The following is a 54,851-nucleotide window of genomic DNA, read 5'->3' on the forward strand; positions in this document are numbered from 1 at the left end:
TCGAGGACCCTCTGGAGGACCCCGGCGACGCTGAGCAGGAGGACGACGGAACTCCCTGACGGACCTTGACCGGCCGAGGGCCGGCGTCACCACGACACGGGCTGCGGTCCCCGGGCATCCGGGGACCGCAGCGGCGAGTCGATCTCCGCCCACACGCACTTTCCGTCCGCGAGGGGCAGCGTGCCCCAGCGGCGGGCGATCCGTTCCACGATGAGCAGCCCGTATCCGCCCGGCCGCGCCGGATCCGGACGGGAGCGCGGCGTTGGGGCGGCGGGGTTGCCGTCCGTGACCTCGACGCGCAGCACCTCGTCCGTGCACTCCAGCATGAGGGTGCGGGGCCCGCCCGCGTGCAGGCAGGCATTGGCCACGACCTCGGAGACCAGCAGCAGGACGTCCTCCCAGTCGTCGTGGGCCCCCTGCATCCACTTCCAGTCGATCAGGGCAGCGCGGGTGAAGTCACGGCAACGGGTGACCACGTCCGTCATACCCGTCAGCAGGAGGCTCCGGCTCCGCCTCCGATCGGGGGAGCGTGACTCCATGGCGCGCTCCTCCCTCACGCGTGCCGCGGCTCGGCCAGCGCGTGTTCCACGTCGGGGTGTACGGCGAAGATCCCGTCCGCACCCGTGATGCGGAACATGCGCGCCACAGGCGGGCGCAGCCCGGCCAGCGCGATGCTGCCGCCTTCCTCCCGGAGCGCGAGCCGGCTGTGCAGAAGCACGTTCAGGCCGGTGGAGTCGCAGAACCGGACCCCGGAGAAGTCCACGAGCAGCCTGCGCGCGCCGCCGTCGACGGCGGCGGTGAGTGCGGCGCGCAGGGGTGCTGCCGTGTCGTGGTCCAGCTCACCGGTGAGCGTGAAGACCAGTACGTCGCCCTCGGTCCGCACGTCCACGGCGAATCTGTCACCGTCCGCCGGCGGGGCCATAGGGAACCACCTCTTCCCACATGCGCAGGGGTCGTGCAGTGCCGTCGTCCTGTCGACTGCCGCTCCATGCGGCCGGCCGGTCCTGCACGGCACCTACCCGGGCGCACGAAGATCATTCGACGGGGGTGGGAGGTGCTCCGGGTCGGCCGCAGGCCGGGCACAGGCCGCGGTAGGTGATCTCGACCGCCGTGACCGTGAATCCGAAGCGTTCCGCCGCCGGCAGTACCGCCAGCGGGTCGCCGTCCGGGTGGACGTCGCGGATGAGCCCGCAGCCCGAGCACACCAGGTGCTGGTGGGGGTGGTGCGTGTTGGGGTCGTAGCGCTTGGCGCGGCCGTCGGTGCTGACCTCGGCGACCTCACCGAGGGCGACCAGCTCGCCCAGGGCGTTGTAGACGGTGGCCCGGGAGATCTCCGGCAGCCGCTGCACCGCGCGGGCGTGCACCTCGTCGGCCGTCAGGTGCACATGGTCGCCGTCGAGGACCTCGGCGACCACCCGCCGCTGGGAGGTGAGCCTCCAGCCGCGCCCCCGCAGCCGTTCCAGCAGGTCACTCATCTCGGCTCCCCCATCAGGTTCGGCACGTGCCCGCGGTTCGCCGATCGGATTTCCGGAATCCGATCGGATATGGGCTTGGTACTCATCTTGACTTGGATTGCGTCCATCGTAGGATCGGTTCCGTTGATAACCAAGAGGCAGGAAGACTCCCGAGCGGCGGGAGTACGGGACGGTGACCACTCGGCGTCGAGTCGACCGGCGAGGCCGAGCCCCGTGCACAGGGACCCCGTGTCCCGCCTGTTCGACCGCATTCGGTCCTGAGCACCCGCGTTCCCCTGGTACGGAAGGATTCCCATGTCCGAGAACCACGATGCGATCGTCACGGACGACAAGGCGCAGGGCGGGGGCGGCTGTCCCGTCGCGCACGGGCGCGCCGCGCACCCCACCCAGGGCGGTGGAAACCGCCAGTGGTGGCCCGAACGGCTGAACCTGAAGATCCTGGCCAAGAACCCGGCGGTGGCCAACCCGTTGGGCGAGGAGTTCGACTACGCCGCGGCGTTCCGGAGCCTCGACCTGCCCGCGGTGAAGCAGGACATCGCGGAGGTCCTGACGACCTCCCAGGACTGGTGGCCCGCCGACTTCGGCCACTACGGCCCGTTCATGGTCCGGATGGCCTGGCACAGCGCCGGCACCTACCGCATCAGCGACGGCCGCGGCGGCGCCGGCGCCGGCCAGCAGCGTTTCGCGCCCCTCAACAGCTGGCCGGACAACGGCAACCTCGACAAGGCCCGCCGACTGCTGTGGCCTGTCAAGAAGAAGTACGGCCAGAACCTGTCGTGGGCCGACCTCATGGTCCTCGCCGGCAACGTCGCGCTGGAGCAGATGGGCTTCGAGACCTTCGGCTTCGGCGGCGGCCGCGCCGACGTCTGGGAGCCGGACGAGGACGTGTACTGGGGTCCCGAGACCACCTGGCTCGACGACCAGCGCTACACCGGCGACCGGGAGCTGGAGAGCCCGCTCGGCGCCGTCCAGATGGGCCTGATCTACGTCAACCCGGAGGGCCCGAACGGCAACCCGGACCCGATCGCCGCGGCCCGCGACATCCGCGAGACCTTCCGCCGGATGGCGATGAACGACGAGGAGACGGTGGCGCTGATCGCGGGCGGCCACACCTTCGGCAAGACCCACGGCGCCGGCCCGGCCGAGAGCGTCGGCGCCGACCCCGAGGCCGCCCCGATCGAGGCGCAGGGCCTGGGCTGGGCCAACTCCTTCGGCACCGGCAAGGGCGGGGACGCGATCACCAGCGGTCTGGAGGGCATCTGGACCAACACCCCGACCACGTGGGACAACAGCTTCTTCGAGATCCTCTTCGGCTACGAGTGGGAGCAGTTCAAGAGCCCCGCCGGCGCCCACCAGTGGCGGCCCAAGGACGGCGCCGGCGCGGGCACCGTGCCCGACGCCCACGACCCGTCGAAGACGCACGCCCCGACGATGCTGACGACCGACCTGTCGCTGCGCTTCGACCCGGCCTACGAGCAGATCTCGCGGCGCTTCCTGGCGGACCCGGCCGCGTTCGCGGACGCCTTCGCCCGCGCCTGGTTCAAGCTGACCCACCGCGACATGGGCCCCGTCGTGCGCTACCTCGGCCCCGAGGTGCCGTCCGAGGAGCTGCTGTGGCAGGACCCGCTGCCCGCGGTGGACCACGAGCTCGTCGACGCCGCCGACATCGCCTCCCTCAAGGAGCAGGTCCTCGCCTCGGACCTGTCGGTGTCGCAGCTGGTGGCCACCGCGTGGGCGTCGGCCTCCTCCTTCCGCGGCAGCGACAAGCGCGGCGGTGCCAACGGGGCCCGCGTCCGCCTTCAGCCGCAAAGCGGCTGGGAGGTCAACGAGCCGGACCAGCTGGCGGGTGTCCTGCGCGTCCTGACGGGGATCCAGGAGGCGTTCAACTCCGCCCAGGCCGGCGGCAAGCGGATCTCGCTCGCCGACCTGATCGTGCTGGCGGGCGCGGCCGCGGTCGAACAGGGCGCGAAGGACGCCGGGTTCGACCTCCAGGTGCCGTTCACACCGGGCCGTGTGGACGCCTCGCAGGAGCAGACGGACGTGGAGTCGTTCGCCGCCCTGGAGCCGGCCGCCGACGGCTTCCGCAACTACCTCGGCAAGGGCAACCGGCTCCCGGCCGAGTACCTGCTGCTGGACCGGGCCAACCTGCTGAACCTGAGCGCGCCCGAGCTGACGGTCCTCGTCGGCGGCCTGCGCGTGCTGGGCGCCAACCACCAGCAGTCGCGGCACGGCGTGTTCACCAAGACGCCCGGTTCGCTGACCAACGACTTCTTCGTCAACCTCCTCGACCTGGGGACGGCGTGGACGGCGACGTCGCAGGACGCGAACACCTTCGAGGGCCGTGACACCGCCACCGGCGAGGTCAAGTGGACCGGGACCCGCGCCGACCTGGTCTTCGGCTCCAACTCGGAGCTTCGGGCTCTGGCGGAGGTCTACGCGAGCGACGACGCGAAGGAGAAGTTCGCCAAGGACTTCGTCGCCGCGTGGGACAAGGTGATGAACCTCGACCGGTTCGACCTCGCCTGATCAGCGATCATCGAGCACGGGGCCGGGCCGGCCGGCACCACACGGTGCCGGCCGGCCCGGCCGCTGTTGGCAGGACTGCTCCTCGATCGCGCCGAACGCCCCGTGGACCGTGTCGATCAGCGAGCTGGGCCCGAGGGGACCGTCCGCCGTGACCGCCTGCCGTCGTGGGCGGTGGCGGTCCTGCCGAGCCGGGCGGCCGCGGCTCGGCGCGGCCGCCCGGCGCCGGTCACAGGCGTACGGCGCGCTCGAGGCGGCCCAGGTCGACGAACTTGAAGTCGGTGTCGGTGCGGGATTCCCCGTCCGGGCCGGCGGTCTGCGGGGTGTTGGCCCCGTCCTGCACGACGAGGAGGCCGTTCGGGAACCTGCGCCCCAGCGGGGCGCTCGTGACGGCGGCGCCGTCGCACTCCTGGGACCCGTCGGGCGCTCCGGGCCTGCCGCCGGCGGTGACGCGGAAGCCGCGGACGTAACGGTCGCCCTGCTCCCGGTCGAAGACGGCGAAGGTGTCGTCGCCCTGGCTGGAGGCGAGCAGATAGCCGGCGCGGCGCGGGTGCTCGGCGTCGCGCCAGAGGGTCAGGCCCTCCACGTCGGCGGAGAGGTGGCGGCCGCCGAAGCCGGGATCGGCGCCCGCATCGCACTCCTCGGTCTGCGGGTTCCAGGTGCCGGGCACCCCGAAGGAGCGGACCTTCTCGATCAGCCGGGCGGGCGAGCGCAGGTCGGCGTCGAGCTTCCAGATGCCGACGTCCTCCTGGCCCGCGTACAGGTCGCCCGTGTCCGGGTCGATGACCATGCCCTCGACCTGGGGCGCTTCACCCGGTTCGTTGCACGGCGTCCAGGTCTTGCCGTCGGGCAGCGGGAAGGAGGCGGGCAGCGAGGTGGTGCGGACCGTGCGGTAGCCGACCTTCCCCTGGGCGGTGGGAAGGAGTTCGGCCAGTGCGAGGGCGGTGGCGTGGCGCCGGCTGGCGACCGCGAAGGAGCGGCCGCTGCGGCGGTCGGTGTAGGTGGCCAGCCCGTAGGCGGTCCGCTGGTCGGCGACCTCGTCCGGACCTGCCGAGAAGACCAGCGGGGCGGCGGTCTCGTCGGTGACGTCGACCAGGGGGGCACCGGTCCGCCCGGCGTCGATCCGGTAGACGCGCAACCGGTCACGGCCCCGGTCGGAGACGACGGCCACGTCGTGGGGGCCGTCGGGGAAGCGGAGGCCGGAGATCAGGTCGACGTTGTTGAAGCGGCCGGGGGCGTCCCCTTCGCGCGGCGGCGGCGGGGCCGGCAGGGACTGCACCTGGCGCCCGTCCAGGTCGTACACGCGCAGGCCGCCCTCCTTGGCGGTGGCGATGACCAGGCTGCGGTCGGGGTCCTTCGCGTTGCGCCAGATGGCGGGGTCGTCCGCGTTGGCGTTGCCGCCGGCCTCGTCGTCGAAGAGGGAGGGCGTCTCGACGGAGGCGGGCACCTGGGGCAGTGGCGGCGGGGCGCCGCGGTCCCCGCGGGCGTGCGCCGGTACGGCGATCACGCCCAGGGCCACCACGGCGGCCACGCCGACGGCCGTCGTCCGCCTTCTCGAGATCACGCTCATCTTGCCTCCTGGTCACGGGGTCGGGGTGCGGCCGGCCGCGAAGTCGGGTACCACGGGTGCTCCGCGGCCTGGCAGCCCCCACCGTGGGCCACCCGCGGGTGACCACCATGGAGCGGACGTGACGTGTGCATGACCGCGCCGTGAAATCCCGTGTCGAACCGCTTCCTTAGCGGAACGTTAGATCTGCGCGGCGGAGCTTGTCCGGGTGCGGGGCGAGCCGCATGCTCTGGACACTCCCCCGCCCCCGGGGCCGTTCTCCCCTCTCCCATCAGGGACTTCCCTCTGGAGCCGCCATGTCCCCGTCCGCCGTCGCGCCCGGATCCCAGCCCGGACGCACTCCCCATCCGGCTGCCCCTCCGCCGCCCGGCGAGGAGCGCAGGAAGCGCCGCCTCGCGCTGATCGGCGGCTCGCTCGGCAACCTCGTCGAGTGGTACGACTGGTTCGTCTACGCCAGCTTCGCGATCTACTTCGCCGATTCCTTCTTCCCCAACGACAATCCGACCACCCAACTGATGAACACCGCGGGGATCTTCGCGGTCGGCTTCCTGATGCGGCCCGTCGGCGGCTGGATCCTCGGCCGCGCCGCCGACCGGCACGGACGCAAGAGCGCGCTGACGCTCACCGTCACCATGATGTCCGTCGCCGCCCTGCTCATCGCCGTCGCCCCGACCTACGGCCAGGCCGGCTACTTCGGCGCGCTGGTGCTGCTGCTGGCCCGCCTCCTCCAGGGCATGAGCATCGGCGGCGAGTACGCCGCCAGCGCCACGTACCTGACCGAAGCCTCGGCCCGCAACCGCCGCGGCCTCGGCTCCTCCTTCCAGTACGTGTCGATGACCTGCGGCCAGCTGCTGGGCCTGGGCATCCTGATCACGATGCAGCACACCCTCACCACGGGCCAGTTGGAGAGCTGGGGCTGGCGGATCCCCTTCGTCCTCGGGGCGTTGTTCGCGGTGGTCGTCTTCTGGCTGCGGCGCCGGCTCCAGGAGACCGACGCCTTCCAGGAGGAGGCGGCCGCCGGCGAGGACGCGCACGACGACAGCACGCGCGGCACGCTGCGGGCCCTGTGGCAGTACCGGCGGCAGGCCGGCCTGGTCATGGCCCTGACCCTCGGCGGCACCGTGGCCTACTACACCTACACCACCTACCTGACCAAGTACCTGGTCGGCAGCGCCGGCATGGAGAAGACCACCGCCACCCTGGTCAGCTTCACCGCCCTCACCCTCTTCGCCGTGCTCCAGCCCTTCGCCGGCATGCTGTCCGACCGGATCGGCCGGCGACCCCTGCTGATCACGTTCGCGGTGGGCTGTACCGTCGGCACGTACCCGATCATGACCGCCCTCGGGTCGGCGTCCTCGTACTGGTCCGCACTCGGACTGTCGCTGCTCGCCCTGGTGATCATCACCGGCTACACGTCCATCAACGCGGCGGTCAAGGCCGAACTGTTCCCCACCCGGGTACGCGCCCTGGGCGTGGCCCTGCCGTACGCCATCGCCAATGCGCTCTTCGGCGGTACCGCGGAGTACGTGGCGCTCTGGTTCAAGAACAGCGGTCACGAGACCATGTTCTTCTGGTACGTCTCCGCGTGCGCGCTGATCTCCCTCGTGACCTACGTCCTCATGCCGGACACGCGCGACGTGGCCCTCAGCCGGGCGGAGGCCGGTGCCGACGCCCATCCCGGCGCCGACCGGGGGGACCCGGCAGCGGCTCCCGCCGAAGTCGTCCGCTGAGCGGCGACGGTAGCCTGGGGCGGCGGCCGCGCGGGTCGCGCGCCCCGCAGCGAGGAGGCCTCCCATGCACGCTCTCCTCGTCGAGGACGACGACAGGATGGCGCAGGCGCTCGGCACCGCCCTCGCCCAGCGCGGGCACACCGTCCGCCGGGTCGCGCGGGCCCAGGACGCGCTGCGCCACACCCGGGAGGCCGAGTTCGTGCTGCTCGACCTGGGGCTGCCCGACCTGGACGGGATAGAGCTGCTGCGGCGGCTGCGGACCGTGTGCGGCGTGCCGCTGATCGTGGTCACCGCGCGCTGCGAGGAGCGCGACATCGTGCAGGGCCTGCGGGCGGGTGCCGACGACTACGTCGTCAAGCCGTTCCGGATGGCCGAGCTGATGGCCCGGATCGACACCGTCCGGCGCCGTACGGACGCGCTCGTCGACCGCGACGCCCCGGCCGCGGCGGCGGTACGCCGCGGGGACGTGGAGGTGGACCTGGCGGGCCGCACAGTCACCGTCGCGGGGGACCTAGTACGGCTGACACGGCGCGAGTTCGACGTCCTCGCCCTCCTGGCCGCCCGGCCCGACGAGGTGCACTCCCGCGAGGAGATCCTGGACCGGATCTGGGGCGACGCCTTCCTCGCGGCCTCGCGCTCGCTCGATGTCCACGTGGCCGGGATCCGCGCGAAGACCGGCCGCTCCGGGCTCGTGCGCACCGTCCGCGGGTACGGCTACCAGCTCGGCGGGGAGCGGTGAGGCGCAGGCTCCTCGTCGTACTGACCGTGCTCATGGGGGTCGCGGCGCTGTTCCTGTGCCTGCCCCTGGCCGAGGGGTACGCGCGCGGGCGGACGGAGCACCTGCTGCTGCAGCGGCGCTCGGAGGCCGTACGCTTCGCCGATCTCGCCGAGCGGATGCGCACCGAGGCCGACCGGGCCGAGCTGTCGGCCGAGATCGGCCGCTACGCCGACCTGTACGGAGCGGGCGTGGTGGTGGTCGACACGGCGGGCTCGACCGTGATGAGGGCAGGGGCCGCGCCCGGCCCCGCAGCGGAGGAGGCGCGCGGGCGCGCCCTGACAGGCCGTTCCACCGACCTGCTGCCCACCCTGCGCCCCTGGGGCCCGGCCGACGTCGTGCTCGCCGAGCCGGTGGGCCGCGACGAGCGGGTCAGCGGGGCGGTCCTGCTGGCGGTCCCCACCGATGCCGCCCGCCGGGACGTCACCGTCCGCTGGTCGCTCATCGCCGCCGGGGCGCTCGCCTCGTTCGCGGCGGCCGCCCTGGTCGCCGCGGGGATCGCCCGCTGGCTGATGCGCCCGGTCCTGGACCTGGACCGGGCGGTGGAGCGGCTGGCCGCCGGCAGCCTGCGGGCCAGGGCCGGCTCGGAGACGGGACCTCCCGAACTGCGCCGTCTGCGGCAGCACTTCAACACCATGGCCGAGGCCGTTGCCGACTCCATCGGCCGTCAGCGCGACTTCGTCGCCGACGCCTCCCATCAGCTGCGCAATCCGCTGGCCACGCTGGTGCTGCGACTGGAGAACGTCGAGCCGCACGTCACCCCGGGACCGGGCCTCGCCGAGCACGCCCGGGCCCTGGACGAGGCGGAGCGCCTGGAGGAACTGCTCGACGGTCTGCTGGCCCTGGCACGCGTCGAATCCGGCGCGGCCGAGCTGACCGGGCAGGATGTGTCGCGGGCGGTGCGGGACCGGGTTGAGGCCTGGCTCCCGGTGTTCCGCGCGGCGGGGCTGGAGCTCACGGCCGCCGGTGTCCCGGACGGGCTGCGGGCACAAGCCCTGCCCGACGCGGCCGGCCGGATCCTGGACGCGCTCCTGGACAACGCGGTCAAGTTCGTGCCGTGCGGCGGACGCGTCGAGGTGGGCGCCTCGCGCCAGGCGGACGGGAGCACGCTCGTCCGGGTCGCGGACGACGGTCCGGGCGTACCGGAGGACCAGCCGGACCTGCTGCTGCGGCGGTTCACCCGCTCGCCCACCCACCAGAACGTCCCCGGCAGCGGGCTGGGGCTGGCCATCGCCGACGAGATCGCCCGTATCAGCGGCGGCAGCCTCGACCTGGCCGCCAACAGCCCGCACGGCCTGGTCGCACGGCTCCGCCTCCCCTCGGCGGAGCCCTGATGGCACGGGTGGGTGATCTCGCCGAGCGGCAGGACGTGGATCGAGCCGTGGCGCCTCGGCGTCGACCGCCTCCACAGCCTTGCTCTACGCCGGCGAGCTGGGACCGGCAGCGGCCCGCCGCGTCCGTGAACCGCACGCCGACCACGCGGGCGACGGCTCGCCGCCCATCCGGCGGACCGCCTCGCACTGCGGCTCCCACACGTACGCCCTCAGCCGGACAAGGTCGACGACCTGCGCCGGCGGGCCGCGGGACCTCGGCCGTCGGCATCCGGGGCGGCCGTCAGCCGTAGACGGAGCGGTAGTACACGGCTGCGCCCGGGTGAAGGGGGACCCGGCCGGTCGAGATGGCGAAGCGAGGCTCCAGGCGGGCGCCCGCCGTCACCTCCCGCAGGAGGTCGCGCCACCGGTCGAAGACCACCCGCAGCAGGTCCCGCACGACGCCCTCCTCCACGTCCTTGCGGGCCAGCAGGTAGTTGCCGACGCCGATGGTGCCCACCGGTTCCGTCAGTCCGTACACCCCGGCCGGCAGGGTGACCGCCGTGTAGACGGGGGCGTGGCGCGCCCGCAGCGGGCCCACGTAGGCGTCCAGCGGCAGGAAGCGCAGGGGCAGCTCGCGCGCCAGCGCGGCCAGGGCGGGCGTGGGGACGCCGCCGGACCAGAACAGCGCGTCGACCGTGCCCTCGCGCAGCGCCGTCACCGATGCGGCGAGGCCCAGCGGCCGTTCGTCGACCGGTGCGGGGGCGCCGGCCGGTCCGGCCGCCCGCAGGACCCGCTGAGCGACCACCCGTACCCCCGATCCGGTCGCACCGGCGGCCACCGGGCGGCCGGCGAGGTCCGCCACCGCGCGCACGGGCCCGTCCGCCGGGACGACGAGGTGGGTGTAGTTGACGTAGATGCGGGCCAGTGCCGTCACCGCGGCGGGCCGGGAGAAGGAGTCGCGGCCCAGCACGGCGTCCTCGGCGGCGTCCGCCATGGCCAGGGCCAGATCTGCGGAGCTCTCGTCGAGGCTGCGCAGGTTGTTCACACTCGCCGCGGTGCTCACAGGAATGATCTCCAGCGGCAGATCGCTCGCGCCGACGGCGAGCGCCAGAGCTTTGCCGAAGGCGTTGTACGGGCCGCCCTCCGGGCCCGTCGCGAGCCGTAGCCGCCGTACGGGTCCGGAACCCCCCGAGCACCCGCCGAGCGCCGCCGCGCCGGCGGCGACCCCGGCGCCCAGCACGGCGCGGCGCGACGGTCCGTTCAACGCCGGCCTCCGGGGGTGTCGTCGGGTGAGCGGGGTGGCCCACCATGATGCGGCACGCGCCACCGCCCGTGCCAGGCGCGGCGCCGGAGGCCGGGCGCCTCGAGTCCGTGCGCCCGATCCGCGACCAGCCGGCCGAGCCCACCGGACCGTGCTCCGGTCCTCGGCGAGCCCGACTGTGAAGACCTGATGAACGCTCACGGTACGCAGCACGACGGAACACGACGGAGCCCGAGAGAGGCGGCCGGGCTGGTCCGCGGCGGACGAACGCCAGGTCGGCGCGGATGCCCAGGGGCGTCCCGGCCGAGGAAAGATGCCCAGGTCAACTGGTCTGTCCGACAGATGAGTTACTACCCAGAAGACATGGAACGTCGCTCAGAGTTCGGGTACCTTCCATGACGTCGCCGCCACACCCGGGGCACAGGGCCCCACGGGACTTGCGGCGCAAAGGACCCGACCCCTGTTGACGACAGCAACCGAAGTCTTCACAGTCCGGCCATACACCCCGCACTGCCAGGTGATCAACGATGAAGGCGATCACGCCGTCATCGGTATCTCGCCGGGCAACAGCTATTTCTCGGCCCAGCGTGTTCTCGACCTCGCCCAGTGGGGCATGCGCAACTTCGCCCAGGTCGACCTCATTTACACCGACATGCACGTAGCGGAGATGTACGAGGCCCTCGGATACGGCGAGGACGAAGCTCGCCGCAAGGCGGTGAAGAACCTGCGCGGAGTCCGCGCCAAGGTCAACAACGCTGCCGCCGAAGCCGACCCCACCGGCGTCCGCCTCCGGGCCCGTCCGATGTCGTCCCTCACCGACATCCCGGCCTACCGGACCCTCCACAACCACCTGAACAATCTGCTCGACATCGATCCGGAGTTCCGCGAGACCTGCAACTCCCTTGTCGACGCGTTCCTTTCCTCGAAGGTGCTGAACGGGAAGGCTGCCACCACCCGTCAGCGCGAGGTCTGCCTGGAGTACGTCTGCGCCGAGGCGCCGCTGTTCCTGGACACGCCCGCCATCCTGGGCGTGCCGTCCTCCCTCAACTGCTACCACCAGCTCCTGCCCATGGCGGAACTGCTCTACTCGCGCGGCTCGGGGCTTCGCGCCTCACGCAACCAGGGCCACGCCATCATCACCCCCGCCGAAGGAGACTCCGATGACCGCTGACACCCTCCTCGACTTCCCGTTCTCGGCACGAGGCGACCGACTCCCGCCCGAGGTCGAACAGTTGCGCGACGAGCCGGTCAGGCGCGTCCGCACGATAGCCGGTGACGAGGCCTGGCTCGTCTCGTCCTATTCACTCTGCAAGCAGGTCCTCGAAGACCCGCGGTTCAGCCTGAAGGACACCTCGGCCCCCGGCGTGCCCCGGCAGTACGCGCTGACGATCCCGCCCGAGGTCGTCAACAACATGGGCAACATCACCGGCGCCGGCCTGCGCAAGGCCGTGCTCAAGGCGATCAACCCGAAGACCGACAACCTCACCGGCTGGATGCGCGACCAGGCGAACACCCTCGTCGACGGCCTCCTGCGCAGCGGTGCGCCGGTCGACCTGCGCGGCCGGTTCACCAACCCGTACGCGGAGAACCTCCACTGCCGCATCCTCGGCATCCCCGAGGCCGACGCCCCGCGACTGGCCGCCAGCCTCGACATCGCGTTCATGAACTCGGCCTGCCCCGTCACGGGCGCCAAGCTCAACTGGGACCGCGACATGGCCTACATGGTGGAGCGGCTCGACGACCCGGCCACGGTCGGCCTGATGGCCGAGCTCGCCGCGCTGCGCAAGGACCCCGACTACGCGCACCTGACGGACGAGATGCTGGCGGTCGTCGGCGTCACACTGTTCGGCGCCGGCGTCATCTCGACCATGGGCTTCCTGACCATGGCGATCGTCTCGCTCCTGCAGAACCCCGACGTGTGGGAGCAGCTGCGCAAGGCCCCGGAGAAGATTCCGGCCGCCGTGGACGAGCTCCTGCGCGTCAACCTGTCGATCGCCGACGGCCTGCCGCGGCTCGCGCTGGAGGACGTCACCCTCGGCGACGTCGAGGTCAAGAAGGGCGAGCTGCTGCTCGTCCTGGTCGAGGCCGCCAACACCGACCCGGCCGTGTACCGCGACCCCCACGTCTTCGACATCGACCGCGCGAACGCCGGAACGCACCTGTCGTTCGGCGGCGGGCCGCACTACTGCCCGGCCACCGCGCTCGGCAAGCGGCACACGGAGATCGCCATCGAGGTGCTGCTGGAGAAGATGCCCGACCTCCAGCTGGCCGTCCCCTTCGACCAGCTCGTCTGGCGCACCCGTTTCATGAAGCGCCTGCCGGAGCGGCTCCCCGTCCTCTGGTAGCGGCGTCGGCGCGCGGCGGCGCGTCCGCACGCAGAAGGCGGCCCGGCCGGGGGGAATCCGGCCGGGCCGCCGCCCGTGAAGGGGACCAGGGCCGCGCGCCGGTGGGGTCGGCGGTCACCCCAGGAACGCCGCGGCTGCCGACACGAACCGGTCGGCGTCGTCCAGCCAGGGGTAGTGGCCCGCTCCCCGCTGGACGACGAGCGCGGCGCGGGGGAACAACTCCGCGCATGCGGCGACCGCCCGGGGCGGGCTGTTCAGGTCGAACTCCCCGGCGAGCAGGAGGACCGGGGCCCGGAGGGCGGCGAGCCCCGCGCGCGTGGCATCCGGGTCGAAGGCGCCCTCGGCCCCGAAGAGCGCGACGGCCTCCGGGTTGTCCGGGCTGCTTGCGGCGTGGTGGCGCCGCGCTTCGGCGTCCCAGCGACCGTAGAGGAAGGGCCCGACGGCATCGCGGTCGGCACCGCCGCCCGCGATGAGCGCCTCCAGCGCGGCGAAGGCCGCCGGGAACCACGGTTCGTCCGCCCGCAGCCGGGCGAGCTCCCGCCGGGAGTCCCCCGTGATCTCCGTGCCGACGGCCCGCATGCCAGGAGTGACCAGGGCGAGCCTGCCGATGCGCTCCGGGTACCGGGCCGCGTACTGCATCGCGGGGTTCGCCCCTGCCGAGTGGCCGAGCAGGTCGATCCGGCCGAGGCCGAGATGCTCGCGCAGGGCCTCGATGTCGTCGACGAGACGGTCGCTGCGGTAGGACGAGGTGTCCCGCGGAACGGCGGAGCGGCCGGTGCCGCGCAGGTCCAGGACGATCAGGCGGCGGTGGGCGGACAGTCCCCCCATGTCCGCGAGGTAGGCGGAGTCCGCCGGGCCGCCCGGAACGCATACGAGCGGTTCGCCGCTGCCGTGGGTGCGGTAGGCGAGGCGGGTCCCGTCGGGTGCGATGAACGCGGACGTGGAGGTGTGGGCGGGCACGGGGGTGCACGCGGATGTGGATGCGGATGTGGCCATGCGGCGGATCCTGGCATCCATAACCAGGTTGTACAACCTGGTTATGGCGCGAGGTCCGCCGGGTGTATAACCGAGTCGTGGAAGAAGACGGAGTGCGGCACGAGCCCGGGCCCGGAGCGCTGAGCGAGGCACAGGCGGCGCGGATGCTCGCCGGCATGAACGAGGTCATCCGTGCGGGCGAGGAGATGCGCAGGCTGCGCGCCGAGATGATCAGACTGTTCGCCGGCTTCGGCTGGACGCAGGACACGATCGCCCGGATCACGGAGATGAGCCAGCCCGCCGTCTCCAAGCAGATGACGCGGTTCGCGGCCGGCGATCCGCCGCCGCGGCTGGGAGTCGCACTGGAGCAGCACGACGTCCCATGGTTCGAAGGGCGCCTGTGGGCGCTGGCGGAGGAGGTCGCCGAGACCCTGGACGCGGCGCGCTGCGCACGCTTCGTCGCAGCCCTGGCCAGGGGGTGCAAGCGCTTCACCCCGGAGAGCACCGACGAGCTGCGGCGCCTCCTCGAAGCGGACCTGCGACTCGGCGCCGCCGAACTGCCCACCGCCTTCCGGACCGCTTACGACGAGATCAGCCGCGGCCTCGACACCGGTGCCCGACCGGCCGGCCCCGCGTCGACCCCCGCGTCGGTACGCCGCACCGTCGCCCGGCAGCTCCAGCGCGACCGCCTCAGGGGCGATGCCTGAGCGGGAGTCAGCACTCCGCCAGCACCTCCCGGATCACGTGCCGGGCGTTGCGCGCCATCGTCGGATTCGACGTGCGGTAGTAGGGCAGCGCGTTCACGGCCTGGGAGAGCGTCCGGCCGCGGCCGCGGGTCCAGGTCGCGTCGTCCACGCCGAGCGCCTCGCGGAAAACCTGGCGCGCACGGGCGGGCAGCAGGTTCCATGCCGGGAACAGGTCGCACGCCGGGTCCCCCAGCCCCATGCACCCGAAGTCGATGACCGAGGTCAGCCGGCCGCCGTCCACCAGCACGTTGCCCGGTGTCAGATCGCCGTGCAGCCACACCGGCGGCCCGTCCCACGCCGGGGCTCGCAACGTCTCCTCCCATACGGCCGTCAGGGCATCGCAGTCGACACCCTCCTGCGGAATCAGCCGCAGTTGCGCGATCGCCGCGCGGGTCGGCGCGTCCAGCGCGGCGACCGGCCCGCCCCTGTAGGCCTGCGGCGCCCCCGGCAGGGTGACGCTCCGCATCGCCCCGACGAAGGCGGCCAGGTCCCGGGCCAGGCCCAGGGCCGCACCCTCGCCCAGCGCGCCCGCCTCCGAGTTCGCCCCCGCCAGCCACCGGTAGACCGACCACCTCCACGGATACCCCTCCGCGGGTTCGCCGGCCCCCAGGACCTCCGGGACCGCCGTCGGCAGCCGGGGGGCGAGGCGGGGCAGCCAGTCCCGCTCCGTCGCGACGTCCTGCGCACCGCCTGCGAGCAGAGGCAGCCGTACGACCTTGTCCTCCCCCAGCCGGAACATGGCGTTGACCGTGCCGCCGGAGGGGAACCTCTCCACTCTCGTCCCCGCCCACTGCGGGAACTGGCCGGCGAGCAGCCGCCGTACGAGGGCTTCGTCGACGGGGTGCTGCCCGGGGTGCATCAGTCCTGTGCTCACGCCCGCCATCCGACCCCCGGCAACGGCCTTGGGTCAAACGGTTTACCCCGCCCGGTGCCCGACCCTGCGCTGCCCGGCGGGGGGGCCGGATCGTTCGCCGGCCGCCGGGCCGTGGCCATCGGCAGCAGGCCCCGACGAGTGAGGCGAGTGCTCGGATGCGCGCAGGACCGCCCTCCGGGCGGCGTCGATGGACGCCGCCCGGAGGGCGGTCCTGCTCGGGCGTTCTGCGGCGGGCGCCGCGGGCGGGGACCGGGTCGTCGCCGGGGTGCGTAACGTCCTGTCGTCGCTGCCCCCGAGGGGCGTACTGCGCCAGGTGCTCAGGGACGGCTGCTGCGGTGAGCGGGGGAGCGGCTCCTGGACGGCGGCGCGGTCAGGGCCGGTCGTACCAGGAGAACGCCGCGATGCGCCAGCCCTGCGGGGTGCGGACGAACTGGATGGTCTTGGTGCCGCCGCCTTCGAACGGTTCGCCGTCCAGGATCCCCGACTTGCGGTACTCGCCGAACCGCGACGCGATGTCGCCCGCGATCTCGGTCCGTTCGGACGTCTCCCACTCGGCGAACTCCACCAGCCGGCCGCCGGCCAGCAGCTCCTGGCGGGGCGTGATGAACTCGTCCACGGTGTAGGCCGTGAACCGCGGTCCGGTCATGACGATGACGGCGCCGGGCAGTGCGAGCCGGCGGATCCGGTCCACGTCGGCGGCCTTGCCGCCCCGGTTGTCGAAGGAGCCGAAGAACTCGGCGGTCACCATGTCGATCTCGGCCTTGGACATGCACGCGACATTAATTCGCCGGAACCGCCGTACGCAATCGCCACGGGCTGTCTTGTGGGTACGACGACCACCATTCGGTTCCTGAGTCGGTTGCGCCCGCGGGGGGGGTCAGGCCGCGACGGCCGTGGTGACCACCAGGGGCGGCCTGGCCCGCTCCGCCGACCACGGGCGGGCGCCGACGAGGTCCGGGTCCGCGACGGCGAGCGCCTCCTGCACCGAGGGCCGGTACTGGGCGACGGCGCGGAAGCGGGCGCGCTCCAGGAGCGCCGGGTAGAGGCCGACGGGCCACGCGTGGTTGCGCATCCGCTGCCAGGTCCCGTCGGTGCGCCGCAGCCGCACGGTCACCTCCTCGCCCGGCGCGTACACCTCGCCCGGCTCGCCGATCCTCAGCGAGGCGTACTCGGTGCCGCTGCAGGCGGGATCGGTGGTCAGCAGTACCAGCGGGGCGTCCGGCCGCAGGAGTCGGCGGATCTCGGTGAACACGCCGGGCAGGGCGTCCTCGGTGGGCAGGGACGCCAGTACGTGGTTGCACATCACCGCGTCCGCGCAGCCGTCGGGCAGGCCGGTCACGCGCCCGTTCTCCACCAGGTGGAAGCCCGCCACCGCGGTCGCCGAGGCGCGGGCCGGCTCCAGCATCTGCGGGGAGGTGTCGGCGCCCAGCACCCGGGCCCCCAGCGCGCGGGCCGCGTGGTCGGCCACCTTGCCCGGGCCGCAGCCGTAGTCCACCAGGACCTGACCGGCGCCGATACGGCCGGCCAGGGCCCGCAGGACGAACGGGTAGCCGAGGAGCCAGTCGGTGGCAGCCTCGACCGCCGCGAAGGCCCGCGCCCCTTCGGGTCCGGACCAGGCGGTGCCCTCGGGGGTTCCACCGCTCGGCCCGGGTTGCTGCGACCAGTCGCTCACAGCCCCACTATCGACCCGCGGCGGCCCTGCGGCACCCGCACGACACGGCCACGGACATCGTCAGAGGGTGATCCAGTAGCGGCGCTTGGGCCCGACCAGGGTTTCGCGTACGTCCTCCAGGACGCCGCCGCACCGCTCGATGGTGCGGACGGAGCCTTCGTTGCCGGGGTCGCAGGTGAGCAGGACCCGGTCCATCCCGAGGACGCGCGCCTCGTGGAGGACGGCGGACAGGGCCCAGCCGGCCAGACCCCGCCCGCGGGCCGAGGGCCGGATGCCGTAGCCGATGTGGCCGCCGGCGTCGAGGAGGAAGCCGTTGAGGTAGTGGCGCAGATCGATGGCGCCCAGGTAGGTGTCGCCCTCGGTGATCCACCAGTACGTCGCGTGGACGCGGCCGTGGCCGACCGGCACCGAGCGGTCCGCGTACCCGCGCAGCTTCTGCGTCCAGGCGGTGAAGCCCTCCGCGCTGTCCACGTCGTCGTCGGAGCCGAGCCCGGCGCCGTCCATGTGGGCGTCGTGCCCCCATTCCTCCTGTGCGGCGGTCCATGATCCGTGCAGGTGGGGGGTGGGGGCGATGAGCTGGGGCATGCCTCGGACCCTAACAGTCGGATCATCCGACCCGTTGCGCCCGGCGGGTGCGCGGGTCCGTCAGCCGGACTTCGGCTCGGTCGGCTTGTGGCCGGGATAGACGTTGCCGGGGCTCACGATGGCGGTGATCGCCTCGCCGAAGAGCGTGCTGGGTTCCTGGCCGTCGTGCAGGATGTCGGTGTTGAGGATGACGACCATCGTTGCCTGGGCCTGCGGGAGGTAGACGCCGAGGCTCTCGTAGCCCGGCAGCGAGCCGTTGTGGCCGATCCAGCCCTGGACGTTGAACAGGCCCAGTCCGTAGCCGGCGCCCGGAATGCCGACCGAGGTGGTCTTCAGGCGCTGGGCCTGGGTCGCGGGCGTCAGGAGCGTGCCGGTGGCGAGGGTGCGGGCCCAGCTGCGCAGGTTCTGGAGGTCGGAGATCATCGCGCCGGCCGCCCAGGCCCAGGACGGGTTCCAGTCGGTCGACACCTCGACCTTCCCCGAGGCGGTCTGGTCGGTGTAGCCCTGCGCGTGCGGTGCGGGGAACCGGGCATCCGTCGGGAAGAGGGTGCGGTTCAGTCCGGCGGCGTCCACGACGTTCTCGTTGATGACCTCTGCCAGCGGCCGACCGGTGACCTTCTCGATCACGAGTCCGAGCAGGATCAGGTTGGTGTTGGAGTACTGGAACTTCGCGTCCGGCGCGAACTGCACCGGGTGCTTGAAGGAGTAGTCGAGCAACTCCTGCGGGGTGAACGGGCGGTCGGGGTCGGTGGTGAACGCCTTGTCGAAGTCCGGGTCCTCGCTGTAGTTGAACAGCCCGCTGCGCATGCCTGCCAGTTCGCGCAGTGTGATGCGGTCGCCGTTCGGCACGCCGGAGACGTAGTCGCCGATGGGGTCGTCGAGGCCGACCTTGCCCTGGTCGACGAGCTGGAGCAGGGCGGTGACCGTGAACGTCTTGGTCTGGCTGCCGATGCGCGTGTTGAAGTCCGTCCGCATGGGTGCGCCGGTCGCCTTGTCGGCCACGCCGAAGGCCTTCACGTAGCTGCCCTTGCCGGGTGCCCACAGCCCCACGATCACGCCGGGCACCTGGGCCTCGCGCATGACCTGTCGTACGGCGGCGTCGAGTTGGAGCGCGACGGCCGGGGTGATCGGTCTGAACTCCCCGTCCGCCGGGGAGGGTGTGGCGGAAGCGGACGGTCCGGGGGTGGGCGCCCCGTACGCGGGGGCCGTGACGGCCCCGGTGAGGAGCAGGCCCGCCGCGGCGGTGGCCGCGCAGGCCCGGCGAAGCCGTATGTGCGTCGTTTTCACCAATGCCTCCTGCGGTACGGGGACCAGGGCACGGCATACACGGTCAGGCTAGGCCCGTCCGGCCGCGGCCGCGAGGCGAGTCGGCACGGCACTACTGGGCAAGGGACCGGGCGCGGGCGATGACGAGTGCCACGTCGTCGTGGTCGTCATGGCGGCGCAGGGAGTCCAGGAGGCGGTCGCACGTCTCCTCCAGAGGGCGTCCGGTGTCGGCGAGCAGGTCCAGGAGGAGGTCGAGCCGTTCGTCGATGGGCTGGTCACGCGTCTCGACCAGGCCGTCCGTGTAGAGGACCAGCTGGTCTCCGGGCCCCATGGCGACGGTGGTGGCCTCGAAGGGGATGCCGCCCACGCCCAGGGGCGCTCCGGTGGGCAGGTCGAGCAGCCGGGGTGCCTGACCTGCGCGGATGAGCACGGGAGGGAGGTGTCCGGCGACGGCGACGCGGCATTGCGCCCGGTGCGGGTCGTGGACGACGTAGACGCAGGTGGCGATGGTCTCCTCGAGGGCGGCCGTGGTGCGGTCCAGTTGCTGGAGGACCTGCGTCGGATCGAGGGCGAGTTCGGCGAGGGTGCGGGTCGCGGTGCGCAACTGCCCCATGCTGGCGGCGGCGTTGATGCCGCTGCCCATGACGTCTCCGATGACGAGGACGGTGGTGTCGTCGGGTCCCGCGATCGCGTCGAACCAGTCGCCGCCGATCTCGCTGCTGGCCGCGGCGGGCCGGTAGCGCGAAGCCACCTCCAGGCCGGGCGTGGGCGGCGGGTGGTGGGGCAGGAGGTGGTGCTGGAGCGCGAGGGCGGTGTGGTGCGCGTTGCGGTACCAGCGGGCGTTGTCGATGCACACGGCGGCGCGTGCGGCCAGTTCGCCGGCCAGCACGATGTCGTCGTCGTTGAACGGCAGCGGGTTGCGGGTGCGTTTGAGGTCGAGGGCGCCGAGGACCTCGCCGCGCGCGATCAGCGGCACTGCCAGGTAGGAGCGCAGTCCGGCGCGGGTCAGGAGGGAGGCGGCGTTGCTGTCGCGGGCGATCCGTGAGATGTCCCTGGCCTGCACGTGGGCGACGAGGACCGGGTGGCCGGTGGTCACGGACTGGGTGACCAGCCGGTCGGCGGCGTAGCGGGCGATGTCCCCCGGCGGGTCGGCAGCGCGGACGGCCTCGCTCGGGTAGGCGGCCGCGACGGCGAGGGCGCGGAACACGGCCGGCTCGTGGGCGGACGACCTGAGGGTGGGGCGGCCCTCGAGGACCGAGTCGAGGATGTCGACGGCGGCGATGTCGGCGAGCTCGGGCACGACGACGTCCGCGAGCTCGCGCGCGGTCTGGTCGAGGTCGAGGGTGGTGCCGATGCGGACGGTGGCGTCCGCGATCAGGGCGAGGCGGCGGCGGCTGCGGGCGATCTCGAGGGCCGCTTGGTGACTCTGGGTGACGTCCACCACGGAGGTGGCCAGTCCGAGGACCCGCCCGGTGGCGTCCTCCAGCCGGTAGTAGGACACCGACCAGGCGTGTTCGGCGCGGTGCCCGCCGTGGGTGCGGCCGGCCGTGAACTGCTCCAGCAGCGGCGTGCCGGTCGCCAGGACCTGGCGCATCGCCGACTCGGCGGCCTCCGTGTCGTCGAGGAAGGACAGGGCCTCCCGGACACCGCGGCCGATGTGCTCGGAGGCGGGCAGCCCGTTGATCCGCTCCAGCGTGGGGTTGACCAGGACGTAGCGCAGCTCGGTGTCCAGGACCGCGAGCCCGATCGGGGACTGGGCCACCAGTCGGGCGGACAGGGCGAGGTCCCGCTCCAGCTGCCGCAGGGTGGCGCGGTCGGTCGCGATGCCCAGGGCGTACAGGTCGCCGCGCTCGTCCTGCAGCCGCATGTTGCGGAACTCCACGAGGCGTGTGCTGCCGTCCTTGTGGCGTACCGGGAAGGCGCCGGCCCAGTCTCCGGCACCGCCCATGACCCGCGCGAACAGCTCCGACACCAGACCCACGTGCTGTGTGTCGGCCAGCAGCCGGGCGGCGGGCTGGCCCAGCGCCTCGGCCGCCGTCCAGCCGAACAGCTGCTCGGCCTGCGGGCTCCACAGGGCGACCCGGCCTTCGGCGTCGAGGACGACCGCCGCCACGTTGAGGACGTCGAGCAGACCGCTCGGCGGCGCGATCCCGGCCGCGGCAGGCGGCCTCCCACTGGCACCCGACCCGTCGATCGCACCCATCGGCGATGCTCCCTTCCGGCACCGTCGGCCCGGCGGCCGCCTGCGGCGGCCCGCCCCGGCCCTGTCCGGGCGGTCCGGGGCGCACGCTTACCTCTCATCGTCCCCCCGAAACCGCCGGGAAGCGTCCGGAGGGGTGGAGCGGCCGGTGGGTCTCCCGGCCCGCGCCCGCCGGCCGCCCGGTCCGCCGTGACCCGCCCGAGGCCTGTCGGGCCGCCTTCCCGGGCCGCCTGTCGGGCCGCCTGTCGGGCCGCGGGAACTGTCGGAGGCGGCCCCGAGGAGCGCGTAGGCTCGGCGGATGGCGAAATACTTCGACGTGCACCCCGAGAACCCCCAGCGGCGCACCATCGACAACGTGGTCGACATGATCCGCTCGGGCAGGCTCGTCGCGTACCCCACGGACTCCTGCTTCGCGCTGGGATGCCAGCTGGGCAACCGGGACGGCATCAACCGGATCCGTTCGATCCGCAACCTCGACGACCGTCACCACTTCACCCTGGTGTGCCAGAACTTCGCCCAGCTGGGGCAGTTCGTGCAGATCGACAACAACGTGTTCCGTGCCATCAAGGCGGCCACGCCCGGCAGTTACACCTTCATCCTCCCGGCGACCTCGGAGGTGCCGCGTCAGCTGCTGCACCCGAAGAAGAAGACCGTCGGCGTCCGGATCCCCGACCACGTGGTCACCCAGGCCCTGCTCGCCGAGCTGGGCGAGCCGCTGCTGTCCAGCACGCTGCTGCTGCCGGACGAGTCCGAGCCGATGACGCAGGGCTGGGAGATCAAGGAGCGGCTCGACCACGAGGTGGACGCCGTCCTGGATTCGGGTGACTGCGGCACCGAGCCGACGACGGTCATCGACTTCTCCTCCGGTGAGGCCGAGATCGTCCGCCGGGGGGCCGGGGACACCTCACGCTTCGAGTAGTCCGCCTGCTCGGCGTTTCGGGTGGCCCGCCCACCGGGCCGCTCAGGGGTCGGTCCGCACGTCCGAGTACCGGCCCAGGTACCGGAACCCGCCCGATTCGGCCCGGTAGAGGTGGGCGAGGGGGTCGCCGGTCAGGGCGCGCGTCCCGGGGTCGAATCCGACCGTCTTCGCGAGGCCCTCGTACGCCGTACGGAAGATCCTGCGGGACAGCCCCGCCCGGTCGCGGCCCTCCCCCTCCAGCCCGGTCAGGGCGGCGGCCATCAGCCCCACCGCGTCGTACGCCTCGGTGGCCCAGCGCGCGGGCGGCTCACGATAGGCCTTGCGGTGGGCCGCGACGAACTCGGCGGCGGCGGGCACGGCCAGCGGGTCGGTGTACAGGCTGCTGAACACCCAGCCTTCTGCAGCCCGGCCGGCCGAAGCGAGGAAGGCCGGTTCCATCGTGTGCTGGAGGCCCAGGCGCGGGCCCCGGAACCCGGCGTCGGCCAGTGCGCGGGCCAGCTCGGCAGCACGCTGCGCCGAGGTCCCGGCGTACACGACGCCCTCGGCGCCGTCCCCGGTCAGGGCGCGAACGGTGGCCGCGAAGTCGGAGCCGCCCTCGGGGACGCGGTGGACGCTCACGGTGCCCTGCGCCGGGGGGCTCTGCTGGAGTGCTCTGGTGACCTGCCACGCCGGTGGTCCGTCCGCGGCGTCCTCGACGACCGCCGTCCGGCGCGAGATCCGCACCTTGGACAGGTAGTGCAGGATCGGGATGCCGAGGCCCTCGTCGGGCGGGCGGGTCGCGCACGCCGTGCGCCACAGGGTCGTGGTGTTCTCCGGACTGTTCACGGACACGAGCACCAGGGCCAGGTCCGCGGCGAGGCAGGCCCCGGCGAGGTCGGGTACGGCGGCGTCCCAGGTGGGGCCGGCAACGGCGAGCACGGCCGGATCGGCGACCAGCTCCTTGACGGCCTGCGCGGCGCGCTGCCGGTCCCCGCCGTCGTCGGCGACGCGCAGGGCCAGCCGGAAGGCGGCGTCCGCCCGGGCGTTGTGCCGGTCCACGGCCAGCCGCATGCCCCGCTCGTGCGCCTGGCCGGTGGGCCTGCCGGGGCCCGTCAGGTCGGCCTGCAGGCCGAGCGTCAGGACCTGGAGGTTCCGGTCGCGGCCGGCGGTCGGGGTCCCGCGGCCGTCCGGCCCCCGCGTGGCGAACCAGGCGATCGGCGCGGCGGCGGCGACCAGGGCTCCGCCGGCCGCGAGCAGCCGTCTGCGGGTGAGCTGCCGGGCGGGTTCGGGGGCGTCGATCCGGGTGGGTTCGGGGGCGGGCAGGTCCAGGGCCCGGGTGGAGCGTTCGGCGATGATCCGGGGCAGCGGGGCGGGCAGCCAGTCCGCGGCGGCCTGCGGGCCCGCGCCGCCCGGGTCGGGTCCGAGCAGGGTGGTGAGTTCCCCGAGCGTGGGCCGGTCCGCCGGTTCCTTCAGCAGGCATCTGCCGACGGCTTCCCGCAACTCCCCCGGCAGCGAGCCGAGTTCCGGCTCCTCGTGGACGGTGCGGAAGACCACCGCGGCTGCGTGGCCGCCGCCGAACGGGCCGGACCCGGTCGCCGCGTACGCCAGGACGCAGCCGAGGGAGAACACGTCGCTCGCCGGTCCCGCGACGGGTCCTGCGGCGCGGGCCAGCTCCGGCGCCAGATAGCCGGGGGTGCCGACGACGGCGTCCGCGGCCGTGAGGGTGGTCGCCCCGGCCGCCCGCGCGATCCCGAAGTCGATCAGGCGGGGCCCGTCGGGGGCGAGCAGGACGTTTCCCGGCTTGACGTCGCGGTGGACCAGCCCGGCCGCGTGCACCTCTGCCAGTGCCTCGGCGAGGCGCGCGCCCAGGATCCGTACGGTCCCTGCCGGCAGCGGTCCGTAGCCGCCCACCGCCTCGGCGAGCGAGGGGCCGGGGACGAACGGGGTGGCCAGCCAGGGCTCGCGAGCCTCGGGGTCGGCGGCGACGACCGGCACGACCCAGCGGCCGGTCAACCCGCCGGCGGCCTGCGCCTCACGGCGGAACCGGGCCCGGAAAGCGGGGTCCGCGCCGTGGTCGGCGCGGATCACTTTGACGGCGACCAGCACGCCTTCGGGCGAACGGCCCAGGTAGACGGTGCCCATGCCGCCCGAGCCGAGGCGGCCCAGCAGTCGGTTCCCGCCGATCGCGGCCGGATCGGCGGGCAGGAGGGGTCGCATCCGGCGCTATCCGGCCGGGGCTTCGGCGACCGGCCCCACGTAGCGGATCCGGCCGCCTTCCACCTGATGGAGGAAGTAGGTGTTGCCCTTCACCGTCCGGTCCTCGCCGAAGGAGTACTCCTTGGTCAGACCGCGGAAGGAGCCCTTCGCGAGGGCCGTCAGCAGTTCGGCGCGGGCCGGGCGGCCCCCGCCGCGGGCTGCCGCGACGAGCCGGTCGATGACCAGGCCGGCCGCGTCGTAGGCCTCCGCCGTCCACGCGTCGGGCGCGGCACCGCCGTAGGCGGCCTTGTGCGCGCGGGCCAGCTCGGCTGTCTCCGGGGCCTCCGGGCCCGTGTACGGGGCGACGAACTGCCAGCCTTCGGCGGCCGGCCCCGCGGCGCCGAGGAACTCCGGCCCCATGACGGTGTAGTCGGCGGCCCGGTGTCCACGGTAGCCCGCGCCGGCCAGCAGGGTGGCGGTCCTGGCCGCTCCCCCGGGGGTGCCGGAGTAGAAGAAGGCGTCGATGCCGTGCGCGAGCATGTCGGTGACGACCGGGGACAGGTCCCGTGTGCCGCGCGGGACGACCCGCGGATGGACGGTGGCTCCCGGGATGTAGCCGGGGAGGGTGCGGGTGGCGTGGAGGACCGCCTGCCAGCCCTCCACGTCGCCGTCCCGGTCGCACAGGACGCCCAGTCTGCTCACCCCCTGCTGCCGGGCCAGTTGGCGGCCCAGGGCCGAGCCCTGGATGAAGGAGATGGGGCTGACCTGGAAGAAGCTGCGGCGGTCGGCGACGCTGAAGGCGCTCGCCAGGGCGGAGACGGTGAGCAGGGGCAGCCCCGCCTCCCCGTACAGCTCCAGGCACGGGGTGACCGAGGCGTTCGCGGTGGGGCCGATCACGGCGAGCACGTCCGGGTCGGAGATGAGGCTGGCCGCGGCGGCCGGGGAGCGGTCGGCCCCGCCCGCGTCGTCGGCGGTGGCGACGGTCAGCGTGAAGGGCTTGTCCTTGCGGGAGTTGAAGGCTGCGACGGCGAGCCGCACGCCGCGTTCCTGGGCTGTTCCGGCGGCCTTCTGCGGGCCGGACAGGTCGGCCTGTACGCCGATCACCCACGGGCGGGACGCGGCCGCGGGCGTGCCCTTCGGCTTGTCGTCGTCGCGCAGTGCCAGCCAGGCGGCCGAGCCGCCGCCGGCCGCGAGCACGGCGCCGGCCGCGAGGCCGAGGAAGCGCCTGCGGGACGGCGCCGGGCCGGTGTCGCCGGGCACGGGGGCGGCCTCCGGGTCGGCGACGGTCTCCTCGATGCCGGGCAGGGCGAGCAGGGCGGCGGCCCGTTCGGCGATGGTGGCGACGACGGGGTCGGGCAGCCAGTCGGTGCCCTCGCCCGGGGTGTCCTCGGTGAGGGCGTCGTCGAGTCCGGCCGCGGTGGGGCGGATGTCGGGGTGTTTGGCGAGGCAGGTCCGCAGCAGGGCCGTCAGTTCGGGGTCGGCGAGGAGCTCCGGGCCGAGGTCCGGCTCGTCGTGGACGGTGCGGTAGAGCACGGACTCCACGGTGCCGGTGCCGAAGGGCAGGCGGCCGGTGGCGGCGTACACCAGGAGGCAGCCGAGGGCGAAGACGTCGCCGGCCGGTTCGGCGGCGCTGCCCCCGGCCTGTTCGGGCGGGATGAAGCCGGGGGTGCCGAGCACGGCGTCGGCGGAGGTCAGGGCGGTGTGCTCGCCGCCGCGGGCGATGCCGAAGTCGATGAGCCGGGGCCGGTCCATGCCGAGCAGCACGTTGCCGGGTTTGACGTCGCGGTGGACGAGGCCCTGCGCGTGCATCACCTCAAGACCCTTGGCCAGGGCCTTGCCGAGGATCCGTACGGCACGCAGCGGGAGCGGGCCGTGGGCGGAGACGGCCTCGGCGAGGGAGGGGCCGGCGACGAAGGAGGTGGCCAGCCACGGTTCTCGGGCGTCGGGGTCGGCTGCGGTGATCCGGACGGCCCACGGGCTGTCGACCTCGGCGGCGATCGCGGCCTCGCGGCGGAACCGGGCCCGGTAGTCGGACTCTTCGGCGTACTCGGCGCGAATGACCTTGACGGCGGCGAGCGCGCCGTCGTCGGTGCGGCCGAGGTAGACGACGCCCATGCCGCCGGCGCCGAGCCGTCCCAGGAGGCGGTGGCCGCCGATCCGGGCCGGGTCCGAGGGGTGCAGCTGCTCCATCAGCCGGCCGCCTTTCCGAGGGCCTGCTTGGCCTGCGCGATCATGCGGCTGTTGCCCTGCACGACGAGCTGGGTGAGGGTCTCGTCCTTGAAGCCCTCGGCGCCCTTGCCGGTGATGGCCACGGTGACCGGCCCGAACTGCGCCTGGTACCAGAAGTACCGGTGGGGTCCGCCGTCCGCCTCGCTGACGTAGGTGCCGATCTCGCTGAAGGCGTCCTCGCTCCAGTTGTTCATCTGCTCGCCCTGGTACATCGCGTTGCCCAGCAGGCCTTTGATGTCCTCGCCCTCGCGCAGCTTCTGGTCGGGGCAGCGCAGGACCTCCTCCATGGCGCGGGCGGTCTCCCAGCCCGATTCCCCGCGGTCGCGGTGGACGGTCACCGTGGCGTTGAGCCGGACGCGTCCGTGGCCGTCCTGGGCCGGGATCCGGAAGTAGCGGGTGTTCGTGGCGAGCACGTCGGGCGGCAGCTCGGTGGTCTGCCAGACGCACCGTTCGTCGAGGACGGGCCAGCGGCCGGAGCTGCTCTCGAACGGTGTGCCGCGCACGACGGCCGGGCCGAAGGCGTCCTCGGTGATGAGGATCCGGGCGAGGAGTTCGCGGGCCTCGGCGGCCGTCTTCGGCTGCTTGGACTCGTCCAGTTCCGGTACGAGGGAGACGGCCGAGGGCGCGGTGGTGGACCTCGACGGCGCGGGTGTCGTGGCCGGGGCGCGGCTGGTCGCCTCGTCCTTCACCGTCCCGTCGGCCGTGCACCCGATCAATCCGGCCGTGAACAACAAGGCTGCCGCCGCGCAGCCGTGGGCGCGCAGCGCGCCATGGCGTCGTGTCACAGTACCCCCCAACGGCAGGGATGGTACCCCGCGACGGGGGCGCGCAACTCATCTATGCGCAACCGTTGTTGGCGTGCAGGATCACGGCTGGGCGGGGCGGTCCGTCGTCCTGGCGGATTCGTGGCGGGTGAAGCCGATGTGCGGGTAGTAGCCGACGGCGGCCGGCGCGGAGAGCAGGATCGCCTTCGCCTCGGGCGCCGCTTCCCGGGTGACCCGGACGAGGTGCGGCCCGCTCGACGTCGTGCACGGGGCGCAGCTCGGCGAGGGTGGACGCGCGGTAGACCCCGAGCACCTCTTCGACGTCGGGGTCGGCGCCGTTGACCCGCTCATACTCCACATCCCGCTGCAACTGCCCGCTCGGCTCTTCGAGTCGGAACCCGGCATGCGCGCCGCGCTCGCGGACCCACCCTCGCAAGTAATGGCCAAAAGCGCATCGGGGCTATCACAGGCCGGAACGGGCCGAATACAAACCGGTGGACCGGTATGCATTCCCCGGCGGGCGGGCATGCTGCAAGGGCTCGCGTTCTCGGGAAGGAGCGATGTGCTCACTCAGGTTCTCGACCGACTCCGACGGCTCCTCGGACGCTCCACCTCCACCGGCCCCGAACGTGACGGCGTCAGTCCGGCAAGTGCCCGGGCCCCGGTCTTCACGGCGGACTTCGGCTCGACCCGCCAGTGGGTCGCCGGCCGTTCCTGGGCCTATCCGAACGGCGGCCCCACCAACCCCGGCGACAACAAACTGGACTACCTGGTACCGGACCCCTCCTACAGCCGCACCGGAACCTTCCGTGCCGTCCGCCGCCCGGACGGCAAATGGAACGCCGGCCTGTTGACCACCGAGGGCAGCGAAGAAGGGTTCATGGTGCGGACCGGCGACATCCTGGAGTCCCGCGTCCGGCTGCCCGCCGAGCTCGGGGCCTGGCCCGCGGTCTGGACCTGGCTGGACGGCGACAACGAGATCGACGTCTTCGAGTACCACCCGGACAACCCCGACCTCCTCGAACTGTCCAACCACGTCAGGGGCGGCTCCCGTTACCACCGGGACCCGGCGGTCGGCCACGGCCGCTGGGTGGACCTCAAGGTCGAGTTCGGATCCCGCTCGGTGGTGTGGTGGGTCAACGGCAAGCAGGTCTTCGCCGACCGGCGGGGGGTGGGGCGGCGCTGGCGCGCCTACCTCATCGTCAACCTCTCGGTCTGCGCCGGCCGCTACCACCCGGCGCCCGACGCGGACGTGTCCGAAATGGCCTTCGAGGTGGCCTACCTCCGGGTGATCCGCCCGTAGGTCCTCCCTTTCGGATCGGATCTTGTCCGTTGAGCCCGCGCCGTCCGGTGCCGTGCAGTCCCGGGGCGGAGGGGCTCCCGAATACGGGACGTACCCGGGAGCCGCAGCCACGCGGCGAGGTGCGGTGCCGGGCGGCGCGGGCCCGGCACGATCCGAAAGAGACGGCCTGAGGGCGGCTTGTCGATCAGACCGGATCAGCGCCCGGCGAGCCCGGCACGCCGGCGGAACACACCCCGGACCGCCCCTACGCGGCTCCGTCGGCGGCTGCGGTCGCACAGCTCTCGTGGCCCCAGCGACTGCCGTTCTTGGCGATCATGTCGCCGACGGCGTACGGCTTCCCGCAGGGGCAACTGCCGGGGAACTTCGCCTTGATGGCCCGGCTCCCCCGGCCCGCCGCGGACCCGGCGGCCGATCGCTTCCTCGTCCCGCCGGACTTGGGGCGCACGGCCGCGGCGGGGGCCGGTACGGGCATGTCCGCGTGTCCCAGGGCCGTGCCCGCGGCCTCCTGCCGGAGCGCCGCGTCGCTGGCGGCCTGGTCGGCGATGGCGTTCAGGTGGTCGCCGTCCTCGCGGTGCGCGGGAACGTAGCGGAACGTCACATCGCGCTCGGCCAGCAGCCGGTCGATCTCCTCGACGAGTTCACGGTTCGCGACGGGGCCGCCCGAGGACGTCTTCCATCCGTTGCGCTTCCAGCCGGGCAGCCACTGCGTGACCGCCTTCATCGCGTACTGCGAATCCATCCGCACCTCGACGGATGTCCCGGGCGCCAGCGCCTCCAGGAGTCGCTGGAGCGCGGTCAGCTCCCCGATGTTGTTGGTGGCCCGCCCCAGCGGACCGGCCTCCCAGCGCTCGGGGCGCCCCTCGGCGTCGGCGATGACCCAGCCCCAGCCTGCGGGTCCGGGGTTACCCTTCGCCGCTCCGTCACAGGCGGCAATGATGCGATCAGACATCCCCCGATCATGCCTCATCCCCGGGGCGGTACGGCCCGCGGCCGGTCAGGAGCCCGGTCCATCCTCGGCGAGCAGCCCGCACGTGTCGAAGTTCATGCATCCGCAGGCGAGGCATTCGGCGACGGCGTCGCGCAGCATCTGCGTCTGCCGGATGAACAGGTCCAGCTCGGGGAGCTTGCGTTGGGCGAGGGCCCGCCACTGCCGGGTGGCCGCGCGGTCCGCGTCGGTGTCCAGCAGGGCGCGGATCTCGGCCAGGGTGAAGGCCGCCCGCTGCGCCATCTTGATCAGCGCGATCCGCCGCACGGTGGCGACCGGGTAGACGCGCCGGCCCGCCGCCCGCTCCGGGGACGGCAGCAGGCCGACGCTCTCGTAGTAGCGCAGAGCCGAGGGCCGCATTCCCACCCGCTTCCCGAGCTCCCCTATGCCGAGCTGTCGCACCGATCACTCCCCCTTGACCTCGAGCGCGCTTGAACCAGGAGTCTGTACCCGCCCGCCAGGCGGGTCCGGGTGAGGGCGAAGGCCACGCAGGTCCGCAGCACCTGGGCGGGGGGCAGGCCGGTGATCCGGCGCCCGGTCTCGCCGGGGACCCCGCCGAAGCTCCGGCCGTGGCAGCCTCTCGCCGTGGCCGGTTCCCACCACGGTCGCCGGCCCGCGCCGACCGCGCCCATGGCGCCCCGGTCGCACAGCTCGGCCTGCGGGGAGGTGGTGCGGGGTCGGTACGGCGCCCCTGCGCAGTGGGCCACGGCCTGCCGTGCGGTGGCCCGCTCCCTGCCTGCGCCCCGAATGCGGGCCGGTGGCGCCGTCGGGGCTGTCGTGGTCGATCGGATCCCGGTCGGCGAGCGCGTGCGCGAGGGTGGAGGTGGAGCCCTTGCGGGTGGAGAAGCTGTGGATCGGCGGCGCCGTGCCGGTGGCGCCCGCCCGGCCGACCGGACGGACCGGCGTGAGGGTCGAGTTCGCCATGCGGGTGGGGTGCGACGGGCAGGCCGCTCTCCCGGCGGACGTCACCCGTCCTTGGACGATGCCGTCGATTCGCGCCCGGAGGTCCGCGCCGGGCCTGCGGTCCACGCGTGCAGCGTGGCACCGTCGGGGCCGGGCGAACGGATCAGGGCCGTGCGGCGCTGCCGCACGGCCCTGATCGTCCCCTCCCCCGGTTCACCCCGGTGGAGGAAACGGTCCTCCGGAGCCCGGGCCCCAGCCCGGGCCGGCCGGGGATCAGGCGGGGGTGATGTTCTCCGCCTGCGGGCCCTTCTGGCCCTGCGTGATGTCGAAGGTCACGGCCTGACCCTCCTGGAGCTCACGGTAGCCCGTGGCGTTGATCGCCGAGTAGTGGGCGAAGACGTCCGGGCCGCCACCGTCCTGGGCGATGAAGCCGAAGCCCTTCTCAGAGTTGAACCACTTCACGGTTCCCGTAGCCATGTTCATGCCTTCCCGTTGACGTACGTCCCCCACACGGCGTGGAGGACGGAGGTGATCGCCCTGGTCCTACGGCACAACACAGCAAAACTGCCCACACCTGTTGGCGCGGGCAAGGCACTTGGAACCACGACAGCTACCGGAGAAGGTACACGCCTGCACGCACTGTCACCAGGGGGAATGATCACGCCTGCACGGCGGGAATTCACCCTTGTACGGACTTGCCGGGCGGCCCCGCGTGAAAAAACGTCGAGCACCCTCCCCTGAATGCCGTAGGGTGAGGTCCATCGACGCGGGGTGGAGCAGCTCGGTAGCTCGCTGGGCTCATAACCCAGAGGTCGCAGGTTCAAATCCTGTCCCCGCTACTGCTCGGAAGGGCCCGGATCCTTGTGGATCCGGGCCCTTCCGCCGTTCCGGGCGGACGCCGTGGCGCGGGCGGCACGTCCAGGCCCGCCTCACTCCGGGCACCGTGCCGGACTCGTGGCGCCGCCGCCCCGCTTCCGCCGACGCGACGATGGGCGGGCCGACCGCCATGTGACCGCAGTCACAGAAGTTCCCGTCGTCCCCTGTCGACCGGATGCGGCGTGCCGGGCGTATGCCCTGTGAGAGGGCCACATGGATTCGGGAGCGATTTTTGACCGTCGAGGAGTTCGAAGCGTTCTACGCACAAGCGGCGGGAAGGCTCACAGGACAGCTGTACGTGATGCTCGGTGACCACCACGAGGCGCAGGACGTGGTGCAGGAGGCTTTCGTCCGCGGCTGGGGGCGCCGGCGCCAGCTGGACCGCGACGGCCGGCCGGAGGCATGGATCCGCACCGTCGCCTGGAGGCTCGCTGTCAGCCGCTGGCGGGTGCGCCGGCGTTCCGCCGACGCCTGGCGGCGCAGCCCTCCCGCGCCGCACGTCGAAGGCCCCGGGCCCGAGGCGGTGGCTCTCGTGGAGGCGCTGCGGCAGCTGCCGCTGAAGCAGCGCCGCACGATGGCGCTGCACTACCTGTGCGACCTGACGGTCGAGCAGATCGCCCTCGAGACCTCGCTGTCCGCGAGCACGGTCAAGACGCACCTCTCCCGCGGCCGGGCCGCGCTCTCACGCCAGCTGCAGGATCCGCGCACCGAGGAGGCTCCCGATGCCTGAGTTCCACGACCCGCTGCGGTCCGCCTTCCGCGCCGCGGCCTCGGCCGGGCAGTCGGCGGCCGCGCTCCCGCCCGTCTCCGCCATCGAGCAGCAGGGCGAGCGGGTCCGGCGGCGCCGGATCGTGGGCATCGCCGCCGCCTGCTGTCTGCTGGTCGGCGGATCCGGAGCGGCGCTGGCCGCGTTCCTGCCGCAGGACTCCGGCCGCCCGACGCTTCCGGCGACCACCCCCACTCCCGTGCCGCCGTCCGATCTGCCGACCTCCCTGCCGACGTCCGCGCCTCCCTCGGCGCCGCGAACCACGTCGACGCCGGGCCCGCCCACCTCGACCGCCGGGGTGGGCGGCCCCGACGCCACCTGGACGATGAGCGCCCATCCGCCCCAGGGGTCGGCGTATCCCGGCACGCCCACCAGGACCGCGCAACCGCCCCGGTAGCGAGGTGTCCCGCGGACCGGCCCGGCCCGCGGGACACCTCCCCGCGGCGCGCGGCGCCCGCCGCGCGCACGCCCCGTACCCGCCACAACCCCACCGCCGCCTGCGGACACCGGCCCGGAAACCCGTTCCGGCGGTTCCGCACACCCTCAGACGGCCAGGAGATCCCTTATGTCCGTTTCAGCCCCGCAGTGCGAGGCCGAGGCCCCCCGCTCGCGTCCCGCCCCTGCGAGCCGTCCCGCGGCCCCCCACCCCCACCGTCCTCGAGGGCTGCGGGCCCTGCGGTGGTTCGGGCCGGCCGACCGGGAGGTGCTGTGGCTCTACCTGCTGACCCGCGTCGGCATCTGGGCCACCGCCGGCGCCGTCGGCTGGCTGTTCCCCCCGGACGGCGAGAGCCGCCGGCCCGCGGCGCTGCTCGCGCCCTGGGAGCGGTGGGACTGGGAGTTCTACTTCCGCATAGCCGAGGACGGCTACTTCCCCGACGCGGCGGGGCCCTGGACGGCCGGCTGGGACAACAGGGAGGCCTTCCTGCCCGGTTTCCCCCTCGCCCTGCGCGCCGTGCACACGGTCGTCCCGTCCTGGGCCGCGTCCGGAGCGCTTGTCTCCTTCGTCGCGGGAGGCGTCGCCGTGCTCGCCCTGGCCCGTCTCGCGCGCGGCCGGCTGGGCGACGCCGAGGCCGGCCGACGTGCCGCGGCCTTCCTCCTGGTGTCGCCCTGCGCGGTGTTCCTCGCAGCCGGCTACACCGAGTCGCTCTTCCTCTCGCTGGCCCTGCCCGCCTGGCTGGCGGCCCGGCGCCAAAGCTGGGCCACCGCGTCCGTCCTGACCTGCCTGGCCTGCTCGGTGCGGGTCACGGGGCTGTTCCTCGCGGCCGCGCTGGCCCTGCACTTCCTCCTGACCGCGCGGAGCGGCGCCGCCCGGCGGGCGGCCCCCTGGCTGCTCCTGCCGGCCCTCCCCCCGCTGCTCCACAGCTGGTACCTGCACGCGTGGACCGGGGACTGGATGGCGTGGAAGCACGCCCAGGAGCGGGGCTGGTACCGGGATTTCCACCTGCCGTGGGAGGCCTGGTCCAACACCTGGACGGCCGCCTTCGCACACACCCAGCCCACGGGCCACGCGTTCATGTGGCAGGCGGAGCTCCTGGCCATGGTGACCGGTGTCGTCCTCCTGGCCGTGCTGGTGCGGGGCCGCCGCTGGCCGGAGGCCCTCTACATCGCCCTCACCCTGTGGGCCCTGGGCACCTCCTACTGGTACACCTCCGTGCCGCGCTCGACGCTGCTGTGGTGGCCGCTGTGGATCACCCTGGCCGGATGGAGCCTGCGCCGTCCGTGGGTGCGGAGCGCCTACCTGTACGTCGCCGGACCGCTGTGCACCACGGTGGCCATCACCTTCCTCACGGGACGCTGGGCCGGTTAGGCGTGTCCCGGCGGCCGAACGGGCCCCCGGGCGGTCGCCGGACGCGCATACTCGGAGGATGGCCGACACCACCACCGTCGAGGTCGACACCGACGTGCGCGACCGGCTCGCCGCTCTCGCCGCCGACCGCGGACTGAGCCTGCGCGCGTACCTCGCCGAACTCACCGCCGCCCAGGAGAACGCGAGCGCCCTCGCACGCGCCGCCCGGGCCTTCGAGGACGCGCTGGAACGCCCCGGCTTCCGCGAAGGCTTCGCACGCGACTTCGACGGCCTCACAGCCCGCGACTGACGAGCCCGGCGCCCGGACCGTACACCCGGGTGGCCGCACCGGCGGGCCGGTCGGCCGGAACGTCCCTAGGCTCGGAGGAGGACCGCTGCGAGCGCTGGAGGACGGCTGTCATGACCGATGCGAGCGAGGCGCGGCAGGCCGACCGCTCCTTGAAGGCCAAGCACCGGGCGATGTGGGCGCTGGGCGACTACCCGTCCGTGGCCTCCCACGTCGTCTCCCGGCTGGGGCCCCTGCTGGTGAAGGAGTGCGGGATCCAGATCGGCGACCGGGTCCTCGACATCGCGGCGGGCTCCGGCAACGCCGCCATTCCGGCCGCGCTGGCCGGGGCGGACGTCGTGGCGTCCGATCTGACCCCCGAACTGCTGGAGGTCGGGCGGCACCTGGCCGCCGTGCAGGGCGCGAAGCTGGAGTGGCGGGAGGCCGACGCCGAGGACCTGCCCTTCGCGGACGGCGAGTTCGACGTCGTCATGTCCTGCATCGGCATCATGTTCGCCCCGCACCACCGCACCGCCGCCGACGAGATGCTGCGCGTGTGCCGGGCAGGCGGGACCGTCGGTCTGCTCAGCTGGACCCCCGAGGGCTTCGTCGGCCGGCTGTTCGCCACGATGAAGCCGTACGCCCCGCCGCCCCCGCCCGGTGTGCAGCCGCCGCCGCTGTGGGGGAACGAGGAGTACGTCCACGAGCTGCTCGGCGACGCGGTCACCGACGTCGTCACCCGCCGCCGGACGGTCCCCGTGACCCTCTTCAAGAACCCTTCGGACTTCCGGGAGTTCTTCAAGGCCTGCTACGGACCGACCATTGCCGTGTACCGCGCGGTGGGCGACGATCCGGAGAGGATCGCGGCCCTGGACGCGGCGCTCGACGCCCTCGCCGCCGAGCACACCACGGACGGCGTCATGGAGTGGGAGTACCTGCTGCTGACCGCCCACCGCCGGGGCTGATCCCACCGGCCACGACACGCGCCACCCGCCACCCGCCACCCGGTGCACCCTGTCCGTCGATCACGGGGTGCACTTCGGGTGCGCGTGCCACCACTCGCGGTGGAAGCGGTTGGTCGTTGCCTCGCCGTGGACACCCCCACGGTCACCGGCTCCGGGTCCGTCTGCCACACCACCGCGTACACGGTGACCGGCACGGGCGGCGGCAGTTGACGCCGCACCGACTCGTGGTCAACGGCGGCTTCGCCAACGGCTCCAGCCCGTGGAGCGCAGGTCCGGGCAGGCCCCGCGCGAGGGCCTGTCCGGGGGCTCGCGCCTCACGCCGGGCGGTCGGCCGCGAACTCGGCTTCGAGGACCTGCGTGAAGATGCCGATCGGGTCGTCCCAGTCGCCGTTGACGCTCTGGGCGACGAGGTGCTCGCCGTCGCGGGTGCCGTACGTGTAGCAGAACGAGCCGTTGATGGCGCCGCCCATGCCCCAGACCGTGGTGCCCGACGACACCGTCATCGCCGACATGCCCAGGCCGTAGGCGGCGCCGGGGATCCATTTGCCCTCGGGGGCCGGGCGGGCCGCGAACATCTCCTCCTGCTGGGCGGGCGGCAGCAGCCGGCCGCCCAGCAGCTCCGCGAAGAAGCGGTTCAGGTCCCGGGCGGTGGAGACCATCCCGCCGGCCGACCAGGCGAAGCTGGTGTTCAGCTCGGTCACGTCATGGATCTCGGCGTCGGGCGTGGTGAGGAAGTTCTTGCTGTAGAGGCGGGCGTGCGGGCCGCGCAGCCCGTGCTCGTCGCGGCCCGGAAGGTACGTTCCGGTCAGCTCCAGCGGGCGCGTGATGCGCTGCTCCAGTTGGTGGGCGAAGGTCCGCCCGGTCACCTTCTCGATGATCAGGCCGACCAGGACGTAGCCGGTGTTGCTGTACGTCCAGCCCTCGCCCGGTGCGAAGTCCGGGGCGTGGGCGGTCGCGATCTCCACGAGCTGCTCGGGGCTGAAGCGGTCGTAGCGGTGCTCCAGGAAGGCCGGGCCGTAGTGCCGGGAGAGCAGCGACTGGTCGACGGCGTAGTTGAAGAGCCCGCTGGTCATACCGAGCAGGTGCCGGATGGTGATCGCGCCGGCGTCGTATCCGTTTCCCCTGACCATGCCGGGCAGCCACCGCTCGACGGTGTCGTCCAGGGACAGCTTGCGCTCGGCGGCGAGCATGAGGGCGAGGGTGGCCGTGAAGGTCTTGGTGGTGCTCCCGATGCGGTACTGCTCCTCGGGCAGCCGCTCGCGGCCGGTCGCCGTGTCGGCCACCCCCGCAGCAGCGAACCACCGGCCCCGGCGGTCCTGGACCTCGGCGACCATGCCGGGGAGGCCGGCGCCGGTCACCGCCCGGTCCAGGACCTCCTGTACGGCGGCACGCGAACTCGTCTGCTGGGGAACGGGCTTGGTCATCCGTAGGCTCCTCGATGCGCGCCAGTCACGTTCTTCCCGATGGGAAAGACGCTACGGCGCGGCGCCCCGGCCGCGCTGGCCCGCTCCCGGCCAACATCAATACGACCGAAACGCCCCGGTTCACCCGTCGGTGCGCCCCTCCTTGCGGCGGGCGCCGCCCCGGCCCCTGCCCTCGGGGGCGATCATGGCGATCAACCCGTAGTCCAGCTCCGCGCCGTCGATGAGCAGGGCTTCGATGGTGCGGGTGGCGGGGTCGATGTCGGCCTCCACGCCCTCTCCCCGGTAGCGGGGGTAGCCGGAAGCCCCCTGCTCGCCGGTCGCCTCGACCACGGCCGACCTCAGGGCGCGGTCCGCCGGGGAGGCGCCACGAAGGTTCTCGATGTGTTCGGGCACCACCAGGATCTCGAAGCTCTGCGGCTCAGTGGTCATGGAACCGAAGCTACCGGATAGGGCGCCGCGCAGCCGGTTCACACGTCGCGGTGCCGCACCACGATCACCGTGAGGGCCACGGCGGTCAGCGGCCGGACCCGGTACACGGTCCAGGAGTCGGGGACGACGGCCGCTGGACCACGACGGAGGAACGCACGCCCCGTCGACCGTCCGGCCACCACCCCGCGCCCGGACCGATCACCGTCAAACTCACCACCGCCGAGGCCGAGAAGGCGATCCGCGCCGGCGGGTCCGTCACCGTCCACGACCCTCAGGCCGTCCCCACAGCCGAGATCCGCAATCCCGAACTCGACTGCACCGACGACCTGCCTGCCTCCCTCGACGGCGCCGGCATCGGTGGGCTGCCTGCGTACGGCGTGGGGAGCCGGCGCAGCAGGCTGGGCGAGCGGGTGGGGCCGGGGAGGCTGCCTCCGTTGTCAGTGCCGGGCAGGATGATGTCGTTCATGACCGAAAACAGTGCCCTGCTTTCCCCTGCCGCCTACGTGGAGGCCGTAACCACCGCGCTGGCGGCGTCCGCCGCGTACTACGGCGACGGGACCACCCCGCTCGGTGACGACGAGTACGACGGGCTGCTGCGCGCCATCGCCGCCTACGAGGAAGCCCACCCCGCCGAGGCGCTCGCCGAGTCGCCCACGGGGAAGGTCGCGGGCGGGGCCGTGCAGGGCGACGTGCCGCATTCGGTGCCCATGCTCTCCCTCGACAACGTCTTCGACGCCGACGAACTCGCCGAGTGGGCGGCCGGGCTGGAACGGCGTCTGGGCCGCCCTGTGGCGGGGTGGTGCGTGGAGCCGAAGCTCGACGGCCTCGCCGTGGCCGCCCGCTACCGGGCCGGCAGGCTCGTGCAGGTCCTCACCCGCGGCGACGGCTTGGCCGGGGAGGACATCACCCACGCCGCCGACGCCGTCCTCGGTCTGCCCCCGGTCCTCACCGAGCCGATCGACGTCGAGCTGCGCGGCGAGGTGCTGCTGACGACCGCGCAGTTCGAGGAGGCCAACCGGATCCGGCTCACCCACGAGGCCACACCTTTCGCGCACCCCCGCAGCGGGGCGGCCGGCACCCTGCGGGCCAAGGACCGCCCTTACAGGATCGAGTTGACGTTCTTCGCCTACAGCGCGATCGGCCTGGACGACCTCGGCCATCTCGCCCTGCTGGAGACCCTGGCCGCGCTCGGCGCGAACACCGCCGCCGGCACCGCCGCCGCCCCGACGCGATGCGAGACGCTCGAGCAGGTGCAGGAACGTATCGACGTGATCGCAGGTCTGCGCGCGGACCTGCCCTTCGGGATCGACGGCGTCGTCGTCAAGGCCGACACGGCCGAGGACCAGCGGCAGGCCGGCAACGGCTCGCGCGCCCCCAGATGGGCGGTGGCCCGGAAGCTGGCCGCCGAACACAAGGTGACGCGCCTGCTGGCGGTGGAGTGGAACGTCGGCCGGACCGGGATCGTCGCCCCGCGTGCCGTCCTGGAGCCGGTGGTCATCGACGGGGTGACGGTCACCTACGCCACGCTCCACAACCCCGCCGACATCACCCGCCGCGGGCTCATGATCGGCGACCAGGTGTTCGTCTACCGGGCCGGTGACGTGATCCCCCGGGTCGAGGCACCACTGGTCGACCAGCGCACAGGCGCCGAGAGCCCCATCGTCTTCCCCGAGGCCTGCCCCCGCTGCGGCGACGCGATCGACACCACCGAACAGCGGTGGCGGTGCGTGCGCGGCCGGAGCTGTCAGGCCGTGGCCTCGGTGGTCTACGCGGCCGGCCGCGACCAGCTCGACATCGAGGGCCTCGGAGGCACCCGAGCGATCCAGCTGGTGGAGGCCGGTCTGGTCAAGGACATCGCCGATCTGTTCACGCTGACCCGCGAGCAGCTCCTCGGTCTGGAGCGGATGGGCGAGACCAGCGCCGCCAACCTGCTTGCCGCGATCGAGACCGCCCGCGGGGCCGCGCTGAGCCGTGTGTTCTGCGCTCTCGGAGTTCGCGGCACCGGACGGACCATGTCCCGTCGGATCGCCGCGCACTTCGGGTCGATGGCCGCGATCCGGGCCGCCGACGCGGACACGCTGGCCGGTGTCGACGGCATCGGCACCGAGAAGGCCCGCGTCATTGCGGCGGAACTCGTCGAACTCGCGCCGCTCCTCGACAAGCTCCAGGCCCAGCAGGTCGGCACCCGGGTCACCGAACCGCAGAAACCCGCAACCGACGACGGCGGCGACGCAACCTCGGCGGACGGCCCGCTGGCAGGAGAAGCCGTCGTGGTGACCGGTTCCATGACCGGCTCCCTTGCCGCGCTGTCGCGGAACGAGATGAACGAGCTCATCGAGCGTGCGGGCGGAAAGGCCTCGTCGTCGGTGTCGAAGCGCACCACCCTTCTGGTCGCGGGCGAGAAGGCCGGCTCCAAGCGGGCCAAGGCCGAAGAACTGGGCATCCGCATCCTCGCCCCCGAGGAATTCGCCGCCCTCGTCTCCGACCTCCTGCCCGGCGCCTAGCCACCCCGCCGGCCGTCGTAGCGGTCGGAATGTCCGCTGAGGTGGCTGCTGCGGCCCGGGCAAGCCTCACCGCGTACCGGGCAAGCCGCCGCGCGTCACGGTCGATCCGAGCGGAGCCTGCAGGGCAGGGCCTGTTCGAACGGGTCGCCCGCTCGTGAGGGAGCCGAACGCCCGGCCTCGTGGAGGGCCGGGCGTTGCCCGTCTCGTGCCGCACCGGCCGGAGACCTCACTCGTCATCGGCGGCTGCCTGACCGGCGGCTCCGAGGAGAAGCCGGGGCCGGATATCGCGGCCGTCAACGGAGTTGCCGGGCAGGCCGCTTCGCGGGCCAGACCTGCGGCGTACGATCACATACCCGCCTGCCGAGCAGGGTTCGGGTTCGGGCACGCGGTGATGGGCGCATCCGGCCGGGCGGTGTCAGTGCCGGGCACATCGAAATCCGAGATCTTCCACCGGCGATTTGAACGCAGCCGCTCGGTTCGTCCAACCGAACCCGTCGAAGGCCCTGCCGCCCGGCCGTGGCCGCGCAGCGGCTGAGGTATCTGCGTATCGGCGTTTCAAGTGGGCTAACGTCGCAGATCAAGGTGTGGCGCTCCTCCCGTCGGCTCTGCCTTTGCTCGCCCGAGTACCGCTCGTTCGACCACGCCGACCGCCTGTACGGCATGGGCAGGAGACCCCACAACGACGACGACCTGGGGGATCAGTGCTTTCAGCGGCAGCGCGCACACCACGAGACCGAGCGGCACGAATACCGGAGGTCGACGCCCTGCGCGGCTTCGCGCTCATGGGCATCCTCGTGGTCAACGCCCTGATGATGGCCGGGCCGTACAGCCTCGGAGCCATCACCGATCCGGGTGCCTCCGCACTGGACCGGGCCGTCGAGGGCGTCGTCCAGACCTTGGCGGTCGGCAAGTTCTACCTGATGTTCTCGTTCCTCTTCGGCTACAGCTTCACCCTGCAGCTGACCTCCGCCGAACGCGCCGGCACGAGCGCCGTCCCCCGCCTGCTGCGCCGCTCAGTCGGCCTGCTCGTCCTGGGAGTCCTGCACGCCGTGCTCCTGTACACCGGCGACATCCTGACGACGTACGCGGTGCTCGGCCTGATCCTCATCGCCGCACGCAACTGGACACCCGGCGCGGCGCTGCGCGCCGCCCGGATCCTGTACGGGTGTCTCAGCACGTTCCTGCTCCTGGTCGGCTTGGGGACCGTGTTCGTGCCGGACGCCGAAACAGCCGAGGCGGACTCCGAACTCGTGCAAGAAGTGCCCGTGCTGGTCGCCGGCTACCGCGGCGATGCCTCGTCCGTCGTGCAGGCCAACATCGACCGGCTACCCGACCAGCTCCTCGCCGCGCTCCTGATGAGCGGCTTTGTCCTGGCGGCCTTCCTGGTCGGGCTGCACTGCGGCAAGCGGCGTCTGCTCGCCGACACGGGGAACCACCGCGCACGGATGCGCCGCATCCTCGTGATCGGTGCCGCCGTGGGCCTGCCCGGGAGCCTCTTCATGGCCCTGGCCGTCAGCGGCCCGCTCGGTCCCCGATGGTCACTCTTCGGCCAGATGGTGGGAATGGTCACGGCCCCCGCCCTGACCGCCGCCTACGTCTGCGGGATGCTCCTGCTCATGAAGACCGCCCGCGGCGCGCGCATCGCGGCGCTCTTCGCCCCCGCCGGCCGAATGGCCCTGACCAACTACCTGAGCCAGTCGCTGATCATGGCCCTCGTCTTCACCGGCTTCGGGCTCGCCCTGTACGACCGCCTCAGCCCGGCTGTCGTCGTACTCGGCGCACTCGCGCTGTACGCCATCCAGCTCGCCGTCAGTTCCCGGCTGATGGCCCGACACCGCTACGGCCCGGTGGAATGGCTGCTGCGCACGATCACCCTCGCACGGCTCCCGCACGACCATGAACGGCCAGCAGTCAGGCAATGACGCACACTCCCGCCGGCCGGCACCGCCCACCGGAGCGTGGCGGTCCAGCCCGTTCTCTGCCTCGTCCAGGTCGGGGATCCGGTGGGCCGGCGGCTCCGCCGTCGGGCTTGGACCGCCACCGCGGGGGATCACTGTGCCTGGGCAGCGGAACCGGGCACCGCGGCCCTCGTGGCCGGTCGCAGCGGCTTGGCCCACCGGTAGGTGCCGGGCCGCCGGCGCTCCGCGCGCAGGGATGCGATCGTGTATCGGTTGATCCACTCGTTGATCCGGGCGGCCGGCCGACCTGTGATCACCAGGCGGTGGGCCGAGTCATCGGTGCGTACCGGCTGAATGACACCGTCGTGGCGACCGAGGCTGATGGCCTGCGCCAGGTAACGGAACCTGAGCGGCTCGGGCTCGCGTCCACGGGCGAGTGCGTCGATGGCCTCGGCGGCGTGCGCACCGGTGGGCATCGCCGTCGCGCATGCCATACGGAGTTCGCCCGTGCCGGGCACGGTGACGCGGGCCGCGTCGCCGACGACGAACACCTCGGGGTGGGAGAGCGAGCGCATGGCTGTGTCGACCAGGGCCCGGCCTCGCTCGTCCACGCGGAGCCCGGCTTCGGCGGCCAGCGAGGGAACGGTGAACGCGGCGGCCCAGACGACCACGTCCGCGGTCAGCTCACCGTGATCGGTCGACAGTCCGCTGCCGTGGACGGCTCGGACCCGGGTGTGTGCGTGCAGGTGGACGCCCAGACGGTGCAGGGAGTTGCGCACATGGGTCCGGCCGGCTGGTGAAAGCGCGTTTCCGGGTTCGCTGCCGGTGACCAGGTGTACCTGCCAATCCCCGGCCGACTCGGCGAGCTCTGCGGCAAGTTCGATGCCGGTTGCTCCGCCGCCGACGACGGTGACGGTGCCGGATCCACGAGACAGTCGGTCACTGAGCTCCTGAGCCTGCTCCAGTGTGTAGGCGTGCTCGCCGATGCCGGGAACGCGGGTGGTGTCGGTGCTGCTGCCGAGGGCGTAGACGAGCCGGTCGTAGGCGAGCGTGGTCCCGTTGGCCAGCAGGACCGTACGGGCAACCGGATCGATCGACGTGGCCGTGGCCTTGACCGTCTCGATCTCCCTCCCGGCAACGAGGTCACGCAGGACGATGGGTGTGCCGGCGCGGCCGGCGGCGATTTCGTGCAACCGGATCCGCTCGGTGAAGCTTTCCTTGCGGTCGACGAGAGTCACCTGGTGGCGGCGGCTGACGCGGAGCGCCGCGGTCACTCCGGCATACCCGGCGCCCACCACCACGACGTGCTGCTTCTGTCCCATGTCGATGTTCCCGTTCCATTTTCGCGAGGCTTCGTGTGTGCCCTTTCGGTATGAGGACCGGCGAGCGGGCCCGGACGTGACAGCGTCCCGCCGCTGTGTCGTGTGAAGTAGATCTCATGCCGGCTTCCGGCACCTGACGGACGGGACGGTGGGAGGAGGCCGCGGCTCCGGCCGGGGCTGGGAGCCTTCCGCTGGAGGACCGGGCAAAGCCGCAGTGACTCCCCGCATGGCACCCACCGCGGTGGGCGACTCGCTTGCGGCGCCGCCGGGGGGCATGCCCAGGGCGCGGGACCGCCCGCTGACGGCGACCACGGCGTCACGTCGTCCAGTGAACCGGTCAGGACCGCTGCGAACGCGTTCACCTTCAGCAGCCCGGTCGACCGGTCGGTGAAGAAGGCCCCGCCGGCCGCGGGGAATCTCGAAGACGAACAGACGGTGCAGGGGCCGGTTCACCCGGCCAACCCGGCCAACCCGGCCAAGACAGGTGATCGACCCTCGGCCGGGGTGGGGCAGACCCCTGCCTCCGGCCGGGACGGGCGCGATGGCGGCCGGGGTGGTCAGATGCGGTGCAGCGGCGCGGCGTGCGTCCAGTGCCAGTTGGCCGGGCTCCACTGCTTCTTCAGGACCGTGCGCTGGCGGGCGTACTCCCGCAGAGCTTCCTCGACGGTGGCAGCGAGGGTGGTGAGGTCGTCGGGGGCGGGTACGCGCAGGATCAGGTGCTGCTTGGTGTGGGCCAGCAGCAGGTCGCCGTCGGGGGCGCAGGATCCAAGGGTGAAGTGGGTCAGGGGCTTGAACGCCTTGGTGTCGGTGTCCAGTTTGGCGCGCAGCACTCCTGCCTCGTTCCAGGCGTAGAGGCCGTAGCGGTTGAGGTGGAAGGCGTGTCCCCTGTGCGGGTCGGTGGCGACGTTGAAGCAGAGGCCGGTGAAGGGCGAGTCGCGCCACTCGTGGAGGCCGCGGAGCCGTCCGGTCATCTCGCCCCGGTCGTTGACGAGGGCGAAGACGAAGGGCTGGCCGCGGCTGCCGCCCCGGAACGTCCTGGCGTAGAAGGGGACGACGAACAGGTTCTCGGAGAGCGGGACCGGGCGGCCGAGGCGTGACTGATCCCAGCCGGAGAGGCTGTCCTCGGCGGCGACGAGCTCGGTCAGTGCCGGGCGGGGACGGTTCGCCAGGCCGACGGGGGCGTCCCGGTACGTGGCGTGCGGGCGGAGGTCGACAGCGCTTTGGTGGGCCGGTTCGGGGTCGAGCGAGGCGAGCGTGCGGATGGGCGGCTTGGAGTCGGCGGTCAAGGCTCCCTCGGCGATGCCCACCAGGTTGATGATGACGCTGCCGTACCTCCACACGCCGTACTCGGCGACGGTGCAGAGCAGTCGGCCGGAGGGAGTGACGGTGATGGAGCCGGCGAAAGGGTCGCCTTCACCGGGCGTGAACCCCCCATGGGGGCGCCCGTCCTTCGAGTCGTAGACGGCCAGGACCCGGCTCAGGTCCGGTGCGACGAGGGTGGTCCTGTCGGGTGTCCCGGTGACGGCCAGAACGCCGTCGGGCAGGACACACAGACTGATGTCGCCGCCGTCGGCGACGTCCGACTCCCCCTCGCGCGCGCCGCCCGTGCGGAACTGCGCGCTCGCCAGGACCTCGCCTTCCGCGGAGTACCGGGTGATGATCCGGTACCCGAAGTTCGCGATCTGCGGGTCCTGCTCGTCGCGGGCGACGCCGTAGGTGTGGCGGTAGACGCCGTACAGCGCGTACACCTCGCCGTTCGTGGCCCCGACGAGGTCGAAGAGGTGCACGCCCCAGCCCTTGGAGTAGAGCGCGGTCAGGTCGAGGCGGTGGTGGTCGACCAGCGTGGCCGGCAGGGCCAGGGGAAGAGTCTGGATCATGCCCCTCATCCTGCGTCACGGCGCTGACAGTCGGCTCGGAGACCGACCGGTCCGCCCCGGGGGTCTCCACCGCGTTCTCGAACGTCGTGCCGCGCCGCAACCGGCTCACGGGCCCGATGCCCGCCCGCGGCGGAAACCGGCCGGGCTCGGCCGTGGGCGGGGGCTGCTCCCGTGCCCCGGCGATGGTGACGAGGTACCGCTCCTGGCGACAGCGCTCTGCCCGGCGTGCCCCGCAAGAGCCCTGTCCGGGAGCGTATTTCGGCCGGGGCACCCCGGTGGGGCGCGCGGGCGGGTTTCGACGAGGTCCAGGCCGTGCTGATGAGCCCGTGGGGACGGCGGCGGGTGGTTGCCCGACGTCGTAGCCGACCCGGCAGGGCTGTCCTGGGACGCCCCAGCATCACCGAACTGCGGTTGACGTGCGAACAGCCCGCCGGGAACGGCGTCCTGCGGGCCCCGGACACGCTCGTCGACCCGACGCCCGCGTCGATCCCGGCCTTCACCTCCGGACCTCGATCGTGTCCTCGAACGCGTCCCCACGACGAGACGTACCGGCGCCGCTGCTGAACGGCCAGCCCCTCATCACAACGGCGGTCAACCCCCGTTGACGGTCGGCCGGCGGGAGTGGCTGTGGGTGGCGCCGACTGCCACCCACAGCCGACCCGGCCGGCTCACCGCGCGGGGCGCGCTCGACACGCACCCCGCAGCAGCGTGGCCGGCGGGGTCACCGGTCTGCGCCGCCCCGTCTTGGCGGCGCAGAACCGGGGCCTGGTGGGTGGTCGATCAGGCGTTGGCGCAGGTGTTGCCGAAGGACGGGTTCAGCAGCCCGACAAGGCTGACGGTGTTCCCGCAGGCGTTGACCGGGATGTGGATGGGGACCTGGATCAGGTTGCCCGAGCCGACACCCGGCGAGTACGCGGCCACGCCCTGCGCACCCGCGTCGGCCGATGCCGTCGACGCGCCGCCGACCACCACCGCGCCGGCTGCCAGCGCCACCGCCACCACTCGTCGCACACGGACCATGTGAACTACCTCCCTCAAGAGTGCACCGGCCGGGCGGAGGCCCCGCGGCGGCCGGTGAGGGGAGACGGGGGAACCCCTGCCGGCTCCCCTCACGCACGTGCTTCGCAGCGCCCGCACACAGGGTTTGGCCCCCGGCCCCGACTTCCCCCGAACGGGCTCATCACGGCGGGTTCGGGGGAAGGCTCCACGGGGCTGCAGCAGTGCGGTACCGGTGTCCCAGCCGGCTGGGACGGCTGTCGGGCCCGGGCGATACGCCATGCCCCGAGAGCGCTCTGCATCGTCCCGCGAACCTCTCCTTCACGGGACACAAAATTCCGTGCACGAGCCCCGGAGGAGCACGTACTGTGTGGCTCAACGCCCAGAGATGAACGGAAGGAGGCGAGTGCGGTGCAGTTCACACTTTTCCAGCGCTCCCTCTTCCTCTGTCCCGGCGTGGTTCGTCAGTTCTGACCGGGAGCGCTCCAAGCAGCCTGTATCCCGGAGGAATCCATGACCGATCTGGTCATCCGTGCGCTCTCCGCGAGCGACGCTCATCTCTTCGACGCACTCCCCGACCCACTGGGCGCCCGTGAAAGCCATCGGCGTACCCGGTTCCGCCCCGACTGGCAGCGTGTCGCCCTGCGCGACGGCGAGATCGTCGCACGCGGAGCGTGGTGGGGCGGCCCCGACGACTCGGAGCCTGTCAACATCAACTGGTTCGACGTGGCCGAGGGCGAGGAGGAGGCCGGGGCCGAACTCCTGCGCTCCGCTCCCTGGCGGGTCGAACTCGAGATCAACCTTCCCGGCGGCTGGCGGGACACCCCCGGCCTCCAGGCCGCCGCCGAGACGCGCTTCGCCGCCGCACGAGCCGCCGGGTACGAAATCCTGGTGGAACGCTTCCTGTACCGCTGGACCCCCGAGCGAGGGCTGCCCGAGCGGCCCGGACGCCTGCGCTTCAGCGCCGAACCCGACGACACCGTGTTCTTCGACGCGTTGCGCCGCATCCACTCCGTCACTCTGGACGCGCACGCGCTCAAGGCCATCGACGAGGGCGGCCTCGACCAGGCCGCCCAGGAGGAACTCGACTTCTTCCACTGGTGCCCCTCCCCACGCGAGTGGTGGCAGATCGCGCACACGCCGGAGGGCGAACTGGCCGGCATCCACATCCCGGCCCACAACCCCTCCGGCCCGACCATCGGTTTCATCGGAGTCGTCCCGGAACAGCGCGGTCACGGCTACGCCTACGACCTCCTCGCGGAGTGCACCCACCTCCTTGTCCAACAGGGTGCGGGGTACGTCGGCGGAGCGACGGACCAGGGCAACTTCCCCATGGCCGCGAACTTCGCCAAGGCCGGCTTCCCCGTCATCAGGGAACGCATCAACTTCCACCCGGTGGGCCAGGCGGCCTAGCGAGGGACAGCCCGCGGTGAGCGGTCCGGCCCGGTCCGAAGATTCGGCCCGAGGGCCGGCCCGGACCGCTTGCCGCTGCCCGGCGCCGTGCGAGAGTGTGAACGTCCGGGATCTACGGCCGTGCAGGGGCCGCAGGCCGGCGCCCAGCGCCTCAACATGGGTCTGGACAAGGCTCATTGCGGGTGTACGGACCGGCAGTCGAGCGATCCCGACCAGGGAGTACGGCCGGCCGTGACGGCCGGATAAGACTGTCGGCTTCCGAATCTGAAAGGTCGGGGAATGACCACGCTGTCCGCTCTGGCGTCGGCCGCTTTCGGCTCCACCGTGTACCTCGTGACGTTCTCGACCGCGAGATGGCTCGATCGGCTGTCCCGGCGCGTCGAGGTCGCCGGGCTGGTCGTGACCGGCCTGGCCCTGTGCGCACTCATCGGGACCATCGCGGTCGCGAGCCAGAGCGTCGCACTCGGGTTCATCGTCGGCGCCGGCCTGACGCCTCCCGTCCACCGGTGGATCGTGCAGCGACGCAGACACGCCGCAAGCTCGTGACACCCTCCGGTCCACAGCCCTGAAGGGCCTGCCGCCGACGACGGAACAGGCCTCCGGCCGAGTGGGTGCGGGTCACTTGCTGCGCTGCTCGTGGGTGTCCCGGCGGAGTCGGTCGGTGTGCCGTCTCAGGGCCTCGATTCGCTCGGCAAGGGGGGCATCCTCGGGCCGCAGGTGGGGCCGGGTGTCGGTGAGGGGCCGCACGAGGCGGGCTGCGTCGTCGTCGGCGAGGGCCGCGTTCAGGTCGTCGACGGCCGCCTGGGCGCTGGGGGGCAGGCCGGTGAGGGCGGTGATCTCGCCGGCCAGCCGGCGCAGGTCGGCCGCGTTGTCCCGGGCCCAGGCGGTGACGGTGCGGTCCGCGGCGCGCCTGTCGCGTGTGGCCTGGACGCGTTCCTCGCCGGTGGTTCCGGCGGTGCCGGGCCGCAGGCGCAGGTAGCGGCGTTCGGCGGCCTGGCGGCTGGCGACCCCGAGGGGGCCCGCCAGGTCGGCCCAGCTGGCTCCCTGGCCTCGGGCGGTTTCTATGAGGCTGCTCTCCCAGCCGGCGAGCTGCTCGCGGACCTCGCGCAGCATCAGAAGAGCGGCCAGGGCGGGGTGCGGTCCCGAGTCCTGCGCGGGCCCTGCAGAGGGGCGCTCCGCTGATCCCGCGCCCGCTTGCTGTGCGTCCCTGACGGCCCGGTCGATGGCCTCCAGCGCCGCGGCCGCGGCGAGGAAGTCGACCGGTGTCGGCGGCTCGGCGGCCTCGCTCATGACACCCTCCCGAATTGTCATCCTCCAGATGACTGCTTACTTGTCATCGTTTCGATGACATGTTACAACGGAAGCACGTTGAAGCGCATGGGCAGTCCCTGCCTGAACCGACTGGAGGTGTTTCGCGATGCTGATGCGCACCGACCCGTTCCGCGAGATGGACCGGATTTTCCAGCAGCTGTCCGGTACGACCGGTACCTGGTCGAAGCCGTCCGTGATGCCGATGGACGCCTACCGCGACGGTGACGTGTACGTGATCGCGTTCGACCTGCCCGGCGTGAGCACCGACGCGATCGACATCGACGTCGAGCGGAACATGCTGACCGTCAAGGCCGAGCGCCGGCCCGCGGGCAAGTCCGACGGCGTGCAGATGGAACTCTCCGAGCGGCCCCTCGGTGTCTTCTCCCGCCAGGTCATGCTGGCCGACACCCTGGACACCGAGCGCATCGAGGCCGATTACGACGCCGGTGTCCTGACCCTGCGGATCCCGATCGCCGAGCGCGCCAAGCCCCGCAAGATCGCCATCGGCGGCGAGTCCGACCGCAAGCAGATCTCCGGCTGACCCGCTGCCCCGGCCGCGGAGGACGGGAACCCTCCCCTCCGGCACCCGTCCTCCGCCCCCTCCCCCTGGAGGTGACGTGATGCCGATGCGCCAGGAGGCGTTCCTGGACCACGTTCAGGAACGCGGCGAGTACCGGACCAGGGAAGAGGCCGAACGCGTTGCCCGCGTCGTGCTGGCCCTGCTGGGGGCGCACCTGGTCGGCACCGTGCGGGCCGCGCTTGCCGCCCGCCTGCCCGAGACGTACGCCCTGATCCTCCTCAACCCCCTGCAGGCAGCCGAGCCGCTCTCGCCCGAGCGCTTCGTCCGCGCGACCGCGGCCTGGATCGAAGGCGCCACCGAGAAGACCGCCCTGTGGGATGTCGGGGCCGTTCTCTCCACCGTCGCCGCAGCGGCGGGAGACACCCTCCTCCACGAGGTTCTGCTCCAGCTCCCGCCCGGCTACGACCTCCTCTTCGGCCACCCCCGGCCCACCTGACAGCCCGCCCCGCCCGGCGGGCCCTCAAGAGAAAGCCGCAGCACCATGTACGACCAGCTTCGAGCGCACCCGCCCGTCACGGCCATGTCGTTCGACCAGATGCTGGAACGCGTGCGCCACGAAGGCGCCCACCCCACGCGCGAACGCGCCGAGGAAGCCGTCCGCACCGTCCTGGCCGCCCTCGGCCGACAGGTCACCGGAGACGAACGCGTCGACCTCGCCCAGGCCCTGCCCGTCGAAGCCGCCCTCGCCCTGACCGCCCACACCCCCGCCACCGACCCGCTCACCGGCTGGGGCTTCGTCAAGGACATCGCCGCCCGATCCGCCACCACCCCCGCCATCGCCCGCTGGGACACCGGAGCCGTCCTCGCCGTCGTCGCCCGCCTCGCCGGCCCCGACCTCCTCTCCCGCATCCTGCGCCAACTCCCCGCAGGCTACGCACTCCTCTTCGGCCAGGCCGAACTGCGGCAGCCCCAGCACGCCGCCTGATGCCGCGCTCCCGTGGGGAGCCGGGCCGGGAGCGCCCCAGAACCAGCCGATCACCGCGAGGTGAGACGACATGGACCTCCGCATGCCGATGAGGCGGTACGGGCCGACCGTGCACCTCGCCCCTGCCGGTGAGCTCGACCTGCACACCCGACCCTGTCTCGACGAGGCGCAGGCCGCCCTCGACGACGGCGTCGCCGTCGTGGCCTGCGACATGCGTCGTCTGAGCTTCATCGACGTCACCGGCCTGAACGGCCTTCTCGACTTCGCCCGCCGTCTCCACGAGCGCGGCATCGCGTTCTTCGCCTACAACTGGCAGCCGCAGCCCCGCCGGCTCCTGGACGTCGTCGACGGCCTGTACCCGCCCACCGAGGTGGACGGACAGACGCGCAGCGCACCCACGACGATCCTGCGCCGCGGCCCGCAGGACTTCGCCGCGGCCCGCCGCGCTGCCGGTGGGCCGCGGCGAAGAGGGGACGGCGGGCCGGACAGTCGCCGCATAGTGCCCACCGGACCGCTGTCGGCCGGCGCCGACCGTTGACCGTCCCGAGGCGTCCCCGGAGGCCGCGCCACCCGCGCGGCCGCCGGTTCGCGTACGGGTGGGAGCGATCGCACAGGAGGAATGGGCGGGGAGTACCGGCGGCAGGCCCTTGTGGCACCTTGCGCAGAGCACGACAGAGCCTCCGGCCCGGTCGGGCGGGAGGCTCTGTGCGGTGACGTCCGGTGCCCACGTCGCCGGCCGTTCGGGCCGGCGCGCGCCGTTCGAAGCGTCGAAGCGTCGGATCGGCGAATCGGGATGGAACAAGCCGGGGCCCCGTGGGCACTCGCGCAGGCGTCGGAGGCCCCGGCTCGTACGAGGGGACTGCGTCAGCTGCCGGCGGAGAGGTTGCCGGACAGGACCGGGATGTTGTCCAGGATGTGGGAGAGCGACTCGTCGCCCTTGGCCTGGGTGGAGTTCTCGGTGCACTGCTGGTTCTGCGGGTTGGACAGGACGTTGATGTCCTGGACGCCGACGTTGGCGATGAGCGCCAGCAGGGACTGGGCGTTGACCTTGGCCGGCAGACCGATGCAGGGCTTGTTCAGGGTGCCCTGGACCAGGCCGAGCTGCGGGCTCTGGTCGCCGTGGGTCTTCTGGTTGCCGTAGATCTGCTGGGCGCCGTTGCCGTTGACGGTGTTGACGCCGTTGTCGTTGCCGATGGCCATGGCCGGGGCGGCAACGGCGGCGCCCGCGCCGACGATGGAGGCGGTGGCAGCGGCGGTGGCCATAATCTTCTTGAGCATCAGGGGTCCTTATGTCACACGAGTGCATGGGGGTGAGCGCCTTGATCAACGGGTGGGGCGGCGGCGGGTTCCGGCGCTTCACCCGATTGGCGGCACCCCTGTCACCCTCCCCGGACGGCCACGTTGAGCTCGACCACGTAGTGCTCCTCCACCCATCCGTCGGGGAAGCGGTCCAAGAGGAGGGTGCGTTCGTCGGCCAGGAAGGCTTCGGTTCCCGGCTCGCCGACGAGGAAGAGGGAATGCGTGGACAGTTTGGCCAGGTGCGTGTCGACCGGGACCCGGCGCGACCACGACAGGTGCCGGGTGGTGAACCGCAGCCCGTCCTGTGAGCGGGCGCGTTCGTTGATGTACCAGCCCGGCCCGAACCGGGCCTCGATACGGGACTGCTGCTCCGCGATCCAACCGGCCGTGACGTCCGGGTCGTTGTGCCAGATCGCCAGCGCCCCGCCGGGCCGCAGCACCCGCAGCGCCTCGGGGACGGCACGGTCCGGATCGGTCCAGTGCCAGGACTGCGCGTACGTCAGCAGGTCCAGGCATCCGGAGGACAGCGGCAGCCTGTTGCCGTCCGCGCGCACCAGCGGGGTGCCGGGATTGCGGCGCCGGAACTCGGCGGCCATGCCCTCGCCTGGCTCCACCCCGACCACGCGGGCGCCGCGCGCCTCCAGCAGGGACGTGGCGATTCCCGTACCCGCGCCCACGTCGGCGACGCGGGCGCCGGCCAGGGGGAAGCCGGCCAGTTCCGCCAGCGTGTCGAAGAGCTCGGGCGGATACGAGGGGCGGTTCGCGGCGTAGCGCGCCGCCGCGGAGCTGAATGAACGAGCACGGGATTCGGTCGTCATGACGCCCATGATGCCGCTGGGCCGGCCTTCCGTGGAGTGGGCCGCCGGTGTGGTGGGGGCGGGTGCGGAGGGAGCGACCGTACGATCACCCTCGGTAGGCGAGAGGCGGATCGCACATGGTGGCCGCGCGGTATGTCACGGAGCTGGTCTCGGCGCTGGAGCGGCACGCGGGGCGGCCCGCGCTCGGGACCGGCCCGGTCGTTCTGGAGTTCCAGGAGGTGCTCGACGCTGCCGGGCGGCTGGCCGGAGTGCTGGTCGACGCGGGGATCGGACGCGGCTCGGGGCTGGCGTGCGTGGCGGGCACGAACCGGCCCGAGGTGCTGCTGGTGCGGATCGCCGCGCACCTGCTCGGTGCCCGGCTGACCCAAATCGTCGCCGGACCGGCCCTGTACGGGCTGGAGTTCATCCTCCGGGACTGCCGGCCGGACCTGGTGGTGCACGACGTGCCGGTGCCCGGGACGGGGGCGCGCCGGATGGGCCTGGACGAGGCGGTCCGGCAGGCCGGCCGGCGTGCGGCCGTGCCGGTGTCCGTACGGGCGCGGGACGACGACGTGGCGCGCGTGACCTACACGGGCGGGACGACGGGACGGCCCAAGGGGGTCGCCTCGACCTTCGGGGCGATGGCGGCCCGGAACTCCGTACGGCCGACGGGCTGGGCGAAGACGAACCACCTGTCGGTCACTTCGCTGGCGCAGCGGTCCGGGGGGCGGTGCCTGGAGCAGTTCAGGGCCGGCGGGCGGGTGGAGATCCTCGAGCCCTTCGGGCCCCGGGAGTTCGCAGCGGCCTGTCTGCGGCTGGCGCCGGTGTCCACCTACCTGACGACGTCGATGGTGTACCGGCTGCTGGACGATCCGGTGACGGCCCACGAGGTGCCGGGGCTGGAGGTGGTCTCGTACGGGGACTCCCCGGTCCATCCGGAGCGCCTGCGGGAGGCGGTGACGCGATGGGGCGGGCGGTGGCGGCAGGGCTACGGCACGAACGAGGCAGGGGTGATCTGCCGGCTGTCCCCGGCCGACCACGATGCGGGGGTGGGCGGGCGGCCGGAGCTGCTGGCGTCGGTGGGCAGGCCGGTCGACGGGGTGGAGGCCGAGGTCCGCGACGAGCGGGGCGCGGTGGTGGCGGCCGGGCGCACGGGCGAGGTGTGGACCCGGTCGGCGGCGATGATGTCCGGCTACTGGGGCAGGCCCGGGATGACGGCCGAGGTCCTGCGGGACGGATGGCTGCGGACCGGGGACCTCGGGCACTTCGACGGGGACGGCTACCTGTACCTCGACGACCGGGCCGTGGACGTGGTGATGGTCGACGGGGACAACGTGTACTGCGTGCCGGTCGAGGCGGCGCTCGCCCGGCATCCCGCCGTCGCGCAGGCCGTGGTGGTGGGCCGGCACAGCGACCTCACCGGGGAGGAGGTGTGCGCCTTCCTGGTGCCTGCGGGCGGCTGCGAGCCGGGTCCCGAGGTGGCCGGCGAGGCCTGCGACCTGGTGGAAGAGGCGCTGGCCCGGGCGCACCGGCCCACTGCCGTGTTCTGGGTGCGGGAGGTGCCGCTGACCGCGCGGGGCAAGCCGGACAAGCGGCGGCTGCGTGAACGCGCGGCGACATCGGCGACAGGCCGGGGACGGGCATAGCGCCGGCTACCGCGACCTGCGGGGTCGGGACGCGGCCGGAGGTGCACGGCCGCCGTGGCCGGCCGGCCGCGCCCGGGGCGGGAGCGGGGGCGGGCCGGGTGGTTGACTGGGGGTATGGATCTCGCGCGAAACGGGCTCGGACCCGACTCCGTGGCGCGGTGTGCGCCCCCGTTCGACCCCGAACTGGCGACGGCGCTGGAGGCCTTGGCGGGCGGAGTGGTCGGGGAGCCGTTCACTCCGGAGAACCTTGCCGTCCGGCAGGCGCGGGACGTCGCCGTGCGGCCGCGGCCGACCGTACGGGAGCTGCGGGACGGCGGCCGCTTCGAGGTCGACGAGCTGTGCGTGCCGGGGCCGCCCGGCGGCCCCGACGTGACGCTCGTCAGCGCCCGGCCCGCGGGCCTCGACGGACCGCTGCCGCTGCTCTACTACATGCACGGCGGCGGCATGATCCTGGGCAACGCCCCGGTCGTGCTTCCGCAGTTGCTCCGCGAGTGGGCCCTGCCTCTGCAGATGGCCGTCGTCTCCGTCGAGTACCGGCTGGCGCCCCGGGTGCGCCATCCCGGACCGGTGGAGGACTGCTACGCCGGTCTGGTCTGGGCGGCCGCCCATGCTGAGGAGCTGCGCATCGACCCGGAGCGCATCGTCATCGGCGGGAAGAGCGCCGGCGGCGGCCTCGCCGCGGCGCTCGCCCTGCTCACCCGCGACCGGGGCGGGCCCGTGCCCATCGGCCAACTCCTCCTGTGCCCGATGCTCGACGACCGCGACAACACCTTCTCCGGCCGCCAGATGGCCGGCGTCGACGTCTGGGACCGGACCTCCAACGCGACGGCGTGGCAGGCGCTGCTGGGCGATCTGTACGGCACTCCGGACGTGCCGCCCTACGCGGCACCCGCGCGGGCCACGGATCTGTCCGGGCTGCCCCCGGCCTACCTCGACGTCGGGTCGGCCGAGACGTTCAGGGACGAGGATGTCGCCTACGCGAACGCGATCTGGCAGGCGGGCGGCGAGGCCGAACTGCACGTGTGGCCGGGGGCCTTCCACGGCTTCGACAGCTTCGCTCCGGACGCCGCCCTCAGTCGGGAGGCCCGCGCCGCCCGCACCCGCTGGCTCCGGCGCGTCCTCAGCCGGTCCGCGAGCGCCTGAACGGAGCAGCAGTCGCACCGGCA

Annotated in this window: 52 protein-coding genes and 1 tRNA gene (1 of these 53 only partly in view); 26 read left to right on the forward strand and 27 right to left on the reverse strand. The window is 72.9% G+C overall.

Annotation, left to right across the window (positions count from 1 at the left end; translation table 11 throughout):
* Positions 1-59, forward strand: partial view of a SigB/SigF/SigG family RNA polymerase sigma factor gene (locus ACZ6JS_RS30840; RefSeq protein ID WP_469302819.1) — the 3' end only. Its footprint begins 841 nt before the window's first position; the window shows 59 of its 900 coding nt (coding positions 842-900); its start codon lies beyond the left edge, outside the window; its stop codon occupies positions 57-59.
* Between the two features lie 27 nt (positions 60-86).
* On the opposite strand, the gene ACZ6JS_RS30845 is transcribed toward ACZ6JS_RS30840, so the two are convergent.
* From ACZ6JS_RS30845 to ACZ6JS_RS30855, 3 genes are all read right to left on the reverse strand, one after another.
* Positions 87-539 (reverse strand): ATP-binding protein, encoded by a 453-nt coding sequence (locus tag ACZ6JS_RS30845; protein ID WP_469302821.1) that lies wholly within the window; start codon positions 537-539, stop codon positions 87-89.
* A gap of 14 nt (positions 540-553) precedes the next feature.
* A complete protein-coding gene (locus ACZ6JS_RS30850; protein ID WP_469302823.1) occupies positions 554-922 on the reverse strand; it encodes an STAS domain-containing protein in 369 nt (122 codons plus the stop codon).
* A 112-nt stretch (positions 923-1,034) separates the two neighbouring features.
* The gene (locus ACZ6JS_RS30855) at positions 1,035-1,475 is read right to left on the reverse strand and encodes a Fur family transcriptional regulator (protein WP_469302825.1); all 441 of its coding nucleotides are present in this window, start codon (positions 1,473-1,475) and stop codon (positions 1,035-1,037) included.
* A gap of 294 nt (positions 1,476-1,769) precedes the next feature.
* On the opposite strand from ACZ6JS_RS30855, the gene katG reads away from it, so the two are divergent.
* The gene (gene katG, locus ACZ6JS_RS30860; RefSeq protein ID WP_469302826.1) at positions 1,770-4,001 is read left to right on the forward strand and encodes a catalase/peroxidase HPI; all 2,232 of its coding nucleotides are present in this window, start codon (positions 1,770-1,772) and stop codon (positions 3,999-4,001) included.
* A 226-nt stretch (positions 4,002-4,227) separates the two neighbouring features.
* On the opposite strand, the gene ACZ6JS_RS30865 is transcribed toward katG, so the two are convergent.
* Entirely contained in the window at positions 4,228-5,568 is a 1,341-nt protein-coding gene (locus ACZ6JS_RS30865) for a phytase (RefSeq protein WP_469302828.1), read from the reverse strand.
* Between the two features lie 293 nt (positions 5,569-5,861).
* Here ACZ6JS_RS30865 and ACZ6JS_RS30870 point away from each other — a divergent pair, with 293 nt between their 5' ends.
* The 3 genes from ACZ6JS_RS30870 to ACZ6JS_RS30880 all read left to right on the forward strand — a co-directional run bounded on the left by ACZ6JS_RS30870 (position 5,862) and on the right by ACZ6JS_RS30880 (position 9,404).
* A complete protein-coding gene (locus ACZ6JS_RS30870; protein WP_469302829.1) occupies positions 5,862-7,295 on the forward strand; it encodes an MFS transporter in 1,434 nt (477 codons plus the stop codon).
* Between the two features lie 64 nt (positions 7,296-7,359).
* Positions 7,360-8,034, forward strand: coding sequence for a response regulator (locus ACZ6JS_RS30875; RefSeq protein ID WP_469302830.1), 675 nt, complete (start codon positions 7,360-7,362; stop codon positions 8,032-8,034).
* Positions 8,031-9,404, forward strand: coding sequence for a sensor histidine kinase (locus tag ACZ6JS_RS30880; RefSeq protein ID WP_469302832.1), 1,374 nt, complete (start codon positions 8,031-8,033; stop codon positions 9,402-9,404). The genes ACZ6JS_RS30875 and ACZ6JS_RS30880 overlap by 4 nt, the downstream gene beginning before the upstream one ends.
* Positions 9,405-9,684: 280 nt before the next feature.
* Here ACZ6JS_RS30880 and ACZ6JS_RS30885 read toward each other — a convergent pair whose 3' ends face one another.
* A complete protein-coding gene (locus ACZ6JS_RS30885; protein ID WP_469302834.1) occupies positions 9,685-10,647 on the reverse strand; it encodes a TAXI family TRAP transporter solute-binding subunit in 963 nt (320 codons plus the stop codon).
* Between the two features lie 460 nt (positions 10,648-11,107).
* Here ACZ6JS_RS30885 and ACZ6JS_RS30890 point away from each other — a divergent pair, with 460 nt between their 5' ends.
* Both ACZ6JS_RS30890 and ACZ6JS_RS30895 read left to right on the forward strand, forming a co-directional pair.
* Positions 11,108-11,815, forward strand: a complete 708-nt coding sequence (locus ACZ6JS_RS30890; protein WP_076045661.1) for a cyclodityrosine synthase — start codon at positions 11,108-11,110, stop codon at positions 11,813-11,815.
* Complete coding sequence (locus ACZ6JS_RS30895; protein ID WP_469302835.1) at positions 11,805-12,989, forward strand: cytochrome P450; 1,185 nt, start codon at positions 11,805-11,807, stop codon at positions 12,987-12,989. The genes ACZ6JS_RS30890 and ACZ6JS_RS30895 overlap by 11 nt, the downstream gene beginning before the upstream one ends.
* 114 nt (positions 12,990-13,103) lie before the next feature.
* On the opposite strand, the gene ACZ6JS_RS30900 is transcribed toward ACZ6JS_RS30895, so the two are convergent.
* Positions 13,104-13,985: an alpha/beta fold hydrolase gene (locus tag ACZ6JS_RS30900; protein WP_469302837.1), complete on the reverse strand. Its 882-nt coding sequence runs from the start codon at positions 13,983-13,985 to the stop codon at positions 13,104-13,106.
* Between the two features lie 77 nt (positions 13,986-14,062).
* Here ACZ6JS_RS30900 and ACZ6JS_RS30905 point away from each other — a divergent pair, with 77 nt between their 5' ends.
* Positions 14,063-14,671, forward strand: a complete 609-nt coding sequence (locus tag ACZ6JS_RS30905) for a sigma-70 family RNA polymerase sigma factor (protein WP_469302838.1) — start codon at positions 14,063-14,065, stop codon at positions 14,669-14,671.
* A 7-nt stretch (positions 14,672-14,678) separates the two neighbouring features.
* Here the strand turns inward: ACZ6JS_RS30905 and ACZ6JS_RS30910 are convergent, their stop codons facing one another.
* The 6 genes from ACZ6JS_RS30910 to ACZ6JS_RS30935 form a co-directional block, all read right to left on the reverse strand.
* Positions 14,679-15,569: an aminoglycoside phosphotransferase family protein gene (locus ACZ6JS_RS30910; RefSeq protein WP_469302942.1), complete on the reverse strand. Its 891-nt coding sequence runs from the start codon at positions 15,567-15,569 to the stop codon at positions 14,679-14,681.
* Between the two features lie 385 nt (positions 15,570-15,954).
* Positions 15,955-16,353: a Cif family virulence factor gene (locus tag ACZ6JS_RS30915; RefSeq protein WP_469302840.1), complete on the reverse strand. Its 399-nt coding sequence runs from the start codon at positions 16,351-16,353 to the stop codon at positions 15,955-15,957.
* 108 nt (positions 16,354-16,461) lie between these two features.
* Positions 16,462-17,256, reverse strand: coding sequence for a class I SAM-dependent methyltransferase (locus ACZ6JS_RS30920; RefSeq protein ID WP_469302841.1), 795 nt, complete (start codon positions 17,254-17,256; stop codon positions 16,462-16,464).
* Between the two features lie 60 nt (positions 17,257-17,316).
* Entirely contained in the window at positions 17,317-17,841 is a 525-nt protein-coding gene (locus ACZ6JS_RS30925) for a GNAT family N-acetyltransferase (RefSeq protein WP_469302843.1), read from the reverse strand.
* 60 nt (positions 17,842-17,901) lie between these two features.
* The gene (locus ACZ6JS_RS30930; RefSeq protein ID WP_469302844.1) at positions 17,902-19,128 is read right to left on the reverse strand and encodes a serine hydrolase domain-containing protein; all 1,227 of its coding nucleotides are present in this window, start codon (positions 19,126-19,128) and stop codon (positions 17,902-17,904) included.
* A 91-nt stretch (positions 19,129-19,219) separates the two neighbouring features.
* Positions 19,220-21,310: a SpoIIE family protein phosphatase gene (locus ACZ6JS_RS30935; RefSeq protein ID WP_469302846.1), complete on the reverse strand. Its 2,091-nt coding sequence runs from the start codon at positions 21,308-21,310 to the stop codon at positions 19,220-19,222.
* Between the two features lie 295 nt (positions 21,311-21,605).
* Here ACZ6JS_RS30935 and ACZ6JS_RS30940 point away from each other — a divergent pair, with 295 nt between their 5' ends.
* Positions 21,606-22,226, forward strand: coding sequence for an L-threonylcarbamoyladenylate synthase (locus ACZ6JS_RS30940; RefSeq protein WP_469302847.1), 621 nt, complete (start codon positions 21,606-21,608; stop codon positions 22,224-22,226).
* A 42-nt stretch (positions 22,227-22,268) separates the two neighbouring features.
* On the opposite strand, the gene ACZ6JS_RS30945 is transcribed toward ACZ6JS_RS30940, so the two are convergent.
* From ACZ6JS_RS30945 to ACZ6JS_RS30960, 4 genes are all read right to left on the reverse strand, one after another.
* Positions 22,269-24,422, reverse strand: coding sequence for a bifunctional serine/threonine-protein kinase/ABC transporter substrate-binding protein (locus ACZ6JS_RS30945; protein ID WP_469302849.1), 2,154 nt, complete (start codon positions 24,420-24,422; stop codon positions 22,269-22,271).
* A gap of 6 nt (positions 24,423-24,428) precedes the next feature.
* On the reverse strand, positions 24,429-26,591 hold the full coding sequence (locus ACZ6JS_RS30950) for a bifunctional serine/threonine-protein kinase/ABC transporter substrate-binding protein (protein ID WP_469302850.1): 2,163 nt from the start codon (positions 26,589-26,591) through the stop codon (positions 24,429-24,431).
* A complete protein-coding gene (locus tag ACZ6JS_RS30955; RefSeq protein WP_469302851.1) occupies positions 26,591-27,415 on the reverse strand; it encodes a hypothetical protein in 825 nt (274 codons plus the stop codon). Before ACZ6JS_RS30955 ends, ACZ6JS_RS30950 begins: the two co-directional genes overlap by 1 nt.
* Before the next feature lie 81 nt (positions 27,416-27,496).
* On the reverse strand, positions 27,497-27,745 hold the full coding sequence (locus tag ACZ6JS_RS30960) for a hypothetical protein (RefSeq protein ID WP_469302853.1): 249 nt from the start codon (positions 27,743-27,745) through the stop codon (positions 27,497-27,499).
* Positions 27,746-27,956: 211 nt separating this feature from the next.
* Between ACZ6JS_RS30960 and ACZ6JS_RS30965 the strand changes: the two genes are divergently transcribed.
* Positions 27,957-28,697 carry a LamG domain-containing protein gene (locus ACZ6JS_RS30965; protein ID WP_469302855.1) on the forward strand — a complete coding sequence of 247 codons (741 nt, stop codon included), beginning with the start codon at positions 27,957-27,959 and terminating at the stop codon, positions 28,695-28,697.
* A 244-nt stretch (positions 28,698-28,941) separates the two neighbouring features.
* On the opposite strand, the gene ACZ6JS_RS30970 is transcribed toward ACZ6JS_RS30965, so the two are convergent.
* From ACZ6JS_RS30970 to ACZ6JS_RS30980, 3 genes are all read right to left on the reverse strand, one after another.
* On the reverse strand, positions 28,942-29,646 hold the full coding sequence (locus ACZ6JS_RS30970; RefSeq protein ID WP_469302857.1) for a ribonuclease H family protein: 705 nt from the start codon (positions 29,644-29,646) through the stop codon (positions 28,942-28,944).
* A 45-nt stretch (positions 29,647-29,691) separates the two neighbouring features.
* Positions 29,692-30,084 carry a MerR family transcriptional regulator gene (locus ACZ6JS_RS30975; RefSeq protein WP_469302859.1) on the reverse strand — a complete coding sequence of 131 codons (393 nt, stop codon included), beginning with the start codon at positions 30,082-30,084 and terminating at the stop codon, positions 29,692-29,694.
* Between the two features lie 774 nt (positions 30,085-30,858).
* On the reverse strand, positions 30,859-31,062 hold the full coding sequence (locus ACZ6JS_RS30980) for a cold-shock protein (protein WP_030036890.1): 204 nt from the start codon (positions 31,060-31,062) through the stop codon (positions 30,859-30,861).
* A 288-nt stretch (positions 31,063-31,350) separates the two neighbouring features.
* On the opposite strand from ACZ6JS_RS30980, the gene ACZ6JS_RS30985 reads away from it, so the two are divergent.
* The 6 genes from ACZ6JS_RS30985 (at position 31,351) to ACZ6JS_RS31010 (ending at position 35,264) form a co-directional block, all read left to right on the forward strand.
* Positions 31,351-31,424 (forward strand) — tRNA-Met (locus ACZ6JS_RS30985).
* Between the two features lie 269 nt (positions 31,425-31,693).
* Positions 31,694-32,191: a SigE family RNA polymerase sigma factor gene (locus ACZ6JS_RS30990; protein WP_469302861.1), complete on the forward strand. Its 498-nt coding sequence runs from the start codon at positions 31,694-31,696 to the stop codon at positions 32,189-32,191.
* On the forward strand, positions 32,184-32,624 hold the full coding sequence (locus ACZ6JS_RS30995) for a hypothetical protein (RefSeq protein ID WP_469302863.1): 441 nt from the start codon (positions 32,184-32,186) through the stop codon (positions 32,622-32,624). Before ACZ6JS_RS30990 ends, ACZ6JS_RS30995 begins: the two co-directional genes overlap by 8 nt.
* A 168-nt stretch (positions 32,625-32,792) precedes the next feature.
* On the forward strand, positions 32,793-34,034 hold the full coding sequence (locus tag ACZ6JS_RS31000) for a mannosyltransferase family protein (RefSeq protein WP_469302864.1): 1,242 nt from the start codon (positions 32,793-32,795) through the stop codon (positions 34,032-34,034).
* A 58-nt stretch (positions 34,035-34,092) separates the two neighbouring features.
* Positions 34,093-34,323 (forward strand): antitoxin MazE7, encoded by a 231-nt coding sequence (locus tag ACZ6JS_RS31005; RefSeq protein ID WP_469302865.1) that lies wholly within the window; start codon positions 34,093-34,095, stop codon positions 34,321-34,323.
* A 110-nt stretch (positions 34,324-34,433) separates the two neighbouring features.
* The gene (locus ACZ6JS_RS31010; protein ID WP_469302867.1) at positions 34,434-35,264 is read left to right on the forward strand and encodes a class I SAM-dependent methyltransferase; all 831 of its coding nucleotides are present in this window, start codon (positions 34,434-34,436) and stop codon (positions 35,262-35,264) included.
* A 314-nt stretch (positions 35,265-35,578) separates the two neighbouring features.
* Here the strand turns inward: ACZ6JS_RS31010 and ACZ6JS_RS31015 are convergent, their stop codons facing one another.
* Together ACZ6JS_RS31015 and ACZ6JS_RS31020 are read right to left on the reverse strand one after the other, a co-directional pair.
* Positions 35,579-36,688, reverse strand: a complete 1,110-nt coding sequence (locus ACZ6JS_RS31015) for a serine hydrolase domain-containing protein (protein WP_469302869.1) — start codon at positions 36,686-36,688, stop codon at positions 35,579-35,581.
* A 120-nt stretch (positions 36,689-36,808) separates the two neighbouring features.
* Positions 36,809-37,117 (reverse strand): hypothetical protein, encoded by a 309-nt coding sequence (locus ACZ6JS_RS31020; RefSeq protein ID WP_469302871.1) that lies wholly within the window; start codon positions 37,115-37,117, stop codon positions 36,809-36,811.
* A gap of 455 nt (positions 37,118-37,572) precedes the next feature.
* On the opposite strand from ACZ6JS_RS31020, the gene ligA reads away from it, so the two are divergent.
* Entirely contained in the window at positions 37,573-39,621 is a 2,049-nt protein-coding gene (ligA, locus tag ACZ6JS_RS31025; protein ID WP_469302943.1) for an NAD-dependent DNA ligase LigA, read from the forward strand.
* Positions 39,622-40,403: 782 nt separating this feature from the next.
* A complete protein-coding gene (locus tag ACZ6JS_RS31030) occupies positions 40,404-41,543 on the forward strand; it encodes a DUF418 domain-containing protein (RefSeq protein ID WP_469302873.1) in 1,140 nt (379 codons plus the stop codon).
* Positions 41,544-41,671: 128 nt separating this feature from the next.
* Here ACZ6JS_RS31030 and ACZ6JS_RS31035 read toward each other — a convergent pair whose 3' ends face one another.
* The 3 genes from ACZ6JS_RS31035 to ACZ6JS_RS31045 form a co-directional block, all read right to left on the reverse strand.
* Positions 41,672-42,841 carry an NAD(P)/FAD-dependent oxidoreductase gene (locus tag ACZ6JS_RS31035; RefSeq protein WP_469302874.1) on the reverse strand — a complete coding sequence of 390 codons (1,170 nt, stop codon included), beginning with the start codon at positions 42,839-42,841 and terminating at the stop codon, positions 41,672-41,674.
* A gap of 557 nt (positions 42,842-43,398) precedes the next feature.
* Positions 43,399-44,718, reverse strand: a complete 1,320-nt coding sequence (locus ACZ6JS_RS31040; RefSeq protein ID WP_469302876.1) for a hypothetical protein — start codon at positions 44,716-44,718, stop codon at positions 43,399-43,401.
* A gap of 780 nt (positions 44,719-45,498) precedes the next feature.
* Entirely contained in the window at positions 45,499-45,738 is a 240-nt protein-coding gene (locus tag ACZ6JS_RS31045) for a chaplin (RefSeq protein WP_469302877.1), read from the reverse strand.
* Positions 45,739-46,227: 489 nt separating this feature from the next.
* Here ACZ6JS_RS31045 and ACZ6JS_RS31050 point away from each other — a divergent pair, with 489 nt between their 5' ends.
* On the forward strand, positions 46,228-47,127 hold the full coding sequence (locus ACZ6JS_RS31050) for a GNAT family N-acetyltransferase (protein ID WP_469302878.1): 900 nt from the start codon (positions 46,228-46,230) through the stop codon (positions 47,125-47,127).
* A gap of 279 nt (positions 47,128-47,406) precedes the next feature.
* Positions 47,407-47,673: a hypothetical protein gene (locus tag ACZ6JS_RS31055; protein WP_469302880.1), complete on the forward strand. Its 267-nt coding sequence runs from the start codon at positions 47,407-47,409 to the stop codon at positions 47,671-47,673.
* A gap of 72 nt (positions 47,674-47,745) precedes the next feature.
* Here the strand turns inward: ACZ6JS_RS31055 and ACZ6JS_RS31060 are convergent, their stop codons facing one another.
* The gene (locus ACZ6JS_RS31060; protein ID WP_469302881.1) at positions 47,746-48,417 is read right to left on the reverse strand and encodes an HSP18 transcriptional regulator; all 672 of its coding nucleotides are present in this window, start codon (positions 48,415-48,417) and stop codon (positions 47,746-47,748) included.
* A 127-nt stretch (positions 48,418-48,544) separates the two neighbouring features.
* Here ACZ6JS_RS31060 and ACZ6JS_RS31065 point away from each other — a divergent pair, with 127 nt between their 5' ends.
* The 4 genes from ACZ6JS_RS31065 (at position 48,545) to ACZ6JS_RS31080 (ending at position 50,481) form a co-directional block, all read left to right on the forward strand.
* On the forward strand, positions 48,545-48,979 hold the full coding sequence (locus ACZ6JS_RS31065; protein WP_469302883.1) for an Hsp20/alpha crystallin family protein: 435 nt from the start codon (positions 48,545-48,547) through the stop codon (positions 48,977-48,979).
* Positions 48,980-49,058: 79 nt separating this feature from the next.
* A complete protein-coding gene (locus ACZ6JS_RS31070; RefSeq protein WP_469302885.1) occupies positions 49,059-49,454 on the forward strand; it encodes a DUF2267 domain-containing protein in 396 nt (131 codons plus the stop codon).
* A gap of 45 nt (positions 49,455-49,499) precedes the next feature.
* Positions 49,500-49,943 carry a DUF2267 domain-containing protein gene (locus ACZ6JS_RS31075; protein WP_469302887.1) on the forward strand — a complete coding sequence of 148 codons (444 nt, stop codon included), beginning with the start codon at positions 49,500-49,502 and terminating at the stop codon, positions 49,941-49,943.
* Between the two features lie 70 nt (positions 49,944-50,013).
* On the forward strand, positions 50,014-50,481 hold the full coding sequence (locus ACZ6JS_RS31080) for an STAS domain-containing protein (protein ID WP_469302888.1): 468 nt from the start codon (positions 50,014-50,016) through the stop codon (positions 50,479-50,481).
* 326 nt (positions 50,482-50,807) lie between these two features.
* Here ACZ6JS_RS31080 and ACZ6JS_RS31085 read toward each other — a convergent pair whose 3' ends face one another.
* Positions 50,808-51,221 carry a rodlin gene (locus ACZ6JS_RS31085; protein WP_469302890.1) on the reverse strand — a complete coding sequence of 138 codons (414 nt, stop codon included), beginning with the start codon at positions 51,219-51,221 and terminating at the stop codon, positions 50,808-50,810.
* 101 nt (positions 51,222-51,322) lie between these two features.
* Positions 51,323-52,060 carry a class I SAM-dependent methyltransferase gene (locus ACZ6JS_RS31090; protein ID WP_469302891.1) on the reverse strand — a complete coding sequence of 246 codons (738 nt, stop codon included), beginning with the start codon at positions 52,058-52,060 and terminating at the stop codon, positions 51,323-51,325.
* A 116-nt stretch (positions 52,061-52,176) separates the two neighbouring features.
* Here ACZ6JS_RS31090 and ACZ6JS_RS31095 point away from each other — a divergent pair, with 116 nt between their 5' ends.
* Positions 52,177-53,685, forward strand: coding sequence for an AMP-binding protein (locus ACZ6JS_RS31095; protein ID WP_469302893.1), 1,509 nt, complete (start codon positions 52,177-52,179; stop codon positions 53,683-53,685).
* Between the two features lie 114 nt (positions 53,686-53,799).
* Complete coding sequence (locus ACZ6JS_RS31100) at positions 53,800-54,828, forward strand: alpha/beta hydrolase (RefSeq protein ID WP_469302895.1); 1,029 nt, start codon at positions 53,800-53,802, stop codon at positions 54,826-54,828.
* Positions 54,829-54,851: the final 23 nt, after the last annotated feature.

The sequence above is a fragment of the Streptomyces sp. NPDC046349 genome, from assembly GCF_055587885.1.

Bases quoted from the DNA above. Each gene is read 5' to 3' on its own strand.
- ACZ6JS_RS30970 (WP_469302857.1), bottom strand. From the start codon at position 29,646: ATGTCTGATCGCATCATTGCCGCCTGTGACGGAGCGGCGAAGGGTAAC.
- ACZ6JS_RS30900 (WP_469302837.1), bottom strand. From the start codon at position 13,985: ATGGCCACATCCGCATCCACATCCGCGTGCACCCCCGTGCCCGCCCAC.
- ACZ6JS_RS31080 (WP_469302888.1), top strand. From the start codon at position 50,014: ATGGACCTCCGCATGCCGATGAGGCGGTACGGGCCGACCGTGCACCTC.
- ACZ6JS_RS30925 (WP_469302843.1), bottom strand. From the start codon at position 17,841: ATGCCCCAGCTCATCGCCCCCACCCCCCACCTGCACGGATCATGGACC.
- ACZ6JS_RS31015 (WP_469302869.1), bottom strand. From the start codon at position 36,688: ATGACCAAGCCCGTTCCCCAGCAGACGAGTTCGCGTGCCGCCGTACAG.
- ACZ6JS_RS30980 (WP_030036890.1), bottom strand. From the start codon at position 31,062: ATGGCTACGGGAACCGTGAAGTGGTTCAACTCTGAGAAGGGCTTCGGC.
- ACZ6JS_RS30935 (WP_469302846.1), bottom strand. From the start codon at position 21,310: ATGGGTGCGATCGACGGGTCGGGTGCCAGTGGGAGGCCGCCTGCCGCG.
- ACZ6JS_RS31035 (WP_469302874.1), bottom strand. From the start codon at position 42,841: ATGGGACAGAAGCAGCACGTCGTGGTGGTGGGCGCCGGGTATGCCGGA.
- ACZ6JS_RS30950 (WP_469302850.1), bottom strand. From the start codon at position 26,591: ATGGAGCAGCTGCACCCCTCGGACCCGGCCCGGATCGGCGGCCACCGC.
- ACZ6JS_RS30895 (WP_469302835.1), top strand. From the start codon at position 11,805: ATGACCGCTGACACCCTCCTCGACTTCCCGTTCTCGGCACGAGGCGAC.
- ACZ6JS_RS30995 (WP_469302863.1), top strand. From the start codon at position 32,184: ATGCCTGAGTTCCACGACCCGCTGCGGTCCGCCTTCCGCGCCGCGGCC.
- ACZ6JS_RS31030 (WP_469302873.1), top strand. From the start codon at position 40,404: ATGGGCATCCTCGTGGTCAACGCCCTGATGATGGCCGGGCCGTACAGC.
- ACZ6JS_RS30910 (WP_469302942.1), bottom strand. From the start codon at position 15,569: ATGCACCCCGGGCAGCACCCCGTCGACGAAGCCCTCGTACGGCGGCTG.
- ACZ6JS_RS31100 (WP_469302895.1), top strand. From the start codon at position 53,800: ATGGATCTCGCGCGAAACGGGCTCGGACCCGACTCCGTGGCGCGGTGT.
- ACZ6JS_RS31095 (WP_469302893.1), top strand. From the start codon at position 52,177: ATGGTGGCCGCGCGGTATGTCACGGAGCTGGTCTCGGCGCTGGAGCGG.
- ACZ6JS_RS31060 (WP_469302881.1), bottom strand. From the start codon at position 48,417: ATGAGCGAGGCCGCCGAGCCGCCGACACCGGTCGACTTCCTCGCCGCG.
- ACZ6JS_RS30945 (WP_469302849.1), bottom strand. From the start codon at position 24,422: ATGCGACCCCTCCTGCCCGCCGATCCGGCCGCGATCGGCGGGAACCGA.
- ACZ6JS_RS31090 (WP_469302891.1), bottom strand. From the start codon at position 52,060: ATGACGACCGAATCCCGTGCTCGTTCATTCAGCTCCGCGGCGGCGCGC.
- ACZ6JS_RS31050 (WP_469302878.1), top strand. From the start codon at position 46,228: ATGACCGATCTGGTCATCCGTGCGCTCTCCGCGAGCGACGCTCATCTC.
- ACZ6JS_RS30865 (WP_469302828.1), bottom strand. From the start codon at position 5,568: ATGAGCGTGATCTCGAGAAGGCGGACGACGGCCGTCGGCGTGGCCGCC.
- ACZ6JS_RS30915 (WP_469302840.1), bottom strand. From the start codon at position 16,353: ATGTCCAAGGCCGAGATCGACATGGTGACCGCCGAGTTCTTCGGCTCC.
- ligA (WP_469302943.1), top strand. From the start codon at position 37,573: ATGTCGTTCATGACCGAAAACAGTGCCCTGCTTTCCCCTGCCGCCTAC.
- ACZ6JS_RS31065 (WP_469302883.1), top strand. From the start codon at position 48,545: ATGCTGATGCGCACCGACCCGTTCCGCGAGATGGACCGGATTTTCCAG.
- ACZ6JS_RS31010 (WP_469302867.1), top strand. From the start codon at position 34,434: ATGACCGATGCGAGCGAGGCGCGGCAGGCCGACCGCTCCTTGAAGGCC.
- ACZ6JS_RS30870 (WP_469302829.1), top strand. From the start codon at position 5,862: ATGTCCCCGTCCGCCGTCGCGCCCGGATCCCAGCCCGGACGCACTCCC.
- ACZ6JS_RS30855 (WP_469302825.1), bottom strand. From the start codon at position 1,475: ATGAGTGACCTGCTGGAACGGCTGCGGGGGCGCGGCTGGAGGCTCACC.
- ACZ6JS_RS30940 (WP_469302847.1), top strand. From the start codon at position 21,606: ATGGCGAAATACTTCGACGTGCACCCCGAGAACCCCCAGCGGCGCACC.
- ACZ6JS_RS31075 (WP_469302887.1), top strand. From the start codon at position 49,500: ATGTACGACCAGCTTCGAGCGCACCCGCCCGTCACGGCCATGTCGTTC.
- ACZ6JS_RS31085 (WP_469302890.1), bottom strand. From the start codon at position 51,221: ATGCTCAAGAAGATTATGGCCACCGCCGCTGCCACCGCCTCCATCGTC.
- ACZ6JS_RS31045 (WP_469302877.1), bottom strand. From the start codon at position 45,738: ATGGTCCGTGTGCGACGAGTGGTGGCGGTGGCGCTGGCAGCCGGCGCG.
- ACZ6JS_RS31000 (WP_469302864.1), top strand. From the start codon at position 32,793: ATGTCCGTTTCAGCCCCGCAGTGCGAGGCCGAGGCCCCCCGCTCGCGT.
- ACZ6JS_RS30845 (WP_469302821.1), bottom strand. From the start codon at position 539: ATGGAGTCACGCTCCCCCGATCGGAGGCGGAGCCGGAGCCTCCTGCTG.
- ACZ6JS_RS31020 (WP_469302871.1), bottom strand. From the start codon at position 37,117: ATGACCACTGAGCCGCAGAGCTTCGAGATCCTGGTGGTGCCCGAACAC.
- ACZ6JS_RS31040 (WP_469302876.1), bottom strand. From the start codon at position 44,718: ATGATCCAGACTCTTCCCCTGGCCCTGCCGGCCACGCTGGTCGACCAC.
- ACZ6JS_RS30850 (WP_469302823.1), bottom strand. From the start codon at position 922: ATGGCCCCGCCGGCGGACGGTGACAGATTCGCCGTGGACGTGCGGACC.
- ACZ6JS_RS31070 (WP_469302885.1), top strand. From the start codon at position 49,059: ATGCCGATGCGCCAGGAGGCGTTCCTGGACCACGTTCAGGAACGCGGC.
- ACZ6JS_RS31005 (WP_469302865.1), top strand. From the start codon at position 34,093: ATGGCCGACACCACCACCGTCGAGGTCGACACCGACGTGCGCGACCGG.
- ACZ6JS_RS31055 (WP_469302880.1), top strand. From the start codon at position 47,407: ATGACCACGCTGTCCGCTCTGGCGTCGGCCGCTTTCGGCTCCACCGTG.
- ACZ6JS_RS30960 (WP_469302853.1), bottom strand. From the start codon at position 27,745: ATGAGCGGGTCAACGGCGCCGACCCCGACGTCGAAGAGGTGCTCGGGG.
- ACZ6JS_RS30875 (WP_469302830.1), top strand. From the start codon at position 7,360: ATGCACGCTCTCCTCGTCGAGGACGACGACAGGATGGCGCAGGCGCTC.
- katG (WP_469302826.1), top strand. From the start codon at position 1,770: ATGTCCGAGAACCACGATGCGATCGTCACGGACGACAAGGCGCAGGGC.